The organism is Rhodococcus sp. NPDC056960 (assembly GCF_042674125.1).
Classification (GTDB): Bacteria; Actinomycetota; Actinomycetes; order Mycobacteriales; family Mycobacteriaceae; genus Rhodococcus_F.
In genome coordinates this window covers 55,230-96,847 of record NZ_JBHURF010000034.1, presented here as the reverse complement: position 1 = coordinate 96,847, position 41,618 = coordinate 55,230, and the positions used below count along the sequence as shown (strand labels likewise).

Annotated in this window: 42 protein-coding genes and 1 pseudogene (1 of these 43 only partly in view); 25 read left to right on the top strand and 18 right to left on the bottom strand. The window is 67.8% G+C overall.

Going from position 1 to position 41,618, the window contains the following annotated elements:
- A partial coding sequence (locus ACFTWF_RS38260; protein WP_378466276.1) for an aldehyde dehydrogenase family protein occupies positions 1-1,068 on the top strand: 1,068 nt, incomplete at its 5' end.
- Between the two features lie 157 nt (positions 1,069-1,225).
- Entirely contained in the window at positions 1,226-2,059 is an 834-nt protein-coding gene (locus ACFTWF_RS38255; protein WP_378466275.1) for an IclR family transcriptional regulator, read from the top strand.
- Here ACFTWF_RS38255 and ACFTWF_RS38250 read toward each other — a convergent pair.
- Both ACFTWF_RS38250 and ACFTWF_RS38245 read right to left on the bottom strand, forming a co-directional pair.
- Positions 2,056-2,301 carry a hypothetical protein gene (locus ACFTWF_RS38250; protein ID WP_378466274.1) on the bottom strand — a complete coding sequence of 82 codons (246 nt, stop codon included), beginning with the start codon at positions 2,299-2,301 and terminating at the stop codon, positions 2,056-2,058. The two genes, ACFTWF_RS38255 and ACFTWF_RS38250, sit on opposite strands and share 4 nt — an antisense overlap.
- Before the next feature lie 89 nt (positions 2,302-2,390).
- The gene (locus tag ACFTWF_RS38245) at positions 2,391-3,092 is read right to left on the bottom strand and encodes an MspA family porin (protein ID WP_378466273.1); all 702 of its coding nucleotides are present in this window, start codon (positions 3,090-3,092) and stop codon (positions 2,391-2,393) included.
- A 301-nt stretch (positions 3,093-3,393) separates the two neighbouring features.
- On the opposite strand from ACFTWF_RS38245, the gene ACFTWF_RS38240 reads away from it, so the two are divergent.
- The 5 genes from ACFTWF_RS38240 (at position 3,394) to ACFTWF_RS38220 (ending at position 6,785) form a co-directional block, all read left to right on the top strand.
- The gene (locus ACFTWF_RS38240; RefSeq protein WP_378466272.1) at positions 3,394-3,858 is read left to right on the top strand and encodes a MarR family winged helix-turn-helix transcriptional regulator; all 465 of its coding nucleotides are present in this window, start codon (positions 3,394-3,396) and stop codon (positions 3,856-3,858) included.
- Positions 3,859-3,959: 101 nt separating this feature from the next.
- Positions 3,960-4,274, top strand: coding sequence for a hypothetical protein (locus ACFTWF_RS38235; protein ID WP_378466271.1), 315 nt, complete (start codon positions 3,960-3,962; stop codon positions 4,272-4,274).
- 38 nt (positions 4,275-4,312) lie between these two features.
- Positions 4,313-4,582 carry a hypothetical protein gene (locus ACFTWF_RS38230; RefSeq protein ID WP_378466270.1) on the top strand — a complete coding sequence of 90 codons (270 nt, stop codon included), beginning with the start codon at positions 4,313-4,315 and terminating at the stop codon, positions 4,580-4,582.
- Positions 4,583-4,734: 152 nt separating this feature from the next.
- A complete protein-coding gene (locus ACFTWF_RS38225; RefSeq protein ID WP_378466283.1) occupies positions 4,735-6,192 on the top strand; it encodes a CHAD domain-containing protein in 1,458 nt (485 codons plus the stop codon).
- A 98-nt stretch (positions 6,193-6,290) separates the two neighbouring features.
- Positions 6,291-6,785, top strand: coding sequence for a serine/threonine protein kinase (locus ACFTWF_RS38220; protein ID WP_378466269.1), 495 nt, complete (start codon positions 6,291-6,293; stop codon positions 6,783-6,785).
- 102 nt (positions 6,786-6,887) lie between these two features.
- On the opposite strand, the gene ACFTWF_RS38215 is transcribed toward ACFTWF_RS38220, so the two are convergent.
- The 3 genes from ACFTWF_RS38215 to ACFTWF_RS38205 form a co-directional block, all read right to left on the bottom strand.
- Positions 6,888-7,418 (bottom strand): hypothetical protein, encoded by a 531-nt coding sequence (locus tag ACFTWF_RS38215; protein ID WP_378466268.1) that lies wholly within the window; start codon positions 7,416-7,418, stop codon positions 6,888-6,890.
- A 149-nt stretch (positions 7,419-7,567) separates the two neighbouring features.
- Complete coding sequence (locus tag ACFTWF_RS38210; protein WP_378466267.1) at positions 7,568-7,972, bottom strand: hypothetical protein; 405 nt, start codon at positions 7,970-7,972, stop codon at positions 7,568-7,570.
- A 213-nt stretch (positions 7,973-8,185) separates the two neighbouring features.
- Positions 8,186-9,367, bottom strand: coding sequence for a PucR family transcriptional regulator (locus ACFTWF_RS38205; protein WP_378466266.1), 1,182 nt, complete (start codon positions 9,365-9,367; stop codon positions 8,186-8,188).
- Positions 9,368-9,510: 143 nt separating this feature from the next.
- Here ACFTWF_RS38205 and ACFTWF_RS38200 point away from each other — a divergent pair, with 143 nt between their 5' ends.
- From ACFTWF_RS38200 to ACFTWF_RS38180, 5 genes are read left to right on the top strand one after another with little or no spacing between them, the layout of a single operon-like run.
- Positions 9,511-11,028: a long-chain fatty acid--CoA ligase gene (locus ACFTWF_RS38200; protein WP_378466265.1), complete on the top strand. Its 1,518-nt coding sequence runs from the start codon at positions 9,511-9,513 to the stop codon at positions 11,026-11,028.
- Positions 11,025-12,716, top strand: a complete 1,692-nt coding sequence (locus ACFTWF_RS38195; RefSeq protein ID WP_378466264.1) for a PHA/PHB synthase family protein — start codon at positions 11,025-11,027, stop codon at positions 12,714-12,716. The genes ACFTWF_RS38200 and ACFTWF_RS38195 overlap by 4 nt, the downstream gene beginning before the upstream one ends.
- Positions 12,717-12,735: 19 nt before the next feature.
- Entirely contained in the window at positions 12,736-13,188 is a 453-nt protein-coding gene (locus ACFTWF_RS38190; protein ID WP_378466263.1) for a MaoC family dehydratase, read from the top strand.
- The gene (phaZ, locus tag ACFTWF_RS38185; RefSeq protein ID WP_378466262.1) at positions 13,185-14,018 is read left to right on the top strand and encodes a poly(3-hydroxyalkanoate) depolymerase; all 834 of its coding nucleotides are present in this window, start codon (positions 13,185-13,187) and stop codon (positions 14,016-14,018) included. The genes ACFTWF_RS38190 and phaZ overlap by 4 nt, the downstream gene beginning before the upstream one ends.
- A complete protein-coding gene (locus ACFTWF_RS38180; protein ID WP_378466261.1) occupies positions 14,015-15,199 on the top strand; it encodes an acyl-CoA dehydrogenase family protein in 1,185 nt (394 codons plus the stop codon). The genes phaZ and ACFTWF_RS38180 overlap by 4 nt, the downstream gene beginning before the upstream one ends.
- Positions 15,200-15,254: 55 nt before the next feature.
- Here ACFTWF_RS38180 and ACFTWF_RS38175 read toward each other — a convergent pair whose 3' ends face one another.
- From ACFTWF_RS38175 to ACFTWF_RS38165, 3 genes are read right to left on the bottom strand one after another with little or no spacing between them, the layout of a single operon-like run.
- The gene (locus tag ACFTWF_RS38175) at positions 15,255-15,725 is read right to left on the bottom strand and encodes a hypothetical protein (protein WP_378466260.1); all 471 of its coding nucleotides are present in this window, start codon (positions 15,723-15,725) and stop codon (positions 15,255-15,257) included.
- Between the two features lie 58 nt (positions 15,726-15,783).
- A complete protein-coding gene (locus ACFTWF_RS38170) occupies positions 15,784-15,990 on the bottom strand; it encodes a glyoxalase (protein WP_378466259.1) in 207 nt (68 codons plus the stop codon).
- A 34-nt stretch (positions 15,991-16,024) separates the two neighbouring features.
- Positions 16,025-16,342: a hypothetical protein gene (locus ACFTWF_RS38165; RefSeq protein ID WP_378466258.1), complete on the bottom strand. Its 318-nt coding sequence runs from the start codon at positions 16,340-16,342 to the stop codon at positions 16,025-16,027.
- 736 nt (positions 16,343-17,078) lie between these two features.
- On the opposite strand from ACFTWF_RS38165, the gene ACFTWF_RS38160 reads away from it, so the two are divergent.
- On the top strand, positions 17,079-17,756 hold the full coding sequence (locus tag ACFTWF_RS38160; protein WP_378466257.1) for an MspA family porin: 678 nt from the start codon (positions 17,079-17,081) through the stop codon (positions 17,754-17,756).
- A gap of 617 nt (positions 17,757-18,373) precedes the next feature.
- Here the strand turns inward: ACFTWF_RS38160 and ACFTWF_RS38155 are convergent.
- Both ACFTWF_RS38155 and ACFTWF_RS38150 read right to left on the bottom strand, forming a co-directional pair.
- Positions 18,374-20,575 (bottom strand): RNA degradosome polyphosphate kinase, encoded by a 2,202-nt coding sequence (locus tag ACFTWF_RS38155; protein ID WP_378466256.1) that lies wholly within the window; start codon positions 20,573-20,575, stop codon positions 18,374-18,376.
- A 334-nt stretch (positions 20,576-20,909) separates the two neighbouring features.
- A pseudogene (locus ACFTWF_RS38150) lies at positions 20,910-21,047 on the bottom strand (alpha/beta-hydrolase family protein); the annotation flags it as partial.
- Positions 21,048-21,184: 137 nt separating this feature from the next.
- Between ACFTWF_RS38150 and ACFTWF_RS38145 the strand changes: the two are divergent.
- The 4 genes from ACFTWF_RS38145 to ACFTWF_RS38130 all read left to right on the top strand — a co-directional run bounded on the left by ACFTWF_RS38145 (position 21,185) and on the right by ACFTWF_RS38130 (position 27,389).
- On the top strand, positions 21,185-21,640 hold the full coding sequence (locus ACFTWF_RS38145) for a MarR family winged helix-turn-helix transcriptional regulator (RefSeq protein ID WP_378466255.1): 456 nt from the start codon (positions 21,185-21,187) through the stop codon (positions 21,638-21,640).
- 100 nt (positions 21,641-21,740) lie between these two features.
- Complete coding sequence (locus ACFTWF_RS38140; RefSeq protein ID WP_378466254.1) at positions 21,741-25,613, top strand: Pls/PosA family non-ribosomal peptide synthetase; 3,873 nt, start codon at positions 21,741-21,743, stop codon at positions 25,611-25,613.
- 179 nt (positions 25,614-25,792) lie between these two features.
- A complete protein-coding gene (locus ACFTWF_RS38135) occupies positions 25,793-26,548 on the top strand; it encodes an SDR family oxidoreductase (protein ID WP_378466253.1) in 756 nt (251 codons plus the stop codon).
- Positions 26,549-27,014: 466 nt separating this feature from the next.
- Positions 27,015-27,389, top strand: a complete 375-nt coding sequence (locus tag ACFTWF_RS38130) for a three-helix bundle dimerization domain-containing protein (protein ID WP_378466252.1) — start codon at positions 27,015-27,017, stop codon at positions 27,387-27,389.
- Between the two features lie 14 nt (positions 27,390-27,403).
- Here ACFTWF_RS38130 and ACFTWF_RS38125 read toward each other — a convergent pair whose 3' ends face one another.
- Entirely contained in the window at positions 27,404-27,649 is a 246-nt protein-coding gene (locus ACFTWF_RS38125) for a hypothetical protein (protein WP_378466251.1), read from the bottom strand.
- A 202-nt stretch (positions 27,650-27,851) separates the two neighbouring features.
- Between ACFTWF_RS38125 and phoU the strand changes: the two genes are divergently transcribed.
- Positions 27,852-28,499, top strand: a complete 648-nt coding sequence (gene phoU / locus ACFTWF_RS38120; RefSeq protein ID WP_378466250.1) for a phosphate signaling complex protein PhoU — start codon at positions 27,852-27,854, stop codon at positions 28,497-28,499.
- A 43-nt stretch (positions 28,500-28,542) separates the two neighbouring features.
- Here the strand turns inward: phoU and ACFTWF_RS38115 are convergent, their stop codons facing one another.
- Both ACFTWF_RS38115 and ACFTWF_RS38110 read right to left on the bottom strand, forming a co-directional pair.
- Positions 28,543-28,824 carry an SHOCT domain-containing protein gene (locus ACFTWF_RS38115; protein ID WP_378466249.1) on the bottom strand — a complete coding sequence of 94 codons (282 nt, stop codon included), beginning with the start codon at positions 28,822-28,824 and terminating at the stop codon, positions 28,543-28,545.
- A gap of 43 nt (positions 28,825-28,867) precedes the next feature.
- Positions 28,868-29,056, bottom strand: coding sequence for a hypothetical protein (locus ACFTWF_RS38110; protein WP_378466248.1), 189 nt, complete (start codon positions 29,054-29,056; stop codon positions 28,868-28,870).
- A 216-nt stretch (positions 29,057-29,272) separates the two neighbouring features.
- On the opposite strand from ACFTWF_RS38110, the gene ACFTWF_RS38105 reads away from it, so the two are divergent.
- A complete protein-coding gene (locus ACFTWF_RS38105) occupies positions 29,273-29,563 on the top strand; it encodes a hypothetical protein (RefSeq protein WP_378466247.1) in 291 nt (96 codons plus the stop codon).
- A 48-nt stretch (positions 29,564-29,611) separates the two neighbouring features.
- On the opposite strand, the gene ACFTWF_RS38100 is transcribed toward ACFTWF_RS38105, so the two are convergent.
- Complete coding sequence (locus ACFTWF_RS38100; RefSeq protein WP_378466246.1) at positions 29,612-30,064, bottom strand: SixA phosphatase family protein; 453 nt, start codon at positions 30,062-30,064, stop codon at positions 29,612-29,614.
- Positions 30,065-30,843: 779 nt separating this feature from the next.
- Here ACFTWF_RS38100 and ACFTWF_RS38095 point away from each other — a divergent pair.
- The gene (locus ACFTWF_RS38095) at positions 30,844-31,908 is read left to right on the top strand and encodes a cation diffusion facilitator family transporter (RefSeq protein WP_378466245.1); all 1,065 of its coding nucleotides are present in this window, start codon (positions 30,844-30,846) and stop codon (positions 31,906-31,908) included.
- A gap of 56 nt (positions 31,909-31,964) precedes the next feature.
- Here ACFTWF_RS38095 and ACFTWF_RS38090 read toward each other — a convergent pair whose 3' ends face one another.
- The gene (locus ACFTWF_RS38090; RefSeq protein ID WP_378466244.1) at positions 31,965-32,222 is read right to left on the bottom strand and encodes a three-helix bundle dimerization domain-containing protein; all 258 of its coding nucleotides are present in this window, start codon (positions 32,220-32,222) and stop codon (positions 31,965-31,967) included.
- A 710-nt stretch (positions 32,223-32,932) separates the two neighbouring features.
- On the opposite strand from ACFTWF_RS38090, the gene ACFTWF_RS38085 reads away from it, so the two are divergent.
- Both ACFTWF_RS38085 and ACFTWF_RS38080 read left to right on the top strand, forming a co-directional pair.
- The gene (locus tag ACFTWF_RS38085; RefSeq protein WP_378466243.1) at positions 32,933-34,210 is read left to right on the top strand and encodes a cation:proton antiporter; all 1,278 of its coding nucleotides are present in this window, start codon (positions 32,933-32,935) and stop codon (positions 34,208-34,210) included.
- A gap of 95 nt (positions 34,211-34,305) precedes the next feature.
- Entirely contained in the window at positions 34,306-34,728 is a 423-nt protein-coding gene (locus ACFTWF_RS38080; RefSeq protein ID WP_378466242.1) for a hypothetical protein, read from the top strand.
- Positions 34,729-34,761: 33 nt separating this feature from the next.
- Here ACFTWF_RS38080 and ACFTWF_RS38075 read toward each other — a convergent pair whose 3' ends face one another.
- Positions 34,762-35,088 carry a hypothetical protein gene (locus tag ACFTWF_RS38075; RefSeq protein WP_378466241.1) on the bottom strand — a complete coding sequence of 109 codons (327 nt, stop codon included), beginning with the start codon at positions 35,086-35,088 and terminating at the stop codon, positions 34,762-34,764.
- 294 nt (positions 35,089-35,382) lie between these two features.
- On the opposite strand from ACFTWF_RS38075, the gene ACFTWF_RS38070 reads away from it, so the two are divergent.
- The 3 genes from ACFTWF_RS38070 to ACFTWF_RS38060 all read left to right on the top strand — a co-directional run bounded on the left by ACFTWF_RS38070 (position 35,383) and on the right by ACFTWF_RS38060 (position 37,240).
- Positions 35,383-35,703, top strand: coding sequence for a DUF4383 domain-containing protein (locus ACFTWF_RS38070; RefSeq protein ID WP_378466240.1), 321 nt, complete (start codon positions 35,383-35,385; stop codon positions 35,701-35,703).
- A gap of 70 nt (positions 35,704-35,773) precedes the next feature.
- Positions 35,774-36,079 (top strand): hypothetical protein, encoded by a 306-nt coding sequence (locus ACFTWF_RS38065; protein ID WP_378466239.1) that lies wholly within the window; start codon positions 35,774-35,776, stop codon positions 36,077-36,079.
- Positions 36,080-36,256: 177 nt separating this feature from the next.
- Positions 36,257-37,240, top strand: coding sequence for an MDR family oxidoreductase (locus tag ACFTWF_RS38060; protein WP_378466238.1), 984 nt, complete (start codon positions 36,257-36,259; stop codon positions 37,238-37,240).
- 32 nt (positions 37,241-37,272) lie between these two features.
- On the opposite strand, the gene ACFTWF_RS38055 is transcribed toward ACFTWF_RS38060, so the two are convergent.
- Positions 37,273-40,500 carry a carboxyl transferase domain-containing protein gene (locus ACFTWF_RS38055; RefSeq protein WP_378466237.1) on the bottom strand — a complete coding sequence of 1,076 codons (3,228 nt, stop codon included), beginning with the start codon at positions 40,498-40,500 and terminating at the stop codon, positions 37,273-37,275.
- On the bottom strand, positions 40,497-41,618 hold the 3' portion of the coding sequence (locus tag ACFTWF_RS38050; RefSeq protein ID WP_378466236.1) for an AMP-binding protein. It continues 588 nt past the right edge of the window; the window shows 1,122 of its 1,710 coding nt (coding positions 589-1,710); its start codon lies beyond the right edge, outside the window; its stop codon occupies positions 40,497-40,499. The genes ACFTWF_RS38055 and ACFTWF_RS38050 overlap by 4 nt, the downstream gene beginning before the upstream one ends.

The window sequence follows — 41,618 nt, the reverse complement described above, 5'->3', positions numbered from 1 at the left end:
GTCCTGCTCAAGGCGCACCCCGGCCACCCCCGCACCTCCGCCGCCACCGCCGACGTCGTCACCACCGCCCTCACCACCGCCGGCGCCCCCGACGGGGTGTTCGCCCTGATCACCGGACAGGACGCCGGCGCCCGCGCCCTGCAGGACCCGCGGATCACCGCCGCCGCGTTCACCCGATCCGTCGCCGGCGGACGCGCCCTGTTCGACCTCGCCGCCGCCCGCCCCACCCCCATCCCGTTCTTCGGCGAACTGGGCAGCGTCAACCCGGCCGTCGTCACCGCCGGCGCCCTCGACGAACGCGCCGAGGCCATCGCCGCCGGCTTCGTCGGCTCGTTCACCCTCGGTGCCGGTCAGTTCTGCACCAAGCCCGGCATCCTGCTGGTGCCCGCCGGCTCCCCGGTCGTCGAGCGGATCACCGCCCTGGCGCAGCAGGTCCCGGCGGCGCGGATGCTGACCGCCCGGATCGCCGAGGGTTACCGCACCCGCATCGAGCAGACCGCCGCCGTCGACGGTGTCGAGGTCCTGGTCAAGGGCATCGAGACCCAGGGCGACGGTGAGGTGCCCGCGGTGTCCCCGACCCTGCTCCGCACCACCGCCCGGCAGCTGACCGCCCACAAGGACACCCTGCTCGAGGAAAGCTTCGGACCGGCCGCGATCATCGCCGAATACGGCTCCGACGAGGAAATCCACCAGGTCCTCACCGGCGTCGACGGCACCCTCACCGTCACCGTCCACACCCGCACCACACCCACCCCCGACGAACAGCACCAACTCCGCACCCTCACCCGGATCGCCGCCACCCGCGCCGGCCGGCTGGTGTTCAACGGCTGGCCCACCGGCGTCGCCGTCACCCCCGCCCAACACCACGGCGGCCCCTACCCGGCCACCACCGCCGTCGCCCACACCTCCGTCGGCACCACCGCCATCCGCCGGTTCCTCCGCCCGGTCACCTACCAAGACGCCCCCCACACCCTGCTCCCCACCCCCATCCAGGACACCAACCCCCTCCACATCCCCCGCACCATCAACGACGCCGGCGAATCCGCCACCTGGGGTGTGGAGTCGTAACGCGCACCTCCACGGCCGCCTCGTCACTCGGCGCCCGAGCTCGCCTCGACTCGCCGTCCCCCTACCCCGATGTGTTCACATCTTGAACATGTAGAGGGTAGGGTGGACGCGAAGAGCGTCCCGTCGAGGTCGGACGCCCAGTGACCCAGGGGGTGCCGTGAGCGAGCGTAATGCCGATGAGCTGGCCGAGGTGGAGACCGCCGAGCCGGCGGAGATCGCCAACAAGTCGGTGACCAAGGCTGTCCGTCTGCTGCGCGAAATCGCCGCTCAGCCCAAGACGGGTGCCACGGTCACGACCCTGGCCAAGGCGGTCGGAATTTCGCGTCCCACCGCATTTCGCTTGCTCTACAGCCTCGAGCGGACCGGTCTCGTGGACCGGGTCGACAACAACTACATCCTCGGCTGGGAGATGGCACGGCTGGGCCGCCGCGCCGATCCGTACGCCGGTCTGGCCGTGCGGGCCCAGCCGCTGCTGCAGGAGCTGGCCGACAAATTCAACGAGACGGTCACCCTGTCGGTGCCGAATCTCCGGGACGGGCTCGACCTCATCGCGGAGGCCTCCGGGTCCCACGTCGTGGGCATCACGTCCCGGATGTCCGGGCGCATGATCGGGGAGCAGTATCCGTTCCACGCCAGCTCCAGCGGCAAGGTCCTGTTGGCGGACTGGCCGATCGAGAAGGTCGTCGCCCAGTTGCCCGAGAAGCTCGAGGCGTACACCTCGCACACCATCACCGACCGCGCAGTGCTGCTGAGGGAACTCGACCAGGTCCGCGAGCAGGGGTACGGCGTCATCGACAACGAACTCGAGGAAGAGCTGCTCTCCCTCTCCCGCCCCGTGCGGGACCCGTCCGGGAACATGGTGGGAGTCCTGAGCCTCAACGGTCCGCGGTACCGGTTCGGCCGCGACCGGATCCCGGAAGGCCTCCACCAGATGCAACTGACCATCGATCGCCTCGTCGACGAGCTCTGGCAGGACTCGGTCGGCGACTAGACGGCAGCGTGTGTTGCTGCCCAGCTGGCGAGCATTGCGAGAGCGTCGGCGGAGGGTGGGCCGGGTTCGGCGGTGTACGCGGTGAGTGTCAGAGCCGCTTGGCCCGGTCCCGACACCTGCATCGCGTCGGGGAAGAATTCTTCGGACCGCGGGTCGAGGAAGTGGAACCGGGCGATGTTGCCGGCCAGGGCGCGGTTGTCGGGGACCGGCGCGTACAGGGCGCGGCCGAGCGCCACCCTCACCAGCCTGTTCCTCTGCCGCGACAACCCAGTGCCGGATCGCCATCCGTGATCGAGATGGCGATCCGGCGGTGCTTCACCCGGGTTCTCGATCAGTTGAGCTTCTGCGGCACACCGTAGGTCATGACGGTGTCACCGTTTTCCGTCACGGCCATCGCGTACGGCCGGATGGTGACCGGTCCGATCGCTCCGGAGATGGACCCGTGCACGCCCTGCATGCGAACCAGTGCCTCGGGTCCGTCGAACTCCTGTCCCTCGAGCAGCGGGACCGTGGTGATACCGCCCGGCTCCAGGTCGATGTCCAGCTCCTGCGACGGGATGATGTCACCGGCCAGTTCCGCGCTGGTGCCCGCGTTCAGGTCGAGCGTGAAGTCGGGAACGAGCCCCAGGTCGATTCCGTTGTCCGACCCGATCGCAAACCCCAGACCGGGCGTATTGAGGACGATGGTCGCGCCGGCCAGTGCGACCGGGTAGCCGATCTGGTAGCCGACGGTGAGCTGGGTGCCCTCGAACTCCGCCGCGTCGGGGCCGGAGATGTTCACCGCGGCGTAGCCGTTGTGGAAGAACTCGACGCTGGTCGGCACGCCGTCGAGCGGCGGAACGACCTGGTACTGCGTGTCGCCCTGCAGGACCTCGATGCGGTTGCCGCCCGCGTCGATGACGGAACTGGAGTTGTCGACACCGGCCGAGGCGGTGCCGTTACCCATGACCATGGCGAGCGCGGCGATACCTGCAATCGCCGCGATGCGGGTGAGGGGTTTGTGTCTGGGTCGAGCTGTGCTGATGTTCGTCATGCCGATCCCCATTCAGTACGTTCTGCAACCGATACGAAAAAGCACGCAAAGCGTAACTATTCGGGCATAACGGCGTCCCGGTGTTATTCCGAAGTTCACGGGCGTTTCTTGTGGTCCACCGCCGCTGACCTGGTAAGTCGCGGCGAACCGGCGGGCGTGTTCCGGATCGTGCCTTCGCGCTCCGACCCCGTGTCCGGAATCATATTTCGACACCTCTCAGCGATCTGACCTGCACGGCGAACGTGAACTTAGTGGGGAATCTCCATCATCTCAAATACCCACTACTGATATCGTGGGGGTCATGCCCGCATCCACGACACCTCCGGAGCGTTTGCTGCGAAGCCCCACCTTCGTGGTCGCGCAGCTGTATCGGGTGGGACGAGAGGACCTCGAGGCCGTGCTGGCGGCCGAGGGCCTGAATCTTCGGACGCACTGGATCCTCAGCTGTCTCGAGGAGCCGGGTGAGCTGTCCCAGAAGCAGCTCGCCGATGTTCTGGGCCTCGATCGCAGCGACATGGTCCGACTGCTCGACGACCTCGAGGAACGCGGGTTCGTGGCCCGCACCAAGAATGCCAAGGACAGGCGCAAACACGTGCTGTCGTTGACGCCGGCAGGCCGGCAGGTCCGAGAGCGTAGCGACGAGTTGGTGGACAAGGCATCCGATCAGCTCTACGGCAACCTCTCGGTGAAGGACCGTCGGAGCTTGCAGCGCCTCGTTCTGAAGGCGCTGGGCCTACCCAAGAAGTACGCCGACCCACCCACGTAGCCGGGACGGCCCCGGTTCGCAGGGTGTCCATTGCGCCGCTGTTCCACCCGCTCGCGGATTTCACCCGCGCGGGCTGTGCTGTGCCACAATGAAATTGCACATTGACTGCCCCCACGCGTGTCGACCCGTTCACCGCCGGTGACCTCGCGCCCGCCCCACGGACCCTCATCGACATCCTCACCGACACCGCCGCGCGTCACCCCGATGCTCCCGCGATCGACGGCGGAGAAGTTGCCCTGAGCTACGCCGAACTGGTCGACCGGATCGCCGCCGATGCCCGGGAGCAGGCCGCCCGTGGTGTCGGGCCGGGCGATCGGGTCGGGATCCGGGGCCCCGCGCCGCATTCCTTACTCGAGCGTCAGCACGGATCAGCCCGTATGCTCTGCCCCGTCGGAGGCTGCGAAACCGGAAAGTGATGACCCTTCGCGACATCACTGAGCGGAACGGGGAGACCATGTCGATGAACCCTGACCCGAAGGGCGGGCGACGACGGCGGTTTGCGGTCGGAACACGGGTGAGAACCCCGCACTCCCTCGACGCGGAACTCCCGGCCGACCGCTGGCCCCTCGCATCCGGTGTGATCATCGAGGACTTCGCCGAATCGGGCGGCCTCAGCCCGGAGTCCTTCGGACGCGATTGGGCGCTGACGCGGCGGTGGGCGATCGCCCTCGACGACGGCAACCTGATCTTCCGCGACAGCGAAGACCTCGACGACGAGTGGTGACGGCACCGCTCTGACGTTCCGGCCCTCCGTGGCCCCGTCGGCCGCTGTGTCCGAATTGTTCGATTCGGCCGGGGAGGGGTACCCGGCCTGTGTCCGGATAGATTCGGCCGTCGACGTGGAACGTCGGAATGTGGTGAGGTGTCATGGCAACAATGCTCGAAGCGCAGCGTGAGAGGGAAGACAAGTACGAGGTCGATCCCGACTTCGCCGTTCCGGATCTCGCGAAAGCGCTGCCCGCCGACGGCCGCATCGAGCAGGCCACGGTCGACCTGGACAGCGTCTACTACGACACCGCCGACAACGATCTGTTCCGCCACCACGTGACGCTGCGCCGACGGACGGGCGGTGCCGACGCGGGTTGGCATCTGAAGGTGCCCGCAGACAAGGCTCGCACCGAGATCAGGCTTCCCCTCGGTGACGGGGACAGCGTCCCGCCGGAATTGGCGGATCTGGTGGCGGGGGTGTCCCTCGGCAAGCCTCTGCGCCCGGTGGCGATGATCTCGACCGTGCGGAGCGCGCATCGCCTATACGACAAGCAGAACAACCTGCTCGCCGAGGTTGCCGACGACCGGGTTCAGGCTACGGCGGTCGGGGAGAGCGCCCGGGCCAGCGAGTGGCGTGAGGTCGAGGTCGAACTCGGTGAGGGCGGCGACGAGAAACTGCTGAAGCGGATCGGTAAACGCCTCACCCGTGGCGACGCGCACCCCTCGGGGCGGGCGTCGAAACTCGAGCGGGCGCTGTCGGCAGACTCCGGCCAGGTGCTCACCGCGGGCGAGGACGGGACCGCACGGGCGGTGGTTCTCGCGTATGTCGATGCGCAGATCCAGGCGATCGTCGCCGGCGACGTGGCGCTACGGCGTGGACACGATCCGGTCCATCCCACCCGTGTCGGTATCCGGCGGCTGCGCAGTACCCTGCGTGTCTACGGACCGTTGTTCGATCCCACGTCACAGGACTGGATGGACGCCGAATTGTCCTGGTATGCAGGACTTCTCGGTGAGGTGCGGGATCGGCAGGTGCAACGCGAAAGGTTCGCGACCGCGGTCGCCGACCTTCCGACGGAGTTGGTGCTGGGACCGGTCGCCGCCCGGATCGAGAACGATCTGCTGTCCGAGCAACTCCACCATCGCGCCGTGGTGATGGAGGCCCTGAGCGGCGACCGGTACCGGACGTTGCTGACCGTCCTGACGTCGTGGCTGACCGATCCGCCGATGACGGAGGCGGCGGAGAAGCCGAAAGCCGTCAAGCGAGGTGTGCGCCGGGCGGGAAAGAAGGCGGACAAGCGGGTGGCCGCCGCCGCCGTGGATACCGAGGACGAGGCGCTGCACCGTGCCCGCAAGGCCTGCAAGCGTGCGCGCTATGCGGCCGAACTCGGCGCCCCTGTTCTGGGGAAGAAGAAGTCGAAGAAGAGAGTGAAGAAGTACAAGAAACTGCAGGAAGTGCTCGGCGAGCATCAGGACAGTGTCGTTGCCGCGGGGACTCTCCGCACTCTCGGTGCCCGCGCCGGTATCACGCCGGGGGAGAACGGTTTCACCTTCGGCCTGCTCTACGGGCTCGAACAACAAGCCGCGGAGAACGCGCGCATCCGGGCCTCCCACCTGTCGACCTGATACGCAGCGCGTCGCCGAGCCCGGCGCCCGAAGATACTCAGGACATTCACAGGCTGCGTGCGTTGTGGTGACCGCTCCGGAGGGGCACGATCGGGGCCGTGCATCGACGACGCCTGCCGGAGAACCCGTCGCCGCCGTGCGGCGGTGTCTCGGTGCACGGCCGCCGCGTCATCGCTGCGGAGGCTGATCTGACGCTGGAGTTGGTGCGGGTCGCCGCATTCGACAGCGGGCTCGCGGTGCATCTCGCTCTGACGGTGACCGGTGCCGCCGCCGACCGGGCCCGGTACGAGACCCGCCCGTTGACCGATCCGGCGGACCGGTCGGCGGGGTGGTCCTACCTCGACGTGTGGGTGGGGGTGGATCGGTGTGCGGTCGCGGATCCGTATTTCCCTCGTCCCGATGTGATGGGGTGCGCGGCCGGGCACTGGATGTACCGGACCACACCGCAGTACTGGGTCGACACCGCGGCGCCGGTGCGGTCGCTGGCACTGACCACCGAGTGGGCGCAGATCGGTCTGAAGCCGGCGGTCACGACACTGACATTGACGAGCGCCGAGCGCGCGGCGACGCGGTCGCCGGCCTCTTCTGGGTGATCGGTCGACCGAACGAAGGCCTACCGTTTCCGCTCGGCGACCGATCGCCGGGGTGGCCAGCTCTGGTGGGCGGGTCGGTGAGCCGACGGTGTTGTGGATCGCTCAGGACGTGGACGCCTCGTCGATCTCCTTGGCGACTTGCTCCGTGTCGGCCGCGAGCGGCTTCTTGGTCACCTTGGCTGCGCGCGCGAGTGCCTTTTCGACGCGCGCTTCGAGGTCCGTCGCGGCGATGACGAGCAGCCCGCTGTCACCGTCGTCGAGCAGCTCACCCACCTCCTTGAGGTCGGAGCGACTCATCCCGGCCGCGACATGCCCACCGAGCGCCCCGAGTCCGGCACCGCCGGCCCCGCCCAGCAGCAACCCGGCACCGAGCCCGACGGCGGGGAACAGGGCAATCAACGCACCTCCGACCAAACCGATGCCGAGCCCACCCCACGCTCCCTGCCGGGTCGGCTGCTCATGCTTCTTGACGATCTTGACCTTGCCGCGTTCCGTTCTGGTGATGACGGCCGCGTCGTAGGTATCGATCAGGTCCGCCTGCTCATAGAGCTCGTGCACGGCGTCGTAGTCCGCGATCGCGGCGTCTTGCGAGTCATAGACCGCCGCCAGCAGGGCGAAGGTATCGAGGGCCATGATTTCCTCCAAAAGGATTGGGTCACAGTGAACCGGTGGACGGCGACCCCGGAGGTCGACCACCCGGCTTCGATCCTCGGCATTCGCAGCGCCGTCCGCATCCCCCGGAACGGGTGACCCCGGCAGTCACATCGATGTCCCCGGGGTGGCTATTCCCAGCCGGAACTCGGAATCCACGTCAATACCGCCCAGATCACGACGACGTCCAGCGCGATGATCACGCTCGCCCACCCCGGGTAATGGGGCAGCCACAGGAAGTTGACGACGATCGACAAAGACGCGATGACGATCGTCAACGTCCGCGCCCATATTCCACCGGTGAACAGAGCCACACCCACCAGTGCGACCACCACACCGAGCACGATGTGGATCCAACCCCACACGGTCAAATCGAACTGGTAGGTGTACTCGACACCGACGACGAAGACCTCGTCGTTGCCGAGCGCGGCGATCCCCTGAAGGACCTGCAGCACGCCGACGATGACCAGAATCGCGGCGGCACCGATGGACGTGCCGGCCGCCACCTCCTGCTTGACGCTCGATCGATCGGACACGACGGTTCACCTCTCCGGACTCGAATCCTGTACGCCACCCTCAGTGTGCGCCGCCCAGCGGGTGCGACGCCCCGACTTTGCGCGCATTCGTCTCCAGCCGTCGTCCTCCCAGCATCGGTTTTCGGGTCGATCGTGTCGTTGCTGATCTCTTGCCCGCCACAGTATTCCCCGAGTGAAACAAGATCGCGGACGCGAAAGTTTCTCATGGGCCGCTCACGGCAGCAGTCGGTCGATCTCGAATGCCAGGCAGAGCTCGGCGATGTCTCTCGGCCGCGACAGCGACCTACCGGTCCACTCCTCGATGCGTCTGAGTCGATGCCGCACGGTGTTCGGATGGCAGTAGATCTTCGCAGCGGTCTCGTTTGCCGAGCCGCCGGCATCGAGCCAGGCCGCGAAGGTGTCCAGCAGAATGCGGCGCTCCTCGGGTGGCAGGTCATCGATCCGTCCGAGCACGGACTTCCCGATCCTTTTCATGGTCTCGGGTGCACTGACGGCGGCGATCGCCAGCGCCGACCCGTCGAAGACTGTGATCAAGGAGTCGCTCGACGGTCTTTCGCCGATGGCTATCCGGGCGAGTCGGAGTGCTTCGCTGGTCTCGTTGAGGTCACCGAACTGGGGGCTGATGCCGACGCGTGAGGAGGCAACGGTATCGAGGACATCGATCAGCTCGCGGAGGATGTCGGGGCGGCGGAGGAAGACGATGCCGACCTGCAGGTCGGGTAGTAGTCGCCATGCCGAGCGGATGTCACGGACGTCGAGCTTGCTTGCGATTTCCGGCAGGCCGAGTTTGCCGATGGTGGGAACCTGGGCTGCCACGACGACATATGGACCAGTGGTCGGCAACCGCAGGATGTCGGCTGTCTCCCACAGACTCTGTGTATCGGTGATCCGGCGGAACAGCAACGCTTCCACCAGCGCCGAACGCTCCTCCTCACGGCTGAGGACCTGAATCGTTTGCTGGTGCCGGTACGCGTCGGTCATCGCCTGAGTGAACATGTCCTGGGCGACGAGGATCTGTGAGGTGGCGCTGAGGATCGTCTCGAGCGGCACCCCGCTCGTCTTCGCCTCGGTGACCGTCGTCTCCCACATGAATCGGAGGCCGATCCGGTACGCCGCCATCACCGCCGGCAGCGGGACACCGTCCAGCGCCCGGGCTGTCCCGGTCGCTTCCGCTGCGGACACGTCCATCTGGGTGTCTCCGATGAGCGAACGAAAGACGAAAATCATGTTCGCGGTGCAACTGCGTTGGATCTCGTCGGTACTGACCAGAGGGTTGGACCGGTAGTAGTCGATGTCACGGCGGATGAGCGCGGCCAGCGTGAGACCCAGTTGGTCGGCACGGGCCAGCATCGCTGCGGCGAGTTCGACGATGGGTGGATCGGGCGGTCCCTCCATACCGACACGATAGGCCGACGACGCCGGTTGTGAGCGCACACACCGGCGGCCCATCGACGTTGTTCCCGCGGCCATCGACTCGAGGGGGCGCGGGAGTCACCCTTGAAGCACCGGCAAAACGCCGACATCGACTGGAGGTCCTCTTGTCCAATCTGAGTCTGAATCTTGTTGCCTCAGCGCAAAAGTATCCCGATTCGGTGGCACTTCGCTGCGACGATCTGGCATTTACCTTCGCCGAGTTCGATGCGGCGGCCGCGCGAGTCGCGACCTTCCTCGACCGCGAAGAGATCGCCCCTGGCGATCGGGTCGGGCTCATGCTGACCAACACGCCGGCGTTCGCTCTGGCCTTCTACGGCATCCTGCGCAGCGGTGCCATCGCTGTGCCCATGAACCCGTTGCTGAAGTCTCGCGAGGTCGAGTTCTACCTTTCCAACACGGGTGCGACGGCGCTGTTCGCGACACCGGCCTTCGCTGCGGAAGCCACCGCGGGTGCCGTGGGAGCAGGAGCGAATTGCTGGCTGGTCGACGATGCCGAGCTGGGGAGGCTGACGGCGGATCTGCCCGCACAAGCGAGTCCGGTCGACCGCGCCGACACGGACACCGCCGTCGTTCTGCACACGTCGGGGACGACCGGCACGCCGAAGGGCGCCGAGCTCACTCACGGCGGTCTCGACCGCAATCAGGAAGTTGCCGCGCGCACTCTGATCGAAGTGGGGCCCGCCGACGTGGTGATGGGGTGCCTGCCGCTCTTTCACATCTTCGGCCTGACCTGCGGGCTGAACACCTCGGTATCGGCGGGTGCGACCCTCACGCTGCTCCCCAGGTTCGACCCGCAGAAGGCCATCGAGGTGATCGAACGCGACGCGGTCACCGTGTTCGCGGGCGTGCCGACGATGTACTCGGCGCTGATCGGTGAGGCTACGAGATGTCCTCCTTCGGCGACGGAGAGCCTCCGAGTCTGTGTATCCGGCGGCGCCTCCTTGCCGGTTCAGGTGCTCACCGATTTCGGGAAGATGTTCGGTGCCACGATTCTCGAGGGCTACGGTCTGTCCGAGACGTCTCCGGTGGCTTCCTTCAACCACCCGCACCGCGAATGCAAGCCCGGATCGGTCGGTACCCCCGTCGAGGGTGTCGAGATGCGGATCGTCGACCTGATGGGCCACGAGGTCCCGCAGGGCGAACTCGGGGAGGTCCAGATCCGGGGGCACAACGTGATGAAGGGGTACTGGAACCTGCCGGAAGCGACGGCGGCGCTCCTCTCGGCCGATGGCTGGTTCTCGACCGGTGACGTCGGCAGGGTCGACGAAGACGACTACATCTACATCGTCGACCGCAAGAAGGACCTGATCATCCGCGGTGGTTTCAATGTCTACCCCCGGGAGGTCGAGGAAGTGCTCTACGAGCATCCGGTCGTGGTCGAGGCTGCGGTCATCGGTCTTCCGCACGACTCGCTCGGCGAGGAGGTCGGCGCTGCGGTGGTCCTCCAGGACGGCGCACGGGTCGATCCCACCGAACTGCGCGAATTCGTCAAGCAGCGACTCGCTGCCTACAAATACCCGCGCCGCGTGTGGATCGTCGACAGTCTCCCGAAGGGAGCGACCGGCAAGATTCTCCGCCGCGAGGTGACCGTTCCGACAACCGAAAGTGCAACGCAGTCATGACGAACCCGATCACGAGCCCCGACGAACTCGCCGCACCGCTGGACCTGCTGCTGACCAACTCCTCCCGAGGATTCGCCGGCCGCATGCTCCCGAATGGAGCCTGGGCCCGCTTCGGGGTCAATCTCACCAAACGGCAGCGCACCCTCGCTCACCGCGGCGCCACCCTGGCCCGCGAACTGGGCACGATCGCCGTCGGGACCTGCGAACGTGTCCCCTCGAAGGGTGACAAACGCTTCGTCGATCCGGCATGGCAGGGAAATCCCTTGCTGAAGCGAACAATGCAGGCGTACCTGGCCACGGCGGAGACGGCCGACACGCTGTTGGGCGACGCGCAGTTGGATTGGCGCGACGCGGAGACGATGCGGTTCGTCCTCGACAACATCGTCGAGGGGTTGGCGCCGACCAACAACCCGCTGCTCAGCCCGGTCGGCTGGAAAGCAATGATCGACACCGGCGGACTGAGCGCCGTGCGCGGGCTGAAAGCCTTCGCCCGCGACATGCTGTCCAAGCCCAGGATCCCGGCCATGGTGGATCCCGACGCATTCGCCGTCGGCGAAACCGTCGCCACCACCAAGGGGGCGGTGGTGCTGCAGACCCGGGCGTTCGAGCTGATCCACTACGCGCCGCAGACACCGAAGGTGCGTTCCATCCCGCTGCTGATGATCCCGCCGGTCATCAACAAGTACTACATCATGGACATCGCTCCCGGGCGCAGCATGATCGAGTACTTCCTGCAGCAGGGCCAGCAGGTCTTCGCGATCTCGTGGCGCAATCCCCAAGCTCGGCATCGTGATTGGGATGTCGACACGTACGGCGCGGCGATCATCGAGGCACTCGATGCGACGCAGAAGATCGCCGGGGCCGACAGCGCGCACCTGCTGGCGACGTGCTCGGGCGGCATCCTCGCCGCCATGACCGCGGCCCACCTCGCTGCGATCGGCGAGGGCGATCGGATCGCCGGACTCACGCTCGCCGTCACGGTGCTCGACCAGAGCAGGGCAGGCTTCGCCTCGGCCGCGATGAGCGAGCGTGCAGCGCAGGCCGCCATCCGAGCGTCGAGGTCCAAGGGCTACCTCGACGGACGGGCAATGGCCGAGGTGTTCGCGTGGCTGCGACCGACAGATCTGGTGTGGCGGTACTGGGTGAACAACTACGTGCAGGGCCGCTCACCCGCAGCCTTCGATGTGCTGTTCTGGAATGCCGACACCACCCGGATGGCGGCCGCGCTGCACCGAGACCTGGTGATGATGGGACTCCGCAACGCGCTGACCACCCCCGGGGCGGTGAGCATGCTGGGAACCCCGGTCGACCTGTCGAAGGTCACCGCCGACTCGTACGTCATCGGCGGCGTCGCCGATCACATCTCACCCTGGCAGGCCTGCTATCGCAGTGCCCGCCTCCTCGGCAGCAAGGACAACCGGTTCGTCCTCTCGTCGAGCGGCCACATCGCGGCGCTGGTCAACCCGCCGGGCAACCCCAGGGCCTCGTTCCGGATCGGCCAAGTCGATCAGGACACGGCCGAAGACTGGGTGCAGACGGCGGAGCAGACCGGCGACTCGTGGTGGCCGGACTACATCCAATGGCTGGCCGACCGCAGTGGCCCCGAAGTCGACGCCCCCCAAAACCTGGGCTGTGCGGGCTATGCACCCGTCGCCCCGGCACCCGGCACTTACGTGTACCAGAACTGACACCACCCGAGAGAAGACGATGACCACCCATATCGCAGATGCAGCGGACTTGCTCGACCTGACCGGACAGACCCTCGGAACCACTGAGTGGTACGAAGTCCGCCAGGACCAGGTGGATCGGTTCGCCGACGCGACCGGCGACCACCAATGGATCCACACCGACCCCGAGCGAGCGGCCCGGGGACCGTTCAAGGGGACGATCGCGCACGGCTATCTGACACTCTCGTTGGCCCCGCGAGTGCTCGGCGATGTCCTGACCGTCGACAACGTTCAGGCCGCGCTGAACTACGGGTTGAACAAGGTACGGTTCCCCTCGCCGGTGCCGGTAGGTGCCAGACTCCGGGCAACGGTGACCGTCACCTCGGCCCAGCGCAGGCCCGCCGGCGTCGAGGTCGTTTTCGGACTGACCTACGAGGTCGACGGCACCGAGCGCCCGGCCTGCATCGCCGATGTCGTTGTGCTGTACCGATGAACGCGGCCATCGAGGCCGAGAGATACGTCGCGACCTGCGGTCAGCGGATCCGGATCGGCATCCGGCCCGGATCCGCCGGTGCTCGACGTGTGCCACTGGTCTTGTGCAACGGTATCGGGGCCAGCTACGAGGTGCTCGATCCGCTGGTGGCTCAGCTCGATCCGGAGATCACCGTGATTCGATTCGACGTCCCCGGCACCGGCGGATCTCCCGCGTCTCTTGCTCCCTATGGCTTTGCCTATCTGGCGTGGGTGCTGGGAAGAGTGCTGACCGAAATCGGCGTCGGTGTCGTCGACGTGCTCGGGTTGTCCTGGGGTGGGGCGCTGGCACAGCAGTTCGCCGTCCAGAATCCGCGCCGGTGCCGGCGGCTGGTCCTGGCCGCGACCGGGACCGGCGCGGTGATGGTTCCGGGCAAGCCACGGGTGCTGGCCAAGATGCTGACCCCGCGCAGGTTCCGTGACCCGGCGTATGCGGCCTCGATCGCAGGCGATCTGTACGGCGGTACCGCACGCCGGGAGGGCGGCGCTGTCGCCGGGCTCTTCCTGCAGCAGCTGCACGCCGGATCGAAGATCGGTTACGTCCACCAACTGCTCGCCGGAGCGGTGTGGACGAGCCTGCCCTTGCTGTCCGCGATCAGACAGCAGACCCTCCTCGTCGCGGGTACCGACGACCCCATCGTGCCCGTGATCAACGCCCGAATCATGAATCAGCTCTTGCCACACGCAACCATGCATCTGCACTCCGGCGGACACATCGACCTGGTCACCAACGCCACCGAACTCGCGCCGGTGATCACGACCTTCCTTCACGATCCAGGAGTAAACCCGTGAGCCCGATCCCGAACACCGACACCTCGGATTTCTATGCATTCGAACAGATGCTCTCCGATTCCGACCGCGCCGTGCTGCACTCCGTGCGCGACTTCATGACCACCGAGGTCGACCCGATCGTCAACGCACATTGGAATGCCGGGACCTTCCCATTCGAGATCGTGCCCGGACTCCGCGACCTCGGCATCGCCGGTGTGCCCTACCAGGGCTTCGGATGTGCCGGCGGGAGCTACCTACTCGACGGGATGATTGCGATGGAGCTGGCCCGCACGGATTCCTCGGTAGCGACGTTCAACGGCGTACACGGCGGCCTGGCCATGGGATCGATCTACCTGTGCGGCTCGGACGAACAACGCGAACGGTTCCTTCCCTCGATGGCAACGTACGAGAAGATCGGATCCTTCGGGCTGACCGAACCCGAGGTCGGCTCCGGTGCATCCGGCGGACTCACCACGACGGCCGAACGTCACGGTGACACCTGGACCCTGAACGGGCAGAAGAAATGGATCGGCAACGCGACATTCGGTGATCTCACGGTAATCTGGGCCAAGGATGTCGCCGACGGCCAGGTAAAGGGATTTGTCGTCGAGAACTCATCGCCCGGATTCACGGCGAACAAGCAGGAGCACAAGATCGCCCTGCGGATCGTGCAGAATGCGCTCATCACACTCGACGACGTACGGGTTCCGGAGTGCAGCCGCCTGCAAGGCGCGAACACGTTCGAGGACACCGCCGAGGTGCTGCGAGTGACACGCGCGGGCGTGGCCTGGATGGTCGTCGGCTGCGCGCGCGGCGCATACGAGAACGCGCTGAAATATGCTTGCGCCCGTGAACAGTTCGGCCGGCCGATCGGTGGCTTCCAGCTCGTGCAGGACCTGCTGGTGCGGATGCTCGGCAACATCACCTCGTCGCTGGCCCTGTGCGCACGACTGGCCCAGTTGCAGGATCAGGGGCAAGCCGAAGACCGGCACTCATCGCTCGCCAAGGCGTTCTGCACGGCCCGCATGCGCGAAACCGTAGGATGGGCGCGGGAGTTGATGGGCGGCAACGGAATACTTCTCGAACACAACGTAGGCCGATTCGTCGCCGACGCGGAAGCGATCTACTCGTACGAGGGAACCAGGGAAATGAACACCCTGATCGTCGGACGGTCGTTGACCGGACGAAGCGCTTTCGTGTGAGGACCGGCAGTAGTGTGGGGCGCGCGGCAGGTGCCGTGCGCCCCACACCGGGTGTCTAGGCTGCGCGGGCGGGACGGTCGCCGGTGTTGTTGCGGGCTTCGACGGCCATGACGGTCTTGTCGAATGCCTTTCCCAGGACGCGGGTGCCGAAGACGCCGAGCACGGCCCCGAGGGCTCGTCCCTTGAGGTTCTTGCCGTCGCGGACGACGACCGCGTCGATGTCGGTGGTCCCGTCGGGGTTCGGGGTGAGGGTGTAGGTGTGGCCGGAGTTTCCGCCCCACAGGTTGGAGTCGGTGGTGGTCATGACGACGCGGCGGGGGTCGGTCCAGTCGTAGTGCAGGCGTTCCCAGGCCCCGCCCGAGCCCTCGGTGACGTCGGCGTCGGCTGTACCGAGGTGGTGGACCTGGAGGTAGTCGTCGGCGCTGTTGCCGAAGATTTCCTCGCGGCCGGGGCCGAAGTCGGTGAGCGCGGCGAGGAATTGTTCGGGTGTTGCGGTGGTGGTCTGGTGGAGGTGGATCGTGGACACGGTGTTCTCCTGAGGACTGATTCTGATGGTGGTGGCTGAGCGGTTTCTGGTGATTCGTTCAGGTCGGCAGCTCCGTCCCGGCCTGTTCGGCGACCATGTAGGCGGCGTACCAGTCGGGCCAGTTCTCGTCGTATCCGCCGGTGCGTTGCTCGTGTTCGCCGTGGGCGGTTGCCGCACGGAGCAGGGCGGCGACCAGGTCGTGGTGCGTGTCGAACGAGGTTGCGTTGCTGGTTGTTTCGCCTGTTCGGATTTCGGTGGTGGTCATGGAGCCCTCCTCGGGAGGTCGGCGGTGTGCTGCTCTACATCTGGACGGTGCTACTGGTCGAGCCGTCGAGGAGGAACTGGTCGAGGATGGTGGTCTCGGTCCGGCGGTCCTGGCGTTGGTCGCGGTGCCGGTCCTGCTGACGGTCGTGGTGCATGCCGTTGTCGCGGTCGACGGGGATGTCGTGGGTGATGACGGCGGCGACGGGCTGTGCAGGGACCGGGGCGGGTGCGGCGGCGGCGATGCCGGCGGGAAGGACACCGAAGGCGGCGGCTGCGGCGGCGATGACGGCGACCCTCTTGGCGAAGGTGGCGGCGGGGCGTAATGCGTTCTGGTGGAGCTGTGTGGTGCTCATTGTGGTCGGTTTCTGTTCGGGTGCCGTGGGCCCAGCGTCCGCGGCTACTCGAACGGTGTCCGGAAGGGCTCGAAGCGTTACGCGAAGCGAATCCCGATGTGGTGTGATGCGTGTCACTAATGGCGACGACGGCACGCGGGTGGCAACGCCGGGGCTGGACGGGAAGGCTGCATGTGGATCACACCGAGGGGCAACTGGCCTACACCGTCGGTAACAGACGCCTGCGAACCTCGACACCACAGTGCAGGAGCGGCGGCGCTTGTAGTTGCCGCGATCTGAACGCGGCCCCGAGTCGTGCGCCGCCCATTGCGCCGCCTCGAGGTGTAGGGGGCGCGGTGACGGAAACTGTCCTCGGCGACCGACGGCAATTCGTCGGATCGATACTGACGTTGCAGGGCAAGGGATTTCGACTACTTCTCACGGGAGTAGTGACGCGACGATACGTGATGATCGTTGAGAATTCACTGAGGACAGCCAACGTTTCCGGACATATCGGACCAATCGGACCGATGAAACCAAAAGGTATGCGCAACAACACTTTTCGAAGTCCTGTTTCGTATCGTTGTGTTCCGGTTCGCCGGGCGGTAGACGTTATCCGTTCGTCCGGTGTTCACCGATGAGGGTGATTCTGTCCCGGGATCGAATCACCGGTCCCGGCCCACGCCCCACACTCCCGACAAGTTCCGCCCGGATGCGTCATCGCATGAGGGCGGGGCTTCCTCACGAGAGACACGACATGACCCAGGACAGCACATCCCGGCTGCGCCGGATCCTTTCCCCCGCCCGGACCGTCACCCTCCTCTCTCTCGCCGCTCTGACCTTCGGGCTCGGCACCGGCACCGCCGACGCCGACGTCATCGCGATCGCCGATTCCTCGGCCGCCAAGACCACGGTCTTGGGCACGAACCTCGAGATCGCGCAGACCGGCCAATGGCTCAACAGCGTGATTTCGCTCAATGGCACCCCATTCGACAAGGACGTCTTCCTCGGCGGGAACACCGCCGTCACGTCCTCCGGCGGCGCCCCGATCACCGCGGGCACCGTCGACGTCGGGGTGGAGGTCGGCTACCTGCTCGACGTCTCGAACGGCCTGTCCCTCGGCGGCAAGGTCGGCATCACTCCGCAGCAGGCCCTCGGTATTCCGGTCGGCGGCCTGCCCACCCTGACCATGTCGGTGCAGACCCCCCTCGAAGCGAACTGGGTGGTCCCGATCCGGCCCGGGCAGATCGTCGCGGTGTCCCTGGACAAGAAGACCATGACCACGGGCAACGGCAACGTCAACCTCGACAACATCCACTTCCAGATCAACGGTGCCGCCGGCCCCGTCTCGGTCCGCACCTATTCCCAGTGGACCGCTTCGACCAAGGAAACCGACGACTCCTTCGCCGCCTACGGCCCCCCGATCACCCTCTAGGAGCGTCGGTTCCCCTCTGGCACCCGAGCCGATCCCGGCCCGGTTTCACCCAACATCGAAGGAGATCCCATGTTGCTCGACGTCCTGCACTTCGTCGTCAAGACCCCCACCACCAGCCTGCTCGACGCCCTCATCCAGTCCATCCAGTGGGTCACCGGATCCACGACTCAGACCACCTGACCTCAGCGCGCCCCGCGGTGACAGCATGCGGCGCGGGGCGCGCCCAAACCAATTCCACTCCAAGGTGTTTCACTCTCAGCGGCTTTCCCTTCAGTCATTGAAGACGGCCGCGTCCACATCCGCGGTACCGCGATTCCCCATCTCCCCTCGCGGGACGGTGGGGAATCGCTGCCCCTGGGCCGTCGTGCTCGTCTTTCCGTTCCCTCGGTTCTGCGATTCCCGGCAATCCGCTTTCCGGGACCCGCATCGCGCATGGTGTGTGAACGATCAGTCGGTGCGGCATCGGCGAACGCGTTGTGGGCGGCGGCGTTCGGTGGGCGGCCGAGGGCGGGGAGTTGGCTCAGGCCGGATGCGAGCGCGGCGGGTGACGGTGGCCGGCGCCGTGGGTGCTGATCAGTGCGCAGGCGTCTGGGCCGAACGGGGCCGGTTCCCGGTTTTCAGGATCCGCTGCCCGTGCGGGTCCGCATGAGGGCCTGCTGGTGTTCGCGGACGTCTTCGTCGTTGGCGGGGGAGGCCACCCAGTTGCCGTCGGGGTGCAGGATCAGGCACCGGGTCCTCGGGTCGAGTGCCGAGTCGAAGATGTCGCCCAATTGTGCGGTGAGCCGGGGGTCCTTGACCTGGACCATGGCTTCCACGCGGCGGTCGAGGTTGCGGTGCATCATGTCGGCGCTGCCGATCCAGAATTCGTCGGCACCGCGGAAGTACAGGATCCGCGAGTGTTCGAGGAAGCGTCCGAGGATCGACCGGACCTCGATATTCTCGCTGAGGTCCGGCACGCCCGGCTTCAGCGTGCAGATTCCGCGGACCACGATCTGCACGGGCACACCCGCTCGCGACGCACGGTAGAGAGCATCGATCACCTGTTCGTCCACCAGGGCGTTCGCCTTGAGGCGGATACCCGCATCCTCGCCACGCAGTGTGCGTGCCACCTCGGCGTCGATGCGCTCGATGATTCCCCGGCGTATGCCGTGGGGTGCCACGAGTAGGTTGCGGTACTGCGATTTCCGGGAGTAACCGGTGAGGGAATTGAAGAGGTCGGTCAGGTCTGCACCGATCTCGGGAGCGGCGGTGAGGAGGCCGACGTCCTCGTACAGCCGGGCGGTCTTGGGGTGGTAGTTCCCGGTGCCGATGTGGCAGTAGCGGCGGATGGCGGATCCCTCGCGCCGGACCACGAGGCAGGTCTTGCAGTGGGTCTTGAGCCCGACCAGCCCGTATGCCACGTGCACGCCGGCCTGTTCGAGTTTGCGGGCCCATTTGATGTTGGCCTGCTCGTCGAATCGCGCCTTGATCTCGACGAGCGCCACGACCTGTTTGCCCGCCTCGGCGGCGGTGATGAGGGCGTCGACGATCGGTGAGTCGCCGGACGTGCGGTACAGGGTCTGCTTGATCGCCAGAACCTGGGGGTCGGCGGCTGCCTGCTCGATGAAGCGCTGGACGCTCGTCGAGAACGAGTCGTAGGGGTGGTGCACGAGCACGTCGCCGTCGCGCAGAGTCGCGAAGACGCTCTTGGGAGTTTCCCGTTCACCGAACGCGGGATGGGTCGCCGGGACGAACGGAGTGTCCTTGAGCGCGGGACGGTCGACGGCGTACACCTGCCACAGGCACGTCAGGTCGAGCAGCCCCGGCACCTCGATGACATCACCCGGGTCGACGTCGAGTTCGCGCAAGAGAAGCTCGAGCATGTGCTCGGTCATGTCGTCCGCGACCTCGAGCCGCACCGGGGACCCGAAACGCCGTCGCGCCAGTTCCCGTTCGAGCGCCTGCAGGAGATCCTCGTCGCGGTCTTCCTCGACCTCGAAGTCGGCGTTGCGGGTGATGCGGAAGGCATGGTGTTCGACGATCTCCATACCCGGAAACAGGGCGTCGAGGTGTGCCGAGATCAGTTCCTCCAGCGGGAGAAACGCGTCGATCGCCGCAGGGGTGTCGTTGCGCTGGACCCGCACGAAGCGTCCGACGTTGTCCGGAACCTTGACGCGTGCAAAGTGTTCTCCGCCGGTCGCGGCGTCCTTCACCGTCACCGCGAGGTTGAGACTGAGGCCGCTGATGTAGGGGAACGGATGGGCGGGGTCGACGGCGAGCGGTGTGAGCACCGGAAACACCTGATCCTGGAAGTGAACCGACAACCGGCTGCGGTCCTCGTCGTCGAGGTCGGACCAGCCGACGATCGAAATGCCCTCGGCAGCCAGCGCGGGACGTACCGAGTCGAGGAACAATCGTGCGTGCGTTAACGAGATCTCCTGAGTGCGCGTGGCGATCAGGGCCAGCTGCTCCCTCGGGGAGAGGCCGTCGGCGGAACGCACCGACAGGCCGGTTTCGTCCCGGCGTTTGAGGCCCGCCACCCGGACCATGAAGAACTCGTCGAGGTTGGAGGCGAAGATCGCGAGGAACTTGGCACGCTCGAGCAGCGGCAACGAGGTGTCCTCGGCGAGCGCGAGCACCCGCGAGTTGAAATCGAGCCAACTGAGTTCGCGGTTCAGATAACGACCTTCCGGGAGCCCGTCCGTGGGCGCGCTCGATACGGCGCTGGTGGCGGCGGGCGGTACCCCGGGGATGGCCGGCGGAGGCGCGAGGACGCGGCCGTCGTGTCCGCCGGTCTCGCTGGCGTCGGTGGTCTGATGGGGTGCTTCGCCATTGCTCACTCCACAATCCTCCCTCGTGGATTCGGGCCTGGACAGTCGATGACGTCATGTCACCGCTGGTTTCTGCACCGTCGCTGCCGGTGCGGCGCCAACGGTTCCTCGATCTGGGTTCGGATCTGATCGACGACGCGATCGATACCGCCGATCGCCGCCTCGAGAGTCGGCGGTGGCGACCATCGTGCGCGCTGCGCGTCCCCCCGCTGGTGTTCGGTGACGACTCGTTGCCGTTCGGCGGGACACGATCTTCGCCCGCCGACTGGTCACCGCGGCAACTCCAATCGCCTCATTCGTCGGCGCGCATGATCGGCCGCAGCCGTTCGGTCTTCTCCGGTGTTCATCCGGGTGGTTGGACGACGGCGGTCCAGCCGTTGGCGACGTCGTCGACATAGCGGTGGCCGTGCCCGTCGGGGACGTCGATCGCCACGGCCATGTCGGCCGAGACCTGTAGGAACGTGACGACGGGAATCCATTGCACGCCGGATCCGTCGGTGTCGGCCGAGTGGGATCGTGCATATTGCCGCAGCTCAGCGCGTCTACCGGCCACGATGTATCCATGATGGTGGGTGATTCCCATCATCTGTATTCCCCATTAGTGCTACGGTGGTCGCCGTGCCCACCCCTCCCGACACGTTGCTGCGCAGCGCAGCATTCGTCGTTGCCGACCTCCATCGGGTGGGGCGTGTGCAGCTCGATACTGCACTGGCCGATGAGGGGTTCACGCTTCGAATGCATTGGATCCTTGCGTGCCTGAAGCAGGAGGGTGAGCTCACCCAACGCCAGGTGTGCGACGTTCTCGCCGTCGACCGCAGCGACATGGTGCGCCTGGTCGACGGCCTGGAGAAACGAGGCTTCGTGGTGCGGAGAAAACACGCCAAGGATCGGCGAAAGCAACTGCTCTCGCTGACCGAGGACGGCGAGAAGGCGGTAGCCCGAACCGAAGAATTGGTCGACGGCGCCACCGACACACTATTCGCCGACCTGACGGCGAAGGACCGCCGGACCTTGCACCGGCTCGCGCTGCGCGCCCTGGGTCATCCGAAGAAATTCGCCGACACCGACGCCTGACACCGAGGCGACCACCATCGCCTGCGCGCCACTGTCGCTCATCGATCTTTCGGGTGCCGGGCCCTGGCCTGCCCACCCCAGAGAGGAACAACGATTCTCCATGTCCGTCTCACTCATCGAACGGGTACTTCCCGCCGAACTCACCCGCGGTGACCTCGCGGCCCCGCCGCGCACCCTGCTCGACATCCTCGAGGCGACCGCGCGTCGGTATCCCGACGCGCCCGCGATCGACGACGGCGAGGCCACCGTCACCTACGCCGAGCTGATCGAGGCCGTGCGGGAGGGTGCGCGCCGACTGGCGGGCCGCGGTGTGCGCGCCGGCGACCGGGTCGGCATCCGGATGCCGTCGGGTTCGCGGGAGCTGTACCTGGCGATCCTGTCCATCCTCGCCGCCGGCGCCGCCTATGTGCCGGTCGACGCAGACGATCCGGACGAGCGCGCCGAGCTGGTGTTCGGTCAGGCGCGGGTCAAGACGATCGTCACCGCGCAGGGTGCACAGTCGTCGGTGTCGGTGTCGGTGTCGGTGCCGGCCGAGGTGTGTGTCCCGACCCCCGACGACGACGCCTGGATCATCTTCACCTCCGGCTCGACCGGCACCCCGAAGGGGGTCGCAGTGTCGCACCGGGGCGCCGCGGCCTTCGTCGATGCCGAGGCACGCCTGTTCCTGCAGGGCGCGCCGCTCGGCCCCGGTGACCGGGTCCTCGCCGGGCTGTCGGTGGCGTTCGACGCGTCCTGTGAGGAGATGTGGCTGGCGTGGCGGCACGGGGCGTGCCTGGTCCCGGCGCCCCGGTCGCTGGTGCGCAGCGGCATGGACCTCGGTCCGTGGCTGATCTCCCGCGAGATCAGCGTCGTCTCCACCGTTCCGACCCTGGCCGCATTGTGGCCTGCGGAGGCTCTGGAATCGGTGCGGCTGTTGATCTTCGGCGGCGAGGCCTGCCCACCGGAACTGGCGCAGCGTCTCGCCGTGCCCGGCCGGGAGGTGTGGAACACCTACGGACCCACCGAGGCCACCGTCGTCGCCTGCGCCGCTCCGTTGACCGGGACCGGGCCCGTGCGGATCGGGCTGCCACTCGACGGCTGGGACCTCGCCGTGGTCGACGCCGACGGCCACCCGGTCGCCGAGGGCGAGGTCGGCGAGCTGGTGATCGGCGGCGTCGGGCTGGCCCGCTACCTCGACCCCGCCAAGGATGCGGAGAAATATGCGCCGATGCCCACCCTGGGCTGGGACCGCGCGTACCGCAGCGGCGACCTGGTACGGCTCGACCGTGACGGGCTGCTGTTCCAGGGTCGTGCGGATGACCAGGTCAAAATCGGTGGCCGGCGCATCGAACTCGGCGAGGTGGACGCCGCCCTGCAAGCCCTGCCCGGGATCTCCGGGGCAGCCGCCGCGGTCCGCACCACCGACTCGGGCACCAAGGTGCTCGTCGGGTACCTCGCGGCGCCGAAGGCGTTCGACGTGACCGCGGCCCGGACCACGCTGGCCGGACAACTTCCCGCCGCACTGGTGCCCCGGCTGGCGGTGCTCGACGAACTGCCCACCCGCACCTCTGGGAAAGTAGACCGGGACGCGTTGCCCTGGCCGCTGCCGGGCACCGGCACCCAGGACGCCGCGGCAGCCGACCTCACCGGCACCGCAGCCTGGGTCGCCGAGCTGTGGGCGCGGACTCTCGGCGCCGAGGTCGGCGGGCAGGGCGACGACTTCTTCGCCATCGGCGGCGGCTCCCTCAGCGCCGCGCAGCTGGTCAGCGCCCTGCGGGAGCGCTTCCCGGAGGTCACCGTCGCCCAGCTGTACGACCACCCGCGGCTGGGATCGTTGGCCACATTCCTCGACGATCTGGCACCCGCGGCCTCGGTCGACGCGCGCACCGTGACACCGACACCGCGCCGCGCGCAGTGGGCGCAGCTCGCGGCGACCGTGCCACTGACCACACTGACCGGGCTGCAGTGGGTCACCTGGCTGGCCGTCGCGAACAATGTGCTCGCACGGTTTGCCGACGTCGCGTGGGCGCCGACGCTGTCCTGGTCGATGGTGGCGGTGATGTTCCTGCTGTTCATCACCCCGCTGGGACGCATGACCATCTCGGTACTCGGAGCCCGCCTCCTGCTGCGGACCCTCACCCCGGGCACGTATCCGCGGGGCGGATCGGTGCATCTGCGCCTCTGGCTGGCCGAACGCCTCGCCGAGGCCAGTGGCGCCGCGAACCTGTCCGGCGCCCCCTGGATGATCTACTACGCCCGCGCGCTCGGCGCCCGGATCGGCCGCGGTATCGACCTGCACGCTCTGCCTCCGGTCACCGGGTTGCTCGAACTCGGCGACGGCTGCTCGATCGAGCCCGAGACCGACCTGTCCGGGTACTGGATCGACGGCGACGTCGTCCATGTCGGGTCGATCAGGATCGGCGAACGCGCGACGGTCGGCGCCCGGTCGACGCTGCTTCCCGGCGCGGTGATCGGCCACGACGCCGAAGTCGCCGCCGGGTCGGCAGTGGTCGGCAAGGTCAAGGCCGACCAGCAGTGGGCCGGCTCGCCCGCCGTCAAGGTAGGCAAGGCGAACCGTCAGTGGCCCGCCCACCGCCCGGCGCCGGCGTCCCGGTGGGTGCCGGTCTACGGGCTCACCTCGCTGGTGTTGTCGGCGATGCCGCTGATCGCCCTCGGCTGCGGGCTCGCCCTGCTCGGTTGGTGGATCCGCGGCGCCGACACGGTCGCCGCGGCCGCCGCGGCCGCGCTGCCGATGCTTCCCGTCGCCACCCTGCTGGCGCTGGCCGTGTTCGCCGCGATGACCGTGTTCGCCGTCCGACTCCTCGGTGTCGGCCTGCACGAGGGGTATCACCCGGTGCGCAGCCGGACCGGGTGGCAGGTCTGGGCCACCGAGCGACTGATGGACTCGGCCCGCACGTTCCTGTTCCCGCTGTATGCGAGCATGCTGACCCCCGGTTGGCTGCGCCTGCTGGGCGCGAAGATCGGAAAGGACGTCGAGGCCTCCACCGTCCTGCTGCTGCCGAAGTTCACCACCGTCGCCGACGGCGCGTTCCTCGCGGACGACACCATGATCGCCCCCTACGAGCTCGGCGGCGGGTGGCTGAGGATCGAGCGGGCCAAGGTCGGCAAACGCGCCTTCCTCGGAAACTCCGGCATGACCGGACCCGGGCGCCGGGTACCCAAGCACGGTCTGGTCGCGGTCCTGTCCGCCGCACCGACCAAGTCGAAGCCCGGCTCGTCGTGGCTGGGCAGCCCACCGGTGCGACTACGCCGGGCCGCCACCGACTCCGACTCCGCCCGCACCTTCGCACCGCCGCTGCGGCTGAAGGTGGCCCGCGCCGCCGTCGAAACCTGCCGACTGATCCCGGTGATGGTCACCTTCGGGATCGGGCTCGGTGTGTTGTCGGCGCTCGAGGCACTGGCCGACGCCCTCGGCTTCCTCGCCGCAGCCGCACTCGGTGGCGTCGTCCTCATGGTCGCGGGCGCGGTGGCCGCGGCGGTGTCGGTGGCCGCCAAGTGGCTCCTCGTCGGCCGCATCGACGCCATCGAGCACCCGCTGTGGAGTTCGTTCGTCTGGCGCAACGAGGTCTGCGACGCCTTCGTCGAGACGGTCGCCGCACCGTGGTTCGCGCGAGCCGCCACCGGCACCGCAGCCCTGAACACCTGGCTGCGAGCCATGGGCTCGCACATCGGGCGCGGCGTGTGGTGCGAGTCGTACTGGCTCCCCGAGGCCGATCTGGTGCATCTCGGCGACGGTGCCACCGTGAACCGGGGCTGCGTCGTGCAGACCCACCTGTTCCACGACCGCATCATGAGCATGGACACCGTCACCCTCGGCGCCGGCGCCACCCTCGGCCCGCACTGCGTCGCACTGCCCGCCGCGTCCCTCGGCGGCGGCTCCACCGTCGGCCCGGCCTCGTTGGTGATGCGCGGCGACACCGTCCCGGCGTCCACCCGCTGGCAGGGCAACCCCATCGCACCCAGCCTGCACTGAATCAGGCCCCACTCGCGATCGGGCTCGCTCGCAAGCCATTCCGGCAGTGCCACGGACTGCGCTCCTTGCCTTGCTGCGGTGGCTGTAGAAGCATCGGATAGCGAGGCGTCGGCCGGCGATTGCATGCCGGGGGGGAGGTGACCCGGCATCGGGCGACGACACCACCCTTCGGAGGGATCATGACCAGCGGAACCAGTCCCGTACCCGAGCCGCGGCAACCGGAACTGCTCGGGCAGAGCGTCGTCGTGATCGGCGGCACCGGCGGCATCGGGCTCGAGACCGCTCGACGCGCCCGGGCGGAGGGCGCCGATGTCATTCTGACCGGCCGCGATCCCGACCGGCTCGAGCAGGCGGCGCGGGAACTCGGCGCACAACGCGCCGCAGCCTTCGACGCCAACGATACGACTTCCCTGCAGGGGTTCTTTCAGGATCTGTCGACACCGATCGACCATGTGATGGTGACGGCCGGCGGCCCGCATTACGGGCCCCTGCTCGAGATGGACTCGGACCAGGTGCGCCGGAAGCTCAGCGGGCACGTGGTCCTGGGGCTCGAGGTCGCGCGCAATGCGGCGAGCAAGATGAGGCCTGGCGGCACGCTGCTGTTCATGGGCGGCACCGGCGGTCGGCGCGTCGGTCACGGTCTGGGGATCGCCTCCGCCGCCACTGCCGCGCTTCCTCCGTTCACCGCGGCCCTCGCGCTCGAGCTCGCGCCGGTTCGCGTGAACCTCATCGCCGCCGGCTTCGTCGACACCCCATTGTCGGCGTCGCTGCTCGGAGATCGACTCGAGGATCGACGAGCCGAGCTGCGGGCCACGCTCCCGATCGGCCGCGTCGTCGGCCCCGCCGACGTCGCTGCGCTCGCGGTCCACATCATGAGTAACACTGCACTCACCGGCGCGACGTACGACATCGACGGCGGGCAGCAATTCGTATGACCACACACGATGTCGGTGGACGTCGAGCTGGACCATGACGACATCTAATACTCGCGTGGTCTACGACAGTGGGGTGACGGTCCACAGACACCGGTCTGTTGCTGACCCGACCTGTTCGGATCGTCCCGGGCACGCCAGATGGCGGGCGCTTGCGTGGATTGCGGATCACGTGGGGACGCATGGCGGTGGCTTCCGTCATGCGCCCCAACGGGTGGCTACTTCGGTTGGGCCGCTTGGTCGCCGGCGTTACGGGCTTCGATGGCTGTCTTTGCAAACGTCTTGGCCGGCACGCGTGTGCCGACGGTGCCGAGACCGCGCCGCCGCCCGAACGTATGCCGCCGGTCCGGCGGCCGGTGACCAACACGATCGCTCCTCGCACCGGGTGCGAGGAGCGATCGACATCGAGGACCTTTCGGGGTCTTCGCACTCATTGACCCCGCGTATGACTTCGGCGGAGGATTTCTTCATGACACCCGATGACGAGCTTCTACACATCGACCAAGTCATCGACCGCCTCGACGCGCGGTTCCCGGACCTTCCCCGGGAGAGCATCGAACAGGTGGTGCGCTCCGCGCACGCGCACTTCGCGAACGGCAAGGTGCGCGACTTCGTTCCCCTTCTCGTCGAACGCCTCGCCCGAGAGAAACTTCAGGGCCTGGTGCCCGTCGATCCAGTCGTGCCGTTGACGGCGCCGACTGCCGGCGCCGAGATGGACGGGGCCGAGGTGATCGCTCGCCGCCGGAAGTGGCCAGGCTGGTTGCGAGGCTGGTACCCGGACACCCGGATGGCGATCGTCGTGGAAGCGCCGGAGCCGCTGTTTTCCGGCTCGGATCGGACATGATCGTCCGATCCGGATCACCGACCCTCGAGTTCGTCTCCGTCGCTGAAGACGAGCCGACCGTCGTCCAGCGCGACGGCCCAGCGCCGAACGGGCGCCCAGTCGCGGCCCAGGTGAGCGTTGGCGGCGACCTCGTCGCCGTAGTCCGAGACGACGGTGCCGGGTAGCCGGGCGATGTGGTTGCCGCCGGTACCGTCCCGGTACCAGACCCGTGAGCCGACCGTGAATCGGCCTGTTGCGCTGGTGTTCGTCTGGTCGGGCACGGTGTCATTCTCCCATGGATGAGGCCCGTCGCCCGGCTGCCATCGTTTTTTCCTTGCGGCGCACCTCGGCATCCGCACGGGACACCGGTGCCCGGTGTCCGACGTGACGGGGACTCCAGGGTGGCGTGCCACCCCGGCCGTGTGGTCTCGGGCAGCTGAGTTGTCGATTGAGTTGACCAGCGCGAAAGGGAATCTGGGGACGATGCGGGAACACTTCGACGAGCAGCTCGAAGAGATCAGGGCGAACCTGGTCGAGCTGTGTGCCATGACCGAGGCTGCGATCGATAGCGCATCCCGGGCCGTGCTGGACACCGATCTGCCCGCCGCCGACCGGGCTGCCGAGCTGAGTGCGAACGTCGACGTCCGTGCTCGGGAGCTCGATCATCGTGCGCTCACTCTGATCGCGCGCCAGCAACCGGTGGCACTGGACCTGCGGGCATTGATCGGCGGTATGCACAACATTGCGGATCTGCAACGGATGGGCTCCCTGGCGGCGCACATCGCCGAGGTCGCCCGGTTGCACCACCCCGAACCGGTCGTTCCTCATGAGCTGCGGGGCATCATCGCGGACATGGGCGCCGCGGCCACGGCGCAGGCCGCCGCCGCCCAAGAAATCCTGAGCACCCGCAACGAGGTGGCCGCATTGGACCTCATCTGGGCGGACGAACGGACCGACGAGCTGCTCCGCAAGCTGTTCGCCGCCACCAAGAGCGACGACTGGCTTCACGGCGCCGCATCCGCTGTGAACATCACGTTGCTCGGTCGGTTCTACGAACGCTTCTGTGATCACACCGTCGAGATCGGTCGCCGCGTCATCTTCGTGGTCACCGGAGAATTTCCCGACCAATGAGGTCGGTGACGACTTCGCCGCTCCGTCCACTCGGTACTTCCGGTCACCAAGCCAGAATCGTGGCCTCTTTGGCGGTGAATTTGGCGGTGAACTCGTCCTCGGTGTGAACACCGTCCCGGAGCTCACCGAGTTGGTTCACGGCGGGGATACGGTCACCGCCTCCGGCGGGCGGTGGGGCACCCGGCTGCGGGGGCGCCTGAGGCGTTTCGTGCTGCCGCGGCTGGTTCGCCGCCCAGCGCTGCCCCTGACGGCGCGACACTCGGTTGGGAACAGCGGTCACGGCCACCACGGCCGTGCGCGCGACTCCGCGGAGAAGTCCAGGCATGGTGTACTCCTTGATCTTCCAGGCGTCCGGGAGACGGCCCGATCTACTGGTGGCAGGTGTCGATGGCCACCGACGTGGCCGCGGCGATCCGGGGCCACCGCCAGCACCGACAACCGGCGGGGGGCGAGGCGAGGAAATCGCCCAGTGGGCGGCGCGGTACCTCGGGCTCGACCAACAGGGGCTCGACCGGCAGGTGCGTCTCGTCCGCAGCGGTGTCTGCGTGGTGGACCACGTGTCCTCCTCATGCCGCGCGGGCGACGATACAATCACGTCAATGGTGTTGCCGGACAGAATTCATTGTGCCCGACAGCGGTGCCCACCTCTACCTCACCGGTATCGACACCCGCGGAGGCCGGTGATCCACGGTTGCCCTGCGCGGCAAGCGGATGCAGCCCCCTTCCGGTCTCACTGTCCGGCCGGGTCGGTTACCCCGCAGGCGGTGACCCGCGTGTTCGCCGAGTTGCTGTGCGAGGAGATCGATACCGTCGCCCGGCACCTCGAAGAGGCGGAGATTCTCGGATATCACGCCCGCACGCACCACAAGTCTGCCCGCCCCGCCCGGCTCGGTGCGGAGATCGCGACCCTACGCGTCGAGTTGACCGCCGCGGGCCGACTCCTCGAGGCAATCGTGTTCCGGTTTCCCGAGGCGATCGCGGACGACGGCTCGGCCCCGCGACGGACCACCCGGGACTGGATCGACGTTCCCCGGTGCACTTACCACCGGCTGCTGGCCGAGTGATCGAGGGTCATGGTCGCGGTGGTAGGGACCGAACCGGCGAAGGGCCGGTCAGTCAAGAGGATTCGGCCCGACATAGCGGGGTCCGCGGTCGCCGTGCACGATCCACAGGCCACCCTTCGCGGTCTTGGCGGTCGGCAGAAAGCGTGCGGCACCGTGGTTGGTCGCGGCCGCCGCCAGTTGGTCGAACACCTCCCCGTGCGTGCACCAGAGGGCGCCGTCGTCGCACCGGCCGAGCGCGGAGAGCAGTGCACCAACTGGGGCGTCCCTGGCCAGACGTGGGTCGTCGACGATCGGCAGCCCACGCGCCACGGCCAGGGGCTCCAAGGTTTGCCGACAGCGCACGGTGGGACTCGAGAACAACCCGGACAGTGCGACATCCGCCAGGGCTTCGACGAGATGAACGGACTGTTGGTGGCCGAGGGGGCTGAGAGGGCGGTCCGTGTCCGGGCCCGGCCACGTCTTCTTGGCCAGGGCATCCGCGTGACGCACCAGAACGAACATGGTTGCCCTCCCGGCGACATCGGCGGCGTTGTGCCACTGCCGAACACAATAGTGCCGACGGCCGTCGGGGCAGAGCGAACAGGCCGACCGTCGGCATGCCCGGTGGCGGGGCGAGGCACCCAGGCCGGTCGGCCGGGCTGCGTCGACTTCGCCGCGTGGCTTCGGGTGGTTGGGCGCTGGAGGCGGAAGGGATGGGCGCGACACCTACCCGCATCGCCCTTACGGTGACTATGTGGGAGTGGTCCGATTGATGCTCGAGCTTCCCTCGTCCTGCTCGCACGTCGATGTGCTCGACTGGGCGTCGGTCGAACTACGCGAACGGCGCGTTCATCCGTGGGAGCGGCTGTCGCTGCGCACCACCGCACCGACCGGATCCGGCGTTTCCTGTTCACCTACGGCCACAGCCTCTTCCTTCCCTACTCCGATGGGGAACCCTTCCTGCCTCAAACCTTTCGGGTATTTCTTCGCGCGATCGCCGTAGAGCCTCGCTGACCGGGTGCTCGAGTACCCGGATCGTCGCCTGATCGGTGCGGTGCAGCGGATGAGGTGCGGGTGCCGAGATGCAAGCGAAGTGCCTGCTCCGTCACGCGCATGCCGTGGAGAGGAACCCCAGGGGCTCGATGCCGACCGCCCGTTGAGCGCCCTCGGACGTGACACGATCACGCCGTCGCACTCGGCAGGATCGAGCTGCGGACGTGTTTCGATGCGATCTCCGAATGGCATCGTTCCAAGTCCTGTCGACGGCACCATGAACAGCGTTCCGATGTGAGACTGGTGAGGTGACGCGGGCACCTGATCTCGGATACCGGAGCGCCGACGAGAACGCTGGCGGCGGTAGCACGCGTACGGTGATCATCGCGTTCGGCGCCAACCTCGGGGTGGCGATTGCGAAGTCGGTGGCAGCGGTGATGACCGGTTCCGCATCCATGGTGGCGGAGGCCGCTCACTCCTGGGCCGACACCGGTAATCAGGTCTTCCTTCTCATCGCGAATCGTCGAAGCGCCCGAGTCGCCGATGCCGATCGGCCACTCGGATACGGGCGTGAGGCGTACGTCTGGTCGTTGCTGGCGGCGGTCGGCCTTTTCGTTGCCGGTGGGTCGGTGTCGGTGTGGCACGGCGTGTCGGAGCTGCTTCACGCGCCCACCGGCGGCGCCGATTATCTGGTTGCCTACCTTGTGCTGGCTGTCGCATTCGTTCTGGAGGGAACCTCCCTGCTGCGGGCGATCCGGCAGCTGCGCGGTGAGGCCGAGGACTCGGACCGCGACGTCCTCGATTACGCCCTCGAGACGTCCGATCCGATGCTGCGGGCGGTCTTCGCCGAGGACAGCGCTGCGATCATCGGTATCGTCATCGCCGCCGCGGGGGTCGGACTTCACCAGCTCACCGGTGCTGCGGCCTGGGATGCGCTCGGTTCGATTCTGGTGGGGGTGCTGCTCGGTGCGGTCGCGGTGGTGCTCATCGACCGCAACCGCCGATTCTTGACTGGCGTGCCGGCATCGGGGGCGCTGCGGGAGGCGGTTATCGCCCGTATCGAGGAGTTCCCGGAGGTGTCGACGGTGCGTTTCGTGCGACTCGAGTACACCGGGCCGAGGCAGCTCTTTCTCGTCGCGAGCGTCGACCTGGTGGGCGACGCCGCGGAATCGCGGGTGGCCCGCACACTTCGCAAACTCGAAGGTGAACTCGAACGAAATCCGCATGTTGTCGATGCCGTATTGACGGTCGCAGATCCCGACGAGGAGGATCTCTCCGGCCTGGTCGACGATCGCGAACGGCGCTCCGGGGAAGAGCCCGGAAATGCTGCCGAGCGTTCACAGGCGACCCCGACCGACACTGTCGATCCGTAAGTGACCGCCCCACGCCGGGCATGCCCGGCATTACTGTCGGCCGGACCTCGCCGTATTCAGGATCGGTGTGTGCGGCCGGGGTGTCCGAGACCGGGAGGGGACGCGTCCGACGGCGTGATGGCCAACGACTCCTCGAGCGCGCGGATCGCGGCGCGTTCGACGAGCAGCGGCACGAAGTCGCGGATCGAACATCCGTCGAACCGATGGTGTGCGGTGTCGATCGCCTCGCCGACATGGTGCTCGTCGAGTACCTGATAGCGCTGAGTCAGATGTGCGCGCACCGCATCGAGGTGCTGCTCTTCGGTGACATCCATATACGGATTGTCGTCTCGTCGGCTGCGGCGCGGAAGCCCTTTCCCCGGTTCCGGCGGAATGCCGGTGTCGTGGCCGACGAAGGGTTTCACTCCCAAGGATCCGGTGAGGTCCTCACCGTGACTCCGAATCCCCTATGCCCCAGAGTTTTCCAGGCGTGCAGTCGACCCGGTTTTGCCGCGTGCCGGCAAGGGCCGCGCTCCTGTCAACCGGGAGACGGGTTCGGAGGTGCATCAGTCCCCCGACCGCCATCGCCGGGATCGGCGAACATCGCCGTGATCCGGCTCAGGATCTCCGGAGTGCTCAGCACTCGCGGGGTGGGAACCACGTGGTGAGGTGCGGTCACACGACGAGCTCGAGGTCGCTTCACGCGGCACCTCCCGGTCACGGGCCAGTTGGCCAGGCAGGTCGGCCACAGAGGCGCACCCTTCCCGCACTTCCACTGTTCCAACCGCGTCGACCTCCCGAGTAGGGCACAAGGTCACCACTGGCTCCGGTGCCGCTACTCCGCGCGTCACGATTGTGGCCGCGGGTTCGTCGTGCTTGGCTGGATACCCGGACGCCCGTGAGGAGCCGAGATGATGACCGAGTCGTTCTCTGGTGTCGTCGACCGAGAAATTCGCCACCCGATCCCGGACCGGGTTCGGCACGAGCTTCCGAAAGCGCCACGAGGTGTGTGGGATTCGACCGGTCACGCTGAGTCGAGGACGCGATGACCTGGGCGTTACCGGCGATCGCAGCGATGCTGCTCGCCTTCGCCGGGATCTCCCGGAAGGTTGCGGGAACCCCGCTCACGGCGCCGATCGTCTTCACCGCCGGCGGGCTCGCGCTGGGAGCCGATGCGCTGGGCCTGATCGATGTGGACGTGACGAGCGAGACGATCAAACTGCTCGCCGAGGTGACGCTCGCGCTGGTGCTCTTCGCCGATGCGTCGAGCGTCGACCTGTCCGCACTCCGTCCCGAGATCGCGGTTCCCGCCCGACTTCTCGGGTTCGGGCTGCCGCTGACCATAGCGGCGGGCTTCGGTGCCGCGGTATTGGTGTTCGGCGACTTCGGGTGGCCGGAGGCGTTGCTGCTCGCGGTGATCCTGGCGCCGACCGATGCGGCGCTCGGGCAGGCGGTCGTGACTCTGCCCGCGCTACCGACGCGGGTGCGGCAGGGCCTCAATGTCGAGAGCGGGCTCAACGACGGCATCTGCGTGCCACTGTTCCTCGTCGTCCTCGCGATCGCTGGCGCCGAATCGGGTGCGATCGGTGGCGGCGCCGCCGCGCGCCTGGTCGCCGAGCAGATCGGCTACGGCATCCTCGCCGGGGTGGGAGCCGGGTCGGTCGCGGCGGTGATCGTGGTCGTCGCCGGCAGGCGCAGTGCGATCGACCCGCTGTGGATGCAGATCGTCCCGGTCGCCGCCGCCGTGCTCGCCTACACGATTGCCGTCCCGATCGGCGGGTCCGGTTTCATCGCCGCGTTCGTCGGTGGCCTCGCGTTCGGTGCCATTCGCCGGCGGGCGGGGGGTGAGATCTCGCACCTGATCGAGGAGTCCGGTGATCTCTTCAACGCGGTGACCTTCATCGTCTTCGGCGCCGTGCTGCTCGGTCCCGCACTCGGTCATCTGTCGTGGCGGGTGCTCGTCTACGCGGCGCTCAGCCTGACCGTCGTTCGGATGGTGCCGGTGGCGCTGTCCCTCGTCGGTCTGCACGCCCGGCGGCCGACGATAGCGTTTCTCGGCTGGTTCGGGCCGCGCGGTCTCGCGACCATCGTCTTCGTGGTCCTGATCGTCGAGGAATCCGGCGAACTCCCGCACGAAGACGTGCTGCTGACGACCACGCTGGTCACCATCGGGGCCTCTGTTCTCGCTCACGGGCTGACCGCCGCGCCGCTCGCCGATCGTTACGCTGCCTGGTTCCGGGGACACCCCCGGCCGGAGACCCTCCACCTCGAAGCGCCCGAGGGGAGACCGCGCGAAGTCCACTCTCGCGACGAAAGAAGCTGATCCTGTTCAGACGGGCGGTCTGCGGGGTACTCCCGCGTCGGACACGATCGGCGCGACGTCGATCTCCGGCAACTATGGAGCGGGGCGAAAGAGTGATGAATCTGGTCAGCGGTACGGCACGGGTGGCGACCGGAGCGGGTGGGGCCGCGACAGCGACCCTCGGCGCGATCGGTGGGGCCGCGGTCGGCGGTCTGCTCGGCAGCATGAAAGGCGCGGCCGTGGGGGTTCAGGAGGGAGCCCGCCGCGGAAGTCACTCGACACCCGCAGCGGTGATGACCATCGGTGCGGTCGCGCTGAGCGGTGTGGTGCAGTGGCCGGTCGTGGCCGCTGTCGGCGGGACGGCGCTGGTGCTCGACCAGCTGAAGCCGGGTGCGCCGAAGCCCGAGACATCCGGCACCGAGAACGACGCATCGGCGACCAACTCCGGTTCCGAGACCAAGGCGATCGTGCCCGCTCCCGCCGCGAAGGTGGTGACGCGCCGCGCGCCGGCGAAGCGGTCGGCTTCGTCGGCGCCCTGACAGTCGGTCGGCGGGTGCTACCTGCCTCCTCCGCTAGCTCTGGGTGATGCTGCTCATGCCGAACAGGATCTGGTCGAGCACGGTGTCTTCGGCCCGACGGTCTTGCCGCTGGTCACGCTGACGGTCGTGCTGGCGCTGCTGCTGCATGTCGTTGTCGTGATCGAGCGGATTGTCGTGGGTGACTGCGGCAACGGGCTGCGCGGCGATCGGCAGTGCAGGTGCCGGTGTCGTGACGGCGCCGGCAGCGCCGACCGGGACGAGGCCCAGTGCGATGGTCGCGGCTGCGACGGCGGCCAGGCGCTTCCACGTGGAGGTGCTGGTGGCGAAGTGGGTGATCGGGTGGAGCTGGCGAGTGCTCATGGCGGTTATTTCCTAATCCGAGTGCCGCGGGCCCAGCGTCTGCGGCTACATGAACGGTGTCCGCGAGGGCCGGAATCGTTACACCTGCCGAGCCATGACGAAATGTGATGTGCGTCACTTCACTGGAGGGCTTCGGTGGTCCGTCGGGGTGTTGTCACCGCCGCGGATGAATGTCAGTGTATGTAACTGTCATTAATATATAGACCGGAGAGTCTCGCGGCATGACGATCGCTGCTCGCTCCCGCGTGGAGTTCTTCCGGACGCAACCCGAGAGCGGGTCGTAAAGCGGGGGCGATGCACTCGTGCCCCATTCAGTTCCTCGGGTTCATCCCGGTCACGGTGAACGCCTGGCATACCCTGTTCCATCTGCTCACCGGCTTGGCCGGGCTCGTGCTCGCGACCCGCCGTTTGCGCGCAGTGACCTATCTGCGGCTGTGCGGGCCGTTCTACCTGATCGTTGCCGCACTCGGTTTCACCGGCGGCTATCACGTGCTGGACATGATGGCCGTCGACGCCTTCGGCAACGTCGTCCACACCATCGAGGGCGTCGTGATGCTCACCGCGGGCGCACTCGCCACTCTCGTGCCGGCACCCTCGTCGGCGGCGCATGCGTAGTCCGTCGCCGGAATTCCGGGGCTCGGAACAGCCTGCGCCGTAGACTGACCGCCGGACGAGGAGGATTCCATTGCTGGTCTTCGGCGAGCCGTACGAGGCGGGTAACGGCACGGTCATCATCACTGTGTCGCGGAGCGGCTGGGGTCGTCGTCCGGAATGCGCGGTCGGCATTTTCACCGTCAGCGCCGAGACTGCGACATGGACGCCGGCGGTCGATGTCAGTCGGCATGCGCTGATCGGGGTGTGTACTGGTTTCGCGGCGGCGGTGATCGGCACCGTCGCGGTTCTGCGGCGGCCGCCGTGGCCGGAGATGACCGAGCGGGTCATGATCGCGCTGGCGGAGGCGCGTGCGAGAGGTCCACGCGACCAGGGCTGAACGGCCGGGTTGATCGGACGGTCGTCCGCGTGCAGAGTGGCTCGGTGTGACGACGGGTACCGGCATGTGCGCTCGGAGTTACATGTAAATCGTCACGGCGCGGATCGTTCAGGCGCCCGAGACTCGCTTCTGTACCGTGAGTGAATTGCCGCACCCCGAGGTCAGGAGAGCACGCTGATGAAGGACTTCACCGCCTGGATCGCACGCGAGAACGAGGGAGCCATCGGCCTCTCGCCGGAGACCGTCGACGAATCGTTCCTGCCTCAGGGCGAGGTCACGATCCAGGTCGAGTACTCGAGCGTGAACTTCAAGGACGCGCTGGCGCTCACGCCGAAGGGCGGGGTCGTGCGCGAGTACCCCATCGTCCCCGGGATCGATGTCGCGGGCACCGTCGTCGAGTCGCAGTCGCCGGATTTCGCGGTCGGTGACAAGGTCGTCGCCCACGGCTACGACATCGGAACCGCCCGTCACGGCGGGTACGCGGAGTTCGCCCGCGTCCCGGCCGACTGGGTGGTGAAACTCGACGGCATGTCCACCCGCACCGCCGCCGCGATCGGGACCGCCGGTTTCACGGCGGCGATGAGCGTGGAGGCGCTGCAGTCCCGCGGAGTCGCGCCGGGCAACGGTCCGGTGCTCGTGACCGGTGCGAGCGGTGGGGTCGGCACCGTCGCCGTCGACCTGCTGTCGGCGGCCGGGTTCGAGGTGGTCGCGTCGAGCGGGAAGCCGGAAAAGGCGGACCTGCTCACCGAACTCGGTGCGAGCAAGGTCATCGGGCGCCTCCCCGAGCCGGACACGAAACCGCGACCGCTCGGCAAGGCGCAGTGGGCCGCCGCGGTCGACTGTGTCGGCGGCGCCACCCTCGCGCACGTGCTGAGCACCATCGAATACGGCGGTGCCGTGGCGGCGAGTGGACTGACCGGCGGACCGAAGTTGGAGACCACGGTCCTGCCGTTCATCCTTCGTGGGGTCAGCCTGCTCGGGATCGACTCCGTGCAGTACCCCATCGAGCAGCGGCGCCGTCTGTGGGGCCGGCTCGCGTCCGACCTAGCGCCCAGCCGCCTCGAGTCGATCACGCACGAGGTCCCGATCGCCGACGTCGTGTCCGTGATCGACCAGGTGCGGGCCGGGACCTACTCGGGTCGTGCGCTGACGCGCCTGTGAGTACTTATTAACGTCGGGCGGTTAATAAGTACTCACGGGCGCCGAAGGCGCATGACCCAGGCACGAGTATCCGCAGGATCGATCACGTCGTCGAGTTCGAAGATCGTCGCCGCGTTGAGCGCCTTCCCGTGCTGGTAGGCAGCGTCGACGAGTTCGGCGAACGCTGCATCGCGTTCGGCCGGATCGTCGAGCGCCTCGAGTTCCTTCCGGAACCCGAGGCGCACCGCGCCTTCGAGCCCCATAGCCCCGATCTCCCCGGTCGGCCACGCGACCGTGAACTCGGATGCGTGGAAGGACCCGCCCGCCATGGCCATCGCGCCGAGGCCGTAGCCCTTGCGCAGGATGACGGTTCCGTAGGGGACCGTCATCCGTGCGCCCGCGACGAACAGCCTGCCGAACCGGCGGACCGTGGCCTCCTTCTCCGAGTCGGGACCGACCATGAATCCCGGTGTGTCGCACAGTGAGACGACGGGCAGCCCGAACGACTCGCACAGCTCCAGGAACTGCGCCATCTTGTCGGCCGCGACGGCGTCGATCGCGCCGCCGAGGTGGTGACTGCTGTTCGCGACGAGACCGAACGGCGCCCCCTCCACCCGGATCAATGCGGTGACGATGCCGACGCCGTGGTCGCGGCGTAGTTCGAGGACCGAGCCGACGTCGGCGATGGCGTCGACCGCACTGCGAACGTCATAGGCGCGCAACCGGTTCTCCGGAACGACGTGGCGGGACAGTCTGTCGTCGGGGGCCTCCCACTCGGCGAGCGGCCCCTGGAAATACGACAGGTACTTCTTCGCCAGTTCGACGGCGTGCGCCTCGTCCCGGGCGAGGAGATCGATGACGCCGTTGCGCCGCTGCACGTCGACGGGACCGATGTCCTCCGGCCGGTACACACCCAGTCCGCCGCCCTCCACCATCGCCGGGCCGCCCATGCCGATGTTGGCATCGGGGGTGGCGATGAGGACGTCGCAGACACCGGCCAGGGCGGCGTTGCCGGCGAAGCAGCGGCCGGAGACGATCGACACCAGCGGGACCTTGCCGTTGAGCGCCGCCAGCGACCGGAACGTGTTCAGGTCCAGGCCTGCCGCCGGTCCGGCGTCGGTGTCGCCGGGGCGTCCGCCGCCGCCCTCGGCGAACAGGACGACCGGAACCTGCTTGCGGCCGGCGAGTTCGATCACCCGGTCCGTCTTCGCGTGGTTGCGCATGCCCTGGGTTCCCGCGAGCACCGTGTAGTCGTACGACAGCACCACCGTCTGGGAATCACGTGGACCGAACACGTCCCCGTTGACGGTGGCGAGTCCGGCGACGAGACCGTCCGCCGGGGTGTTCTCGATCAGGTCCTGCTCGGAGCGGCGGCTGCGCTGCGCGGCGAGAACCAGGGGTCCGTATTCGACGAAGCTGCCGGGATCGACCAGATCGGCGATGTTCGCGCGCGCACTGCGCCGGCCGAGCTTCGTGCGTTTCGCGATCGCGGCGGGCCGGGCGGCGTCGAGAGTGTATTCGTGCCGCTGCCGGATCTCCGCCAGATCCGCGCGCTCACGATCCAGATCGATCGCGCTGTCGGCGACGTCGCCGGCCTCCGACCCGGAGCGGCGGATCACGACCAGCGGATCGCCGGCGTTGACGGTCTGCCCGGGCGACACCAGATTCCGCTCGACCACTGCGCCCGCCGGGGCCGCGATCACGTGCTGCATCTTCATGGCCTCGAGCACCATGAGCTGGGCACCGGACTCCACGCCGGTGCCCTCGGTGGCCGTCTCGACGACGGTCCCCGCCAGGTGCGCGCGCAGCACGTCCTCGCCGGCCCGCAACTCGAGCGTCTCCGACGCCACCTCCGCAGGCTGGTGCGCGTGCGCGTGCGCGGCGTCGACGAGCGCGCCCATCCGCTCGGCGAGATGGTCGGTGCCGACGACACCGTCGGTGAAGCCGGGATCGGTCAGAATCGCCCGCAGGAAACCGATGTTGGTGGGAACCCCCTCGACGACGAACTCGGCGAGCGCCGCGTCCGCCTTGCGCGCGGCGGCCGTGAACGACTGTCCGCGCGAGTGGACGATCACCTTCGCGAGCAGCGAGTCGTACCGCGGGCTCGGCGACAGTCCCGGCCGACCATAGGTGTCCACCCGCACCCCCGGACCGGTCGGCGGGGAGAACACGGACAGGGTGCCCGCGGCCGGGACGGCCTGACCGTCGGGGCGCATCGTCTCCATGTTGACCCGGGCCTGGATCGCGATCCCGCGGGCGGCAGCGGGAGCGCCGGACGTCTCGAGTCCGGTGGCGCCGACCCCGTCCGGCAGCGACAGGTCGTCGAAGTCCGTTCCCCGGGCGATGTCGATCTGCACGGCGACGAGGTCCACTCCCGTCACCTCCTCGGTGACCGTGTGTTCCACCTGGATTCGGGGATTCACCTCCAGGAAGACGAAACCGTCGGCGGAGACCAGGAATTCGACGGTGGCGAGGCCCCGGTATCCGACACCGGCGCACAGCCGGGCGGCGGCCTCGTGCAGTTCGCTGCGCAGGCCGGGGTCGAGCCCTTGCGCGGGTGCAATCTCGACCAGTTTCTGGTGACGGCGCTGCACGCTGCAGTCGCGGTCGCCGACGGCCAGGGCCCGCGTCGTGCCCGACTGCGGCGCCGCCACCACCTGCACCTCGATGTGCCGGGCGCCGTCGAGGAGTTCCTCGGCGAACAGCGCGGGGTTGCCGAACCCGAGCGTGGCCTCGGATGCGCACAGCCGGTACGCCTCGTCCACCTGATCCGCGCTGCGGACGGCTCGGATGCCGCGGCCGCCGCCGCCCGCGAGGGCCTTGATCATGATGCCGGCCGGGTGGTCCGCGAAGAACGCGCGGACGCCGTCGACGTCGGTGGGACCGTTCGTGGCCGCGAGCACCGGCACCTTCGCGGCGACGGCGGCCTCGCGGGCCGACGACTTGTCGCCGAAGATGTCGAGCACCTCGGGGCTCGGACCCACGAAGGCCAGCCCGGCCTCCGCGCACGCCCGGGCGAAATCGGCGTTCTCGCTGAGGAATCCATATCCGGGATGCACGGCGGTGGCCCCGAACTCGGCGGCCGCGGCGAGCATGGCGCGAGGATCCAGGTACGCGGACGGGCCCGAACCGGTGAGCGCGACCGCCTCGGTCGCCGCGCGCACGTGCGGACTGTCCGCGTCGTCCTCCGCATAGACGGCGATGGTGTCGATCGACATCTCCTCGGCGGTGCGGATGATGCGGAGCGCGATCTCGCCGCGATTGGCGACCAGCAGGGTCACTTGTACTCCTCGGCCAGGGCGAACAGGTCGGCCTTGCGGACCTTCCCCGTCGCCGTCATGGGTAGGGCGTCGAGCACCTCGACGGTGGGAACCTTGTAGGTGGCCATGTTCCGGGCCGCCCATTCCCGCAGTTCGTCTCCCGACACCCGGCGGTCGGGCAGGAGCTGGACGAAGGCGAACGGCACCTGGCCCCTGCCCGGATCGGGCTTCGGGACCACCGCCGCCGCCTGAATGTCGGGATGCAGCAGGAGCAGCGCCTCGACCTCGGACGGGAACACGCTCATCCCGTTGGTCTTGATCATCTCCTTGTTGCGGGCCAGATAATGCAGTGCACCTTTGCTGTTCAGCTTGCCGACGTCGCCGGTGTGGAGCCAGCCGTCGCGGAGTGCGTCGGCGGTGGCGTCGGGCTTGCCGTAGTAGCCGGTGAGCAGCGACGGACTGCGGACGATGATCTGCCCGGGTTGCCCCACCGGCACGGGCGCCCCGGCCTCGTCGACGATCAGCACGTCGGTCCCCGGAACCGGCAGACCGCAGAACACGGGTTCGCTGAGCAGGTCTTCGTCGTCGGTCTGGAAACCGAGGGTGATGGTGTCGGCGGTGTGCGTCTCGGTCATTCCGTAGCTGGCCTCGCGCAGCACGTGTCCGGTGGCGTCGCGCCAGCGGCGGCGGATCGCCGGGTCGAGTTTGAGCACGAATGACACGGCCATCGCGTTGTCCAGGGTGGAGAAGTCGCGGCGGGTGAAACCGGGCAGATCCATCAGTTCCACATAGTTGTCCACCGTCCCCACCATCGATGTCACACCACGACTTTCGACGAGCGTCGCCGCGGCCTCCGGGTCCCAGCGGGTGAGGAGTACGACGGTGCCGCCGTTGATCAGCGGATACAGGATGCCGAAGTCCTCGCCGGCGATCCAGAAGATCGGCAGGAACCCGAGGACGATCGGGGGCGCCTCGCCCACCTGCCTGCCGCCGGCCAGTGTCGCGGTGGCGGCGGTGTAGACCATGTGCGCCTGCGTGTGTGCGCAGCCCTTCGGCATCCCGGTGGTGCCGCCGGTGTAGTTCAGCGCCGCCAGCGCATCGGGATCCATCGGAATCGGCTCGGCGCGAGGAGATTCCAT

Excerpts from the sequence above, each read along its gene's own strand:
- ACFTWF_RS38075 (WP_378466241.1), bottom strand. The coding sequence starts at position 35,088 with ATGAGCACTCGCCAGCTCCACCCGATCACCCACTTCGCCACCAGCACC.
- ACFTWF_RS38240 (WP_378466272.1), top strand. The coding sequence starts at position 3,394 with ATGCCCGCATCCACGACACCTCCGGAGCGTTTGCTGCGAAGCCCCACC.
- phaZ (WP_378466262.1), top strand. The coding sequence starts at position 13,185 with ATGAACGCGGCCATCGAGGCCGAGAGATACGTCGCGACCTGCGGTCAG.
- ACFTWF_RS38190 (WP_378466263.1), top strand. The coding sequence starts at position 12,736 with ATGACCACCCATATCGCAGATGCAGCGGACTTGCTCGACCTGACCGGA.
- ACFTWF_RS38090 (WP_378466244.1), bottom strand. The coding sequence starts at position 32,222 with ATGGATGTCACCGAAGAGCAGCACCTCGATGCGGTGCGCGCACATCTG.
- ACFTWF_RS38205 (WP_378466266.1), bottom strand. The coding sequence starts at position 9,367 with ATGGAGGGACCGCCCGATCCACCCATCGTCGAACTCGCCGCAGCGATG.
- ACFTWF_RS38170 (WP_378466259.1), bottom strand. The coding sequence starts at position 15,990 with ATGACCACCACCGAAATCCGAACAGGCGAAACAACCAGCAACGCAACC.
- ACFTWF_RS38115 (WP_378466249.1), bottom strand. The coding sequence starts at position 28,824 with ATGCCTGGACTTCTCCGCGGAGTCGCGCGCACGGCCGTGGTGGCCGTG.
- ACFTWF_RS38140 (WP_378466254.1), top strand. The coding sequence starts at position 21,741 with ATGTCCGTCTCACTCATCGAACGGGTACTTCCCGCCGAACTCACCCGC.
- ACFTWF_RS38130 (WP_378466252.1), top strand. The coding sequence starts at position 27,015 with ATGACACCCGATGACGAGCTTCTACACATCGACCAAGTCATCGACCGC.
- ACFTWF_RS38070 (WP_378466240.1), top strand. The coding sequence starts at position 35,383 with ATGCACTCGTGCCCCATTCAGTTCCTCGGGTTCATCCCGGTCACGGTG.
- ACFTWF_RS38085 (WP_378466243.1), top strand. The coding sequence starts at position 32,933 with ATGACCTGGGCGTTACCGGCGATCGCAGCGATGCTGCTCGCCTTCGCC.
- ACFTWF_RS38165 (WP_378466258.1), bottom strand. The coding sequence starts at position 16,342 with ATGAGCACCACACAGCTCCACCAGAACGCATTACGCCCCGCCGCCACC.
- ACFTWF_RS38230 (WP_378466270.1), top strand. The coding sequence starts at position 4,313 with ATGTCGATGAACCCTGACCCGAAGGGCGGGCGACGACGGCGGTTTGCG.
- ACFTWF_RS38080 (WP_378466242.1), top strand. The coding sequence starts at position 34,306 with ATGAATCTGGTCAGCGGTACGGCACGGGTGGCGACCGGAGCGGGTGGG.
- ACFTWF_RS38100 (WP_378466246.1), bottom strand. The coding sequence starts at position 30,064 with ATGTTCGTTCTGGTGCGTCACGCGGATGCCCTGGCCAAGAAGACGTGG.
- ACFTWF_RS38060 (WP_378466238.1), top strand. The coding sequence starts at position 36,257 with ATGAAGGACTTCACCGCCTGGATCGCACGCGAGAACGAGGGAGCCATC.
- ACFTWF_RS38160 (WP_378466257.1), top strand. The coding sequence starts at position 17,079 with ATGACCCAGGACAGCACATCCCGGCTGCGCCGGATCCTTTCCCCCGCC.
- ACFTWF_RS38215 (WP_378466268.1), bottom strand. The coding sequence starts at position 7,418 with ATGGCCCTCGATACCTTCGCCCTGCTGGCGGCGGTCTATGACTCGCAA.
- ACFTWF_RS38225 (WP_378466283.1), top strand. The coding sequence starts at position 4,735 with ATGCTCGAAGCGCAGCGTGAGAGGGAAGACAAGTACGAGGTCGATCCC.
- ACFTWF_RS38245 (WP_378466273.1), bottom strand. The coding sequence starts at position 3,092 with ATGACGAACATCAGCACAGCTCGACCCAGACACAAACCCCTCACCCGC.
- ACFTWF_RS38195 (WP_378466264.1), top strand. The coding sequence starts at position 11,025 with ATGACGAACCCGATCACGAGCCCCGACGAACTCGCCGCACCGCTGGAC.
- phoU (WP_378466250.1), top strand. The coding sequence starts at position 27,852 with ATGCGGGAACACTTCGACGAGCAGCTCGAAGAGATCAGGGCGAACCTG.
- ACFTWF_RS38135 (WP_378466253.1), top strand. The coding sequence starts at position 25,793 with ATGACCAGCGGAACCAGTCCCGTACCCGAGCCGCGGCAACCGGAACTG.